50 protein-coding genes and 3 rRNA genes (2 of these 53 cut by a window edge) are annotated in these 56920 nt (G+C 70.0%); 18 read left to right on the forward strand and 35 right to left on the reverse strand.

Annotation, left to right across the window (positions count from 1 at the left end; translation table 11 throughout):
• From PSQ21_RS05540 to PSQ21_RS05550, 3 genes are all read right to left on the reverse strand, one after another.
• On the reverse strand, positions 1–967 hold the 5' portion of the coding sequence (locus tag PSQ21_RS05540; RefSeq protein ID WP_274029283.1) for an ATP-binding protein. Its footprint begins 1166 nt before the window's first position; 967 of the gene's 2133 nt are visible here — the first part of the coding sequence; the start codon lies at positions 965–967; its stop codon lies beyond the left edge, outside the window.
• Between the two features lie 226 nt (positions 968–1193).
• Positions 1194–1820 carry an NUDIX domain-containing protein gene (locus tag PSQ21_RS05545; RefSeq protein ID WP_274029284.1) on the reverse strand — a complete coding sequence of 209 codons (627 nt, stop codon included), beginning with the start codon at positions 1818–1820 and terminating at the stop codon, positions 1194–1196.
• Positions 1821–1908: 88 nt separating this feature from the next.
• A complete protein-coding gene (locus PSQ21_RS05550; RefSeq protein WP_274029285.1) occupies positions 1909–3576 on the reverse strand; it encodes a CTP synthase in 1668 nt (555 codons plus the stop codon).
• A gap of 442 nt (positions 3577–4018) precedes the next feature.
• Between PSQ21_RS05550 and PSQ21_RS05555 the strand changes: the two genes are divergently transcribed.
• A complete protein-coding gene (locus tag PSQ21_RS05555) occupies positions 4019–5821 on the forward strand; it encodes a glycoside hydrolase family 15 protein (RefSeq protein WP_274035652.1) in 1803 nt (600 codons plus the stop codon).
• Positions 5822–5876: 55 nt separating this feature from the next.
• Here the strand turns inward: PSQ21_RS05555 and PSQ21_RS05560 are convergent, their stop codons facing one another.
• Positions 5877–6683, reverse strand: coding sequence for an aminotransferase class IV family protein (locus PSQ21_RS05560; protein ID WP_274029286.1), 807 nt, complete (start codon positions 6681–6683; stop codon positions 5877–5879).
• Positions 6684–6743: 60 nt separating this feature from the next.
• On the opposite strand from PSQ21_RS05560, the gene PSQ21_RS05565 reads away from it, so the two are divergent.
• A complete protein-coding gene (locus PSQ21_RS05565; protein ID WP_274029287.1) occupies positions 6744–7088 on the forward strand; it encodes a MerR family transcriptional regulator in 345 nt (114 codons plus the stop codon).
• Between the two features lie 132 nt (positions 7089–7220).
• Positions 7221–8846: a PucR family transcriptional regulator gene (locus PSQ21_RS05570; RefSeq protein WP_274029288.1), complete on the forward strand. Its 1626-nt coding sequence runs from the start codon at positions 7221–7223 to the stop codon at positions 8844–8846.
• A gap of 32 nt (positions 8847–8878) precedes the next feature.
• On the opposite strand, the gene PSQ21_RS05575 is transcribed toward PSQ21_RS05570, so the two are convergent.
• The 5 genes from PSQ21_RS05575 to PSQ21_RS05595 form a co-directional block, all read right to left on the reverse strand.
• Positions 8879–9976, reverse strand: a complete 1098-nt coding sequence (locus PSQ21_RS05575; RefSeq protein WP_274029289.1) for a glycosyltransferase family 4 protein — start codon at positions 9974–9976, stop codon at positions 8879–8881.
• A gap of 246 nt (positions 9977–10222) precedes the next feature.
• Complete coding sequence (gene recN, locus PSQ21_RS05580) at positions 10223–11965, reverse strand: DNA repair protein RecN (protein ID WP_274029290.1); 1743 nt, start codon at positions 11963–11965, stop codon at positions 10223–10225.
• 96 nt (positions 11966–12061) lie between these two features.
• Positions 12062–12967, reverse strand: a complete 906-nt coding sequence (locus PSQ21_RS05585) for an NAD kinase (protein ID WP_274029291.1) — start codon at positions 12965–12967, stop codon at positions 12062–12064.
• Positions 12964–13779 carry a TlyA family RNA methyltransferase gene (locus PSQ21_RS05590; RefSeq protein WP_032792126.1) on the reverse strand — a complete coding sequence of 272 codons (816 nt, stop codon included), beginning with the start codon at positions 13777–13779 and terminating at the stop codon, positions 12964–12966. Before PSQ21_RS05590 ends, PSQ21_RS05585 begins: the two co-directional genes overlap by 4 nt.
• A gap of 7 nt (positions 13780–13786) precedes the next feature.
• Positions 13787–14209 carry a hypothetical protein gene (locus tag PSQ21_RS05595; protein WP_274029292.1) on the reverse strand — a complete coding sequence of 141 codons (423 nt, stop codon included), beginning with the start codon at positions 14207–14209 and terminating at the stop codon, positions 13787–13789.
• 42 nt (positions 14210–14251) lie between these two features.
• On the opposite strand from PSQ21_RS05595, the gene PSQ21_RS05600 reads away from it, so the two are divergent.
• Positions 14252–14599, forward strand: a complete 348-nt coding sequence (locus PSQ21_RS05600; protein ID WP_274029293.1) for an SCP2 sterol-binding domain-containing protein — start codon at positions 14252–14254, stop codon at positions 14597–14599.
• A 152-nt stretch (positions 14600–14751) separates the two neighbouring features.
• Here PSQ21_RS05600 and PSQ21_RS05605 read toward each other — a convergent pair whose 3' ends face one another.
• Complete coding sequence (locus tag PSQ21_RS05605) at positions 14752–15555, reverse strand: ABC transporter ATP-binding protein (protein WP_274029294.1); 804 nt, start codon at positions 15553–15555, stop codon at positions 14752–14754.
• A gap of 279 nt (positions 15556–15834) precedes the next feature.
• Complete coding sequence (locus tag PSQ21_RS05610) at positions 15835–16866, reverse strand: HAD-IIA family hydrolase (RefSeq protein ID WP_274029295.1); 1032 nt, start codon at positions 16864–16866, stop codon at positions 15835–15837.
• A gap of 70 nt (positions 16867–16936) precedes the next feature.
• Between PSQ21_RS05610 and PSQ21_RS05615 the strand changes: the two genes are divergently transcribed.
• Positions 16937–18217 carry a DUF1015 domain-containing protein gene (locus tag PSQ21_RS05615; protein WP_274029296.1) on the forward strand — a complete coding sequence of 427 codons (1281 nt, stop codon included), beginning with the start codon at positions 16937–16939 and terminating at the stop codon, positions 18215–18217.
• Between the two features lie 80 nt (positions 18218–18297).
• Here PSQ21_RS05615 and PSQ21_RS05620 read toward each other — a convergent pair whose 3' ends face one another.
• The 6 genes from PSQ21_RS05620 to PSQ21_RS05645 all read right to left on the reverse strand — a co-directional run bounded on the left by PSQ21_RS05620 (position 18298) and on the right by PSQ21_RS05645 (position 27094).
• A complete protein-coding gene (locus PSQ21_RS05620) occupies positions 18298–19095 on the reverse strand; it encodes a tetratricopeptide repeat protein (RefSeq protein ID WP_274035653.1) in 798 nt (265 codons plus the stop codon).
• Positions 19092–20237, reverse strand: a complete 1146-nt coding sequence (locus tag PSQ21_RS37815) for a hypothetical protein (RefSeq protein ID WP_337961667.1) — start codon at positions 20235–20237, stop codon at positions 19092–19094. Before PSQ21_RS37815 ends, PSQ21_RS05620 begins: the two co-directional genes overlap by 4 nt.
• A gap of 320 nt (positions 20238–20557) precedes the next feature.
• Positions 20558–20674: ribosomal RNA gene (gene rrf, locus PSQ21_RS05630) — 5S ribosomal RNA — on the reverse strand.
• A 111-nt stretch (positions 20675–20785) separates the two neighbouring features.
• Positions 20786–23910, reverse strand: a 23S ribosomal RNA gene (locus PSQ21_RS05635).
• A gap of 307 nt (positions 23911–24217) precedes the next feature.
• Positions 24218–25743: ribosomal RNA gene (locus PSQ21_RS05640) — 16S ribosomal RNA — on the reverse strand.
• Together the 16S, 23S and 5S rRNA genes form the textbook arrangement of a ribosomal RNA operon.
• Positions 25744–26416: 673 nt before the next feature.
• Positions 26417–27094, reverse strand: coding sequence for a DNA-3-methyladenine glycosylase (locus tag PSQ21_RS05645; RefSeq protein WP_274029297.1), 678 nt, complete (start codon positions 27092–27094; stop codon positions 26417–26419).
• An 87-nt stretch (positions 27095–27181) separates the two neighbouring features.
• Between PSQ21_RS05645 and PSQ21_RS05650 the strand changes: the two genes are divergently transcribed.
• The 3 genes from PSQ21_RS05650 to PSQ21_RS05660 all read left to right on the forward strand — a co-directional run bounded on the left by PSQ21_RS05650 (position 27182) and on the right by PSQ21_RS05660 (position 29377).
• Complete coding sequence (locus PSQ21_RS05650) at positions 27182–27964, forward strand: sporulation protein (RefSeq protein ID WP_274029298.1); 783 nt, start codon at positions 27182–27184, stop codon at positions 27962–27964.
• Positions 27965–28192: 228 nt separating this feature from the next.
• Positions 28193–28729, forward strand: a complete 537-nt coding sequence (locus tag PSQ21_RS05655) for a YbhB/YbcL family Raf kinase inhibitor-like protein (RefSeq protein WP_274029299.1) — start codon at positions 28193–28195, stop codon at positions 28727–28729.
• A 138-nt stretch (positions 28730–28867) separates the two neighbouring features.
• Complete coding sequence (locus PSQ21_RS05660; RefSeq protein ID WP_274029300.1) at positions 28868–29377, forward strand: HNH endonuclease; 510 nt, start codon at positions 28868–28870, stop codon at positions 29375–29377.
• 109 nt (positions 29378–29486) lie between these two features.
• On the opposite strand, the gene PSQ21_RS05665 is transcribed toward PSQ21_RS05660, so the two are convergent.
• The 4 genes from PSQ21_RS05665 to PSQ21_RS05680 all read right to left on the reverse strand — a co-directional run bounded on the left by PSQ21_RS05665 (position 29487) and on the right by PSQ21_RS05680 (position 32861).
• The gene (locus PSQ21_RS05665; protein WP_274029301.1) at positions 29487–30260 is read right to left on the reverse strand and encodes a sulfite exporter TauE/SafE family protein; all 774 of its coding nucleotides are present in this window, start codon (positions 30258–30260) and stop codon (positions 29487–29489) included.
• Between the two features lie 78 nt (positions 30261–30338).
• Positions 30339–31337: an SPFH domain-containing protein gene (locus PSQ21_RS05670; RefSeq protein ID WP_274029302.1), complete on the reverse strand. Its 999-nt coding sequence runs from the start codon at positions 31335–31337 to the stop codon at positions 30339–30341.
• Positions 31338–31502: 165 nt separating this feature from the next.
• Positions 31503–31931 carry an NfeD family protein gene (locus PSQ21_RS05675; protein WP_274029303.1) on the reverse strand — a complete coding sequence of 143 codons (429 nt, stop codon included), beginning with the start codon at positions 31929–31931 and terminating at the stop codon, positions 31503–31505.
• Between the two features lie 132 nt (positions 31932–32063).
• Positions 32064–32861: an ABC transporter ATP-binding protein gene (locus PSQ21_RS05680; RefSeq protein ID WP_274029304.1), complete on the reverse strand. Its 798-nt coding sequence runs from the start codon at positions 32859–32861 to the stop codon at positions 32064–32066.
• A gap of 133 nt (positions 32862–32994) precedes the next feature.
• Between PSQ21_RS05680 and PSQ21_RS05685 the strand changes: the two genes are divergently transcribed.
• Positions 32995–33780 (forward strand): hypothetical protein, encoded by a 786-nt coding sequence (locus tag PSQ21_RS05685; RefSeq protein ID WP_274029305.1) that lies wholly within the window; start codon positions 32995–32997, stop codon positions 33778–33780.
• A 69-nt stretch (positions 33781–33849) separates the two neighbouring features.
• Here the strand turns inward: PSQ21_RS05685 and PSQ21_RS05690 are convergent, their stop codons facing one another.
• Both PSQ21_RS05690 and PSQ21_RS05695 read right to left on the reverse strand, forming a co-directional pair.
• Entirely contained in the window at positions 33850–34494 is a 645-nt protein-coding gene (locus PSQ21_RS05690; RefSeq protein ID WP_274029306.1) for a response regulator, read from the reverse strand.
• On the reverse strand, positions 34487–35632 hold the full coding sequence (locus PSQ21_RS05695) for a GAF domain-containing sensor histidine kinase (protein ID WP_274029307.1): 1146 nt from the start codon (positions 35630–35632) through the stop codon (positions 34487–34489). Before PSQ21_RS05695 ends, PSQ21_RS05690 begins: the two co-directional genes overlap by 8 nt.
• Before the next feature lie 699 nt (positions 35633–36331).
• Between PSQ21_RS05695 and PSQ21_RS05700 the strand changes: the two genes are divergently transcribed.
• Positions 36332–37108: a transglycosylase SLT domain-containing protein gene (locus PSQ21_RS05700; RefSeq protein WP_274029308.1), complete on the forward strand. Its 777-nt coding sequence runs from the start codon at positions 36332–36334 to the stop codon at positions 37106–37108.
• A gap of 77 nt (positions 37109–37185) precedes the next feature.
• Here the strand turns inward: PSQ21_RS05700 and PSQ21_RS05705 are convergent, their stop codons facing one another.
• Positions 37186–39813 (reverse strand): ABC transporter ATP-binding protein/permease, encoded by a 2628-nt coding sequence (locus PSQ21_RS05705; protein ID WP_274029309.1) that lies wholly within the window; start codon positions 39811–39813, stop codon positions 37186–37188.
• Positions 39814–40213: 400 nt separating this feature from the next.
• On the opposite strand from PSQ21_RS05705, the gene serB reads away from it, so the two are divergent.
• On the forward strand, positions 40214–41500 hold the full coding sequence (serB, locus tag PSQ21_RS05710) for a phosphoserine phosphatase SerB (RefSeq protein ID WP_274029310.1): 1287 nt from the start codon (positions 40214–40216) through the stop codon (positions 41498–41500).
• A gap of 255 nt (positions 41501–41755) precedes the next feature.
• Here serB and PSQ21_RS05715 read toward each other — a convergent pair whose 3' ends face one another.
• The 4 genes from PSQ21_RS05715 to PSQ21_RS05730 all read right to left on the reverse strand — a co-directional run bounded on the left by PSQ21_RS05715 (position 41756) and on the right by PSQ21_RS05730 (position 44206).
• Positions 41756–42274, reverse strand: coding sequence for a SixA phosphatase family protein (locus tag PSQ21_RS05715; RefSeq protein WP_097869595.1), 519 nt, complete (start codon positions 42272–42274; stop codon positions 41756–41758).
• Positions 42275–42364: 90 nt separating this feature from the next.
• Entirely contained in the window at positions 42365–42574 is a 210-nt protein-coding gene (locus PSQ21_RS05720) for a hypothetical protein (protein ID WP_274029311.1), read from the reverse strand.
• Positions 42575–42731: 157 nt separating this feature from the next.
• A complete protein-coding gene (locus PSQ21_RS05725) occupies positions 42732–42848 on the reverse strand; it encodes an SGM_5486 family transporter-associated protein (RefSeq protein ID WP_007446146.1) in 117 nt (38 codons plus the stop codon).
• A 17-nt stretch (positions 42849–42865) separates the two neighbouring features.
• Complete coding sequence (locus tag PSQ21_RS05730; protein ID WP_274029312.1) at positions 42866–44206, reverse strand: CynX/NimT family MFS transporter; 1341 nt, start codon at positions 44204–44206, stop codon at positions 42866–42868.
• Positions 44207–44367: 161 nt separating this feature from the next.
• On the opposite strand from PSQ21_RS05730, the gene PSQ21_RS05735 reads away from it, so the two are divergent.
• Positions 44368–45117 (forward strand): FadR/GntR family transcriptional regulator, encoded by a 750-nt coding sequence (locus PSQ21_RS05735; RefSeq protein ID WP_274029313.1) that lies wholly within the window; start codon positions 44368–44370, stop codon positions 45115–45117.
• 34 nt (positions 45118–45151) lie between these two features.
• Here the strand turns inward: PSQ21_RS05735 and PSQ21_RS05740 are convergent, their stop codons facing one another.
• The 3 genes from PSQ21_RS05740 to fabG form a co-directional block, all read right to left on the reverse strand.
• On the reverse strand, positions 45152–45523 hold the full coding sequence (locus tag PSQ21_RS05740; RefSeq protein ID WP_274029314.1) for a hypothetical protein: 372 nt from the start codon (positions 45521–45523) through the stop codon (positions 45152–45154).
• Between the two features lie 199 nt (positions 45524–45722).
• Positions 45723–46490: an enoyl-ACP reductase FabI gene (fabI, locus tag PSQ21_RS05745; protein ID WP_274029315.1), complete on the reverse strand. Its 768-nt coding sequence runs from the start codon at positions 46488–46490 to the stop codon at positions 45723–45725.
• Between the two features lie 5 nt (positions 46491–46495).
• Positions 46496–47215, reverse strand: a complete 720-nt coding sequence (gene fabG / locus PSQ21_RS05750) for a 3-oxoacyl-[acyl-carrier-protein] reductase (RefSeq protein WP_274029316.1) — start codon at positions 47213–47215, stop codon at positions 46496–46498.
• A 216-nt stretch (positions 47216–47431) separates the two neighbouring features.
• On the opposite strand from fabG, the gene PSQ21_RS05755 reads away from it, so the two are divergent.
• From PSQ21_RS05755 to tyrS, 3 genes are read left to right on the forward strand one after another with little or no spacing between them, the layout of a single operon-like run.
• On the forward strand, positions 47432–48955 hold the full coding sequence (locus PSQ21_RS05755; RefSeq protein ID WP_274029317.1) for a TldD/PmbA family protein: 1524 nt from the start codon (positions 47432–47434) through the stop codon (positions 48953–48955).
• Positions 48952–50346, forward strand: coding sequence for a metallopeptidase TldD-related protein (locus tag PSQ21_RS05760; RefSeq protein WP_274029318.1), 1395 nt, complete (start codon positions 48952–48954; stop codon positions 50344–50346). The genes PSQ21_RS05755 and PSQ21_RS05760 overlap by 4 nt, the downstream gene beginning before the upstream one ends.
• A gap of 51 nt (positions 50347–50397) precedes the next feature.
• A complete protein-coding gene (gene tyrS / locus PSQ21_RS05765; RefSeq protein WP_274029319.1) occupies positions 50398–51669 on the forward strand; it encodes a tyrosine--tRNA ligase in 1272 nt (423 codons plus the stop codon).
• Positions 51670–51747: 78 nt separating this feature from the next.
• On the opposite strand, the gene PSQ21_RS05770 is transcribed toward tyrS, so the two are convergent.
• On the reverse strand, positions 51748–52026 hold the full coding sequence (locus PSQ21_RS05770) for a GlsB/YeaQ/YmgE family stress response membrane protein (RefSeq protein ID WP_097869585.1): 279 nt from the start codon (positions 52024–52026) through the stop codon (positions 51748–51750).
• 258 nt (positions 52027–52284) lie between these two features.
• On the opposite strand from PSQ21_RS05770, the gene PSQ21_RS05775 reads away from it, so the two are divergent.
• Both PSQ21_RS05775 and PSQ21_RS05780 read left to right on the forward strand, forming a co-directional pair.
• Positions 52285–52662 (forward strand): DUF3099 domain-containing protein, encoded by a 378-nt coding sequence (locus tag PSQ21_RS05775; protein WP_274029320.1) that lies wholly within the window; start codon positions 52285–52287, stop codon positions 52660–52662.
• Positions 52663–52882: 220 nt separating this feature from the next.
• Complete coding sequence (locus PSQ21_RS05780; protein ID WP_274029321.1) at positions 52883–53140, forward strand: hypothetical protein; 258 nt, start codon at positions 52883–52885, stop codon at positions 53138–53140.
• 49 nt (positions 53141–53189) lie between these two features.
• On the opposite strand, the gene moaA is transcribed toward PSQ21_RS05780, so the two are convergent.
• From moaA to PSQ21_RS05795, 3 genes are all read right to left on the reverse strand, one after another.
• A complete protein-coding gene (gene moaA / locus PSQ21_RS05785; RefSeq protein WP_274029322.1) occupies positions 53190–54179 on the reverse strand; it encodes a GTP 3',8-cyclase MoaA in 990 nt (329 codons plus the stop codon).
• A 270-nt stretch (positions 54180–54449) separates the two neighbouring features.
• On the reverse strand, positions 54450–56093 hold the full coding sequence (locus PSQ21_RS05790; protein ID WP_274029323.1) for a solute symporter family protein: 1644 nt from the start codon (positions 56091–56093) through the stop codon (positions 54450–54452).
• Complete coding sequence (locus PSQ21_RS05795; RefSeq protein ID WP_097869581.1) at positions 56090–56455, reverse strand: DUF485 domain-containing protein; 366 nt, start codon at positions 56453–56455, stop codon at positions 56090–56092. The genes PSQ21_RS05790 and PSQ21_RS05795 overlap by 4 nt, the downstream gene beginning before the upstream one ends.
• A gap of 327 nt (positions 56456–56782) precedes the next feature.
• Here PSQ21_RS05795 and PSQ21_RS05800 point away from each other — a divergent pair, with 327 nt between their 5' ends.
• Positions 56783–56920, forward strand: the 5' portion of a protein-coding gene (locus PSQ21_RS05800; RefSeq protein WP_274029324.1) for a S8 family peptidase. Its footprint extends 1401 nt past the window's final position; the window shows 138 of its 1539 coding nt (coding positions 1–138); its start codon is at positions 56783–56785; the stop codon falls past the right edge of the window.

Raw genomic sequence — 56920 nt, forward strand, 5'->3', positions numbered from 1 at the left:
CGTCGGCGAGCCCGGCGGGGGCGAGGGCCAGCAGGCGCAGTATCCGGGCGGCGGTCCCCGGCAGGGAGTCATGGACGAGCCGGAACGCCCGGGCCAGCGGGCGCGCTCCGGTGGGCAGGTTGTCGCCGGGGTCGGGCAGCTCGTGCAACTGCTTGGCGACGTCGGCGACCGAGGCCATGGGGTGCGCGGCGAGCAGGCCGCCCATCAGGGCGAGCGCCGCGGGCTGGCCCCCGCACTCCTCGGCCAGGGTCTCCGCGGTGCGGGGGTCGACGGTGATGCGGACCTGCCCGATGACGCGGGCGAGCAGCCGCACCGCCGCGCCCGCCTCCAGTCCGCCGAGGGTGCAGGGCCGTACGTCGGGGATGCCGGTCAGCGGTCCGGTCGCGGTGGCGAGGACCAGGCAGTCCGGATGCTCCGGGAGCAGCGGGTCGACCTGTTCGGCGTCGGCCGCGTCGTCGAGGACCAGGACGAGCCGGCGTACGGCGAGGGCCTCGCGGACCATCTCGGACAGTTCGTCCTGATCGGCGCCGGGCGGGACCGCCACCCCGAGGAGGCCGAGGATCTCGCCCGCGGTGCGTTCGGTGGGGACGCGTCCGCCGCCGGGGTCGGTGAGGCCGACCCGGAGCACCCCGTCGGGGTAGTCGCCGGAGCCCGTACCGGGAACGGCCCAGGGCAGTACGCCCGGGGCGGCCGCGGCCGCCCCGGCGGCATCGGTTCCGGTGAGCGCTCCGGCCAGCTCCCCGGCGAGCGCGCTGCGGCCCGATCCGGGCCGGCCGGCGATGAGCAGGACCCGGGCGCGGGGGGCCTTGCGGCCGGCCAGGGTGTCGAGGCCGGCGCGCTCGATGTCCGCCCGCAGAGCCTTCAACTCACGTTCGCGGCCGAAGAATCGGGGCGGTGCGGTGCCGGACGGCTCCTCGGTCCCGGGGGCCTTCGCCGGGCCGCTGGTGTCCACCGCCTGATCGGTCACGAGCCACGCTCCACTTCGCTGCACGCGGTACCCGCCGGAACTCCGGCCGGGTGCGTTTCGAGCGTAGTTCAGCCGTGACGACGATCACTGCGGAGTGGCTCGGAGCACGAGGAACATCCCCCGATCGGATCAGCATTTCTTCATTCTTTACGATCGCCAGCCTCTGCGATCGCCCGATCGGGGGTGCGGCGCGCGGCGGTGGACGGCCCGTCAGACCGACGGCCCGTCAGGCCTCGAAGGGCCGGGCCGGCCAGGGCGCCTCGGCGGGGCGCAGCGAGTCGACGCCGTCGCCCGCGCGTACGGCGGAGAGCGCGAGCACCCCGACGACCAGGCAGTTGTTGTGCAGGTCCCCCGCGATCACCGAGCGGACCAGCTCGGGCAGCGGCACCCGGGCGTGCTCCATGTCGGCCTCCTCCTCGGCGACCGCGTACCGCTCGCCCTCCGCTTCGGAGAGACCGCGGGCGAGGAAGACGCGCACGGCCTCGTCGCAGCCGCCGGGCGTGGTGTAGACGTCGGTCAGCACCCGCCAGTCCTCGGCCTTGACGTGCGCCTCCTCGTACAGCTCGCGCTGAGCGGCGTGCAGGGGGTTCTCGCCGGGGACGTCGAGCAGTCCGGCCGGGATCTCCCAGAGCCGGTGGCGCACCGGGTGGCGGTACTGGCGCAGCACGATGACCCGGTCGTCGTCGTCGAGCGCGAGGACGGCCACGGAGCCGGGGTGGACCTGGTAGTCACGGCCGTGGACGGATCCGTCGGGCATCACCACCTGGTCGGTGCGGACGCTGGTCTTGTTGCCGGTGAAGGGGGTCACGCTCGCGGTGACCTGCCACTCCTCGGGCTTGTCCTGGATACCCATGTACGTCCACGTCCTCCCACGAACCAACGGAAACCGGGGCACCGATCCGCACAGGATCCGTACCCCGGTCAACCGTAATGCCTCGGTGTTACGCGTCCGCGCCCCCGGCGGCGGCGACCTGGCGCGCGACGGCGGCCTTCACCAGACCCGCGAAGAGCGGGTGCGGGCGGGTCGGGCGGGAGCGCAGCTCCGGGTGCGCCTGGGTGGCGACCAGGTAGGGGTGGACCTCGCGCGGGTACTCGACGTACTCGACGAGCTTGTTGTCCGGGGAGGTGCCGGAGAAGACCAGACCGGCCTTCTTCTCCAGCTCGGCCCGGTAGGTGTTGTTGACCTCGTAGCGGTGGCGGTGGCGCTCCTCCACGTACGGCTGGCCGTCGTAGGCCTCGCGGACGAGGGAGCCCTCGGCGAGCTTGGCCGGGTAGAGGCCGAGCCGCATGGTGCCGCCCAGGTCGCCCGCGCCCTCGACGTAGGCGAGCTGCTCCTCCATCGTCGAGATGACGGGGTGGGAGGTGGCGGCGTCGAACTCGGTGGAGTTGGCGTCGGGGATCTCGGCGAGCGAACGGGCCGCCTCGATCACGATGCACTGGAGGCCGAGGCAGAGGCCGAGCAGCGGGACCTTGTTCTCACGGGCGTAGCGGATGGCGCCGACCTTGCCGTCGACACCGCGCTCGCCGAAGCCGCCCGGGATGCAGACGGCGTCGACGTCGCCGAGGTGTTCGGCGGCGCCGGCCGCGGTGCGGCAGTCGTCGGAGGTGACCCACTTGACCTTGACCCGGGCCCTGTTGGCGAAGCCGCCGGCCCGGATGGCCTCGGTGACCGAGAGGTAGGCGTCGGGCAGGTCGATGTACTTGCCGACCAGCGCGACGGTGACCTCGTGGTCGGGGTTGTGGACCCGGTCCAGCAGATCGTCCCAGGTGGTCCAGTCGACGTCCCGGAACGGCAGGTCGAGCTTGCGCACGACGTAGGCGTCCAGGCCCTCGGTGTGCAGCACCTTGGGGATGTCGTAGATCGACCGGGCGTCCGGGCAGGCCACCACGGCGGTCTCGTCGACGTCGCACATCAGCGAGATCTTGCGCTTGATGGCCGTGGGGACCTCACGGTCGGCGCGCAGCACGATGGCGTCCGGCTGGATACCGATGTTGCGCAGGGCGGCCACCGAGTGCTGGGTGGGCTTGGTCTTCAGCTCGCCGGAGGGGCCGATGTACGGCAGCAGCGAGATGTGGACGACGAAGACGTTGTCCCGGCCGACCTCGTGGCGGACCTGGCGGACGGTCTCCAGGAACGGCAGCGACTCGATGTCGCCGACCGTGCCGCCGACCTCCGTGATGACGACGTCCACGTCGTCGGCGGCCATGCGGCGGATACGGTGCTTGATCTCGTTGGTGATGTGCGGGATGACCTGGACGGTGTCGCCCAGGTACTCGCCGCGCCGCTCCTTGGCGATGACCTGCGAGTAGACCTGGCCGGTCGTCACGTTGGCGGAGCCGTCGAGGTCGACGTCGAGGAAGCGCTCGTAGTGGCCGATGTCCAGGTCGGTCTCGGCGCCGTCGTTGGTGACGAACACCTCACCGTGCTGGAAGGGGTTCATCGTGCCGGGGTCGACGTTGAGGTAGGGGTCGAGCTTCTGCATGGTGACCCGCAGGCCACGTGCCTTGAGCAGGGCACCCAGGCTGGAGGCAGTCAGACCCTTGCCGAGGGAGGAGGCGACACCCCCGGTGACGAAGATGTGCTTGGTCGTCGTGGATGTGGGCTGCATAGCCAAAGGGGGCTCCCGTGGTCGCGATTCTGAGGTGCGTACCGGCCGCCCGACCGGGGATTCCGGGGGGGCCGTCGCTGCGGTTCGGGGGCCTCGTGCGCTGTCGCGAACGACCACCGGTCCACGGGCTACCAGGGTAACAGCGACGACGGGAGGCTGCTTCCGGCCACACCCTCCACACCGGAGTCACACCATCACCTCCAGCACTTCACGCCGCACCCGATCGGCCCGGAGATGTTGCCGAGACCGTCGCGCGGATCTTCGCCTTGCGTCGTATCCTGCTCAAACACTCGCTGCCGAGACGGCCGGGCGGCGGACCACCCAGGCCGCCCACCGGTACAGGACTCGTCGGATTCTTCCCGGGTGAAAGACCCTACGACCCCTCTTGACCGCAGTAAGCGCCCTGTGAAGGGGCGACATGGCCGTTCGACTGGAGACGCACGTGGCCGGGCGCATCGAGGATTACGCACTCATCGGAGACATGCAGACCGCCGCCCTGGTCTGCCGGGACGGCACAGCCGACTGGCTGTGCCTGCCCCGCTTCGACTCGCACGCCGTGTTCGCGGGGCTTCTGGGCACCGAGGAACACGGCTTCTGGCGCATGGGCCCCGCGAGAGCGGAAGGAACAGAACCGGCCTTCGCCGACCGGCGGCGCTACCGCGGCGACTCCCTCGTCCTCGAATCGGAGTGGGACACGCCGCGCGGCACCGTACGGGTGACCGATTTCATGCCCCCGCGGGACGGCGCACCGCAGCTCATCCGGATCGTGGAGGGCGTCAGCGGCCGGGTGCCGATGCGCTCGGAGCTGCGGATGCGTTTCAGCTACGGCCGGGTGACGCCCTGGGTGCACAAGGTCGACAACCGGACGGTCGCCGTCGCCGGTCCGGACTCCGTCTGGCTGGACACCGAGGCGGACACCTACGGCAAGAACCTGACCACCTACTCCGACTTCACCGTCGGCCCCGGCGACCGGGTGGCGTTCACGATCAGCTGGCAGCCCTCGCACCACGAGCCGCCCGCCCTCCCCGAGCCCGAGGGGTCCCTGGAGGCGACCGAGCTGTTCTGGCGCGAATGGGTCGACCAGTGTACGTACCACGGGCCCTACCGGGAGGCGGTCGTCCGCTCCCTCATCACGCTGAAGGCCCTCACGTACGCGCCGACCGGCGGCATCGTCGCGGCCCCGACCACCTCGCTGCCCGAGGAGATCGGGGGCGTACGGAACTGGGACTACCGCTACACCTGGCTGCGGGACGCCGCGATCACCCTCTCCTCGCTGCTGCGCACCGGATACCGGGAGGAGGCCCGCGCCTGGCGCGAGTGGCTCCTGCGGGCGGTGGCGGGCGACCCGGAGAACCTGCAGATCATGTACGGCATCGCCGGCGAGCGCGAGCTCGGCGAGGCGGAGCTGGACTGGCTGCCCGGTTACGAGAACTCCGGCCCGGTCCGGGTCGGCAACGGCGCGGCCAACCAGCTCCAGCTCGACGTGTACGGCGAGGTCACCGAGGCGCTGCACCTGGCGCACATGACGGGTCTGACCCGCAACGACTACGCCATGGGCCTCCAGCTCAAGCTGATCGAGTATCTGGAGAAGCACTGGGAGGAGCCCGACGAGGGCATCTGGGAGGTGCGCGGGCCGCGCCGGCACTTCGTGCACTCGAAGGTGATGGCGTGGGTCGCGGTCGACCGGACGATCAAGCTGGTCGAGTCCGGGGACGTCGAAGGTCCGCTGGAGCGGTGGTACCAGCTCCGCGACGACATCCACCGGGACGTCCTCGAGCGCGGCTACGACGAGGAGCGCAACACCTTCACCCAGTCCTACGGGTCGAAGGAGCTGGACGCCTCCCTGCTGCTCATCCCGCAGATGGGCTTCCTGCCGCCGGACGACAAGCGGGTCATCGGCACGATCGAGGCGATCCAGCGGGAGCTGTCCACGGAGGACGGCTTCATCCTGCGCTACCCGACGGAGGGCGAGGACGCGGGCGTCGACGGTCTGGCGGGCGACGAGGGCGCGTTCCTGGCCTGCTCGTTCTGGATGGCCGACGACCTCGCGATGATCGGCCGGGTCGACGAGGCGCGCCAGCTGTTCGAGAAGCTGCTGGCGCTCCGCAACGACCTGGGGCTGCTGGCCGAGGAGTGGGACTCCAACCTCCAGCGCCAGGTGGGGAATTTCCCGCAGGCGTTCAGCCACGTCCCGCTGATCGACACGGCTCTGCGGCTGACGGCGAGCGGCGCGTACGTCGGCTGATCCCGCCGACGGTACGCGTGGCCGCCCCGGGCTCTCCGGGGCGGCCTTCGCACGTTCAGGGGGTGGTGAGCGGTTCGGCCTCGTACGCCCGGTGGAGCAGGTCCAGGAACGGCGGGGCGGGCGGCAGCTCGACCGCGCCGATCCGGTGGACGGGCACGCCCGGCGTCCAGGAGTTCATGACGACCGCGCCGGCGAGGGCGGGCAGGTCGTCGGGGGTGATCGCGACGGTCCGCTGTCCCACTCCGAGCCGGTCCAGCTGCCGCCGGACGATGCCCATGGTCGTCCCGGTCAGCAGGCGGGCCCGGGGCCACAGCACCGAATCGCCGTCCCAGAAGGCCAGGTTCCAGATCGTCGCCTCGCTGAACCGGCCCTCCCCGTCCAGGAAGGCGGCGTCGTCGAAGCCGTCGGCGACGGCCCTGCGGAGCAGATGCGTCTTGGCCGGCTCGCCGACGTGCTTGATGTGCGGCTGGAACCGGTCGTGCCGGACGGCGGCCAGGGCGAGCGGACCGCCGGGGCCGGACGACGCCGGGCCGGTGCGCACGAGGAGCGCCGGTTCGGCGTCGGCGGCGGTGAACTCGCCCGCCGGGGAGAACACCGTGACCGTCAGCGAAAGATCGGCCGGCCCGTCACGGAGCGCCGTACGCAGCCGTGAGCGCACCAGGTCCTCGGGCAGATCCCGGCCGAACAGCTCCGCCGAAGCGGACCTCAGCCGCTCCAGGTGGAGGTCGAGACCGCGGACCCGGCCGCCGCGGACCTGTACGGCGGTGAAGTGGGCGTGGCCCGCGAAGGCGAGCGGCGCGAGGTCGTCGGTGGTGGCCGTGCGGCCGTCCAGGTGCACGATGTACGGGGAATCTTCGTCCATGGCCCGGACGTTAGGGCCTGACACCGGTGACAAGGTCAAGAGGGAACGGGTCGCGGGCACATGCTGATCGGGGAGTTGTCGCGGCGGACGGGCGTCAGCGCGCGGTCGCTGCGGTACTACGAGGCGCAGGGGCTGTTGTCGGCCGGGCGGGGCGCGAACGGCTATCGCGCCTACGACGAGGAGGCCGTGGTGACCGTCACGCAGATCCGCGCGCTGCTGCGGGCGGGCCTGTCCACCGAGGTGATCGCTCAGGTGCTGCCGTGTGCCCGGGGCGAGGAGCCCGGGTTCGACTGGTGCGCGGAGCTGCGGGAGATCCTCGGCGGGGAGCTGGCGGTGCTGGACGACCGGATCGAGGCGCTGCGGAGCAGCCGGGGCACGCTCGCGGGGTTGCTGACAAAGCCCTGACCGGTCCGGGCCGGTGCGTCGGCGCGTCCGCGCTCCTCCCCTGCGGTGCGCGTCCCGAGGCCCGGGCGGTAGCGTCCTGAACTGGACGACCGCCCGATCGACGGGCACGGCACTACGGAAGCGGGCCGGTACGTGGAGAGCCACAGCGGAATCACCGTGCAGCGGGCGCTGGAGCTGCCCGGGCTGCGCGCCGGACTCCCCGAAGTGGTGGCCGGCGCCGACCGGCTGAACCGTACGGTGCGCTGGGTGCACGCGGGCGAGGTCCCGAACATCGCCTCCCTCCTCAAGGGCGGTGAGCTGCTCCTGACGACCGGCCTGGGCCTGGGCGCCCGCCCCGCCGAACAGCGCGCCTTCGTCCGCCGTCTCGCCGACCGGTCCATCGCCGCCCTGGTGGTGGAGCTGGGCCCGCGCTTCGGCCGGCTGCCCGCCTCCATCGTGGACGCCGCCCGCGCGGCCGGTCTTCCGCTGGTCCAGCTGCACCGCGAGGTGCCGTTCGTCGCGGTGACCGAGGAGGTGCACACCGAGATCGTCAACGGGCACTACGCGCTGCTCCAGCAGGCGGAGGAGGTGCACCGGCGCGCCACCCGGGCGCTGCTCGACGGGGGCGGGGTGCCCCAGGTCCTCGGGATCCTCGCCGACTTCACCGCCAACCCGGTCTTCCTGGAGACGCCCGACGGCCGGCTCCTGTACGCGGCGTCCACCGGGACCGGCCCGGTGGGCGCGGACCCGCTCCAGGTCTGGGAGGGCATGCGCGGCGACCGGGCGGCCAGGGAGAGCCCGCCGGCCGGTGCGGTGCTGGTGGACGTGGACGGCGGCGGGCCCGAGACCGGTGCGGTACGGGCCCGGCTGGTGCTGCTCGCGGTGGCCGGGCCGCTGGCGGCCGTGCACCGGATGGCGGTGGAGCGCGCGGCGGGGCTGCTCGCCGTCGTGCTGATGCAGGCCCGGCAGGAGGAGGAGCTGGCGGCCCGGGGCCGGGGCGACTTCCTCACCGACCTCGCGGAGGGCCGGATCGCCCCGGAGGACGCCCCCGCCCAGGCCCGGGTGCTCGGCTTCCGGCCCGGCGGCACTTCGCTGCTCCCGGTGGTGATGCGGCTGGCCCCCGAGCTGTCCCCGTCGGGCAACTGGGCGGTGCTGGCCCGTGCGGTCCTGGAGGAGCTGGCCTCGGTCGGGGTACCGGTGCTGCTCGGTGTACGGCCCGTGGAGGGGCGGGTTCCGCTGCTGATCGGGCTGCGCTCGGAGGGCGAGCGCACCGCGGTCGCGGACCGGCTGGCGGTGGCGCTGCGGGCAGGGGTGGAGCGGGCGGGCCTCGACCGCGCCGGATCGCGGCCGCCGGTGGTCGTGGTGGGCGTCGCGGGCGGCTGGGCCGCCGCGGGCGCGGGGCTGCGGCACGCGTCGGAGACGGCGACGGCCGCGCAGGGCCTGGACGACCGGCCCTGGTACGACGCCCGGCGCCTCGACATCGACCTGCTGCTGTGGCGGCTGCGGGACCATCCGGACCTGGCGGCGTTCGTGAACCGGGCGATCGGTCCGCTGCGCGAGCACGACCGCACCTCGCGCCCGCCGCTGCTCCCGACGCTCCAGGCGTATCTGGAGCACGCGGGCCGCAAGGCGGAGACCGCCCGTGAGCTGCACCTCAACCGTCAGACGCTCTACAACCGCCTCGCCCGGATCGGCGAACTGCTGGGCACGGACCTGGACGACCCGCAGACGGTGCTGGCGCTGAGCCTGGCGCTGCGGGCCCGCCGTCACACGTCCTGAGAGCCTGAGAGCAGGCCCTGGAGCCCGCCTCCTCAGCGCCCCCGTCCCGTCGCCAGCGGCTGCGCCAACTCGTCGTAGACGCTGAGCACATGGGCGATCGTGTCATCCTCGGTGGGCCAGCCCTTCGCCTGCGCCCGACCGGCCTCGGCCAGCCGGGCGCGCTCCACCGGGTTCCCGAGCAGCCTCACGACCGTGCCGGCGAGGGCCTCGGCGTTGCCGTAGGGCACCAGTGCGGCGGCCTCGCCGACCAGTTCGGGGACGCCGCCGACCGCGGTGGCGACGAGCGGCACCCCTGCGCGCAGCGCCTCCTGCGCCAGCGGGGGGCGGCCCTCCCACCGGCTCGGCAGCACGGCCAGATCGGCGGCGGCGAGCAACTCCCCCACGCCGCCGCGGCATCCGATGAGGACCACAGGCAACTCCTCGTCCGTGATCCGCCGTTGCAGAGCGTCCCGGTCGCGCCCCTCGCCCGCGATGACGACCAGCGGCGCGGGGTCCAGACGCCGCCAGACGCGGGCCGCGTCCAGCAGGAAGCCGAAGCCGTGATGCGGTACGAGGCTGCCGACGGCCATCAGCAACGGCCGCCCCACCGCGCCCAGTTCGGCCCGCATCTTGTCCGCGTCGCCGGCACCGGCCGGGCGCGGGAGCGGGACGGTGACGGGGGCGAGCCGGGCGTCGCGGGCGCCCCGCGCGCGGGCCCGGTCCACCAGATCGGACGAGGGGGCGAGGACCACGGCCGCCGCCCGTGCGGCGCGCCTTTCCAGCAGGTGCAGGATCTGACGGCGGGCGCCTTCCGCGTACCGCCGCGTGTGCCAGGTCATCACCAGGGGCACGGCGCGGCCGCTCAGCGCGAGGGCCGTACGGGCGGCCGCGTGGAGCCCATGGGCGTGGACGACGTCCGCACCCGCGCAGGCGGCCCGCAGCGCGGCGACGGCGGCCGGATCGCTGCGCCGGGGCACCGGCAGGAACCGGGCCCCGGTCGCCGTGAAGTCGTGGGCGCGGTCCACCGCGGAAGGGGCGCAGACGGTCACCCGCACCCCGCGCGCCACCAGCCCTGCGGTCAGCGAACCGACGTGCGCGCTACTGCCCGCACTCCCGCCGCCCAGGACGTGGACCGTATGCAGTTGTGACACGTTGATTGGCTCCCCGGGGCTCCGGAGTCGGCGGACGAAGTGACGTACAGCGCCCAGGATGCCAGCCCGTACGCACGTGCTGGGACCGCCGTAACGTTGCTGCCGCGCTCATGGCGACAACCGACCACGCGGCACCACCCTCACGGGTGAATATCAGGGCGCGAGGTTGTCGAGAGGCGCCCGCCGGACGCACGTACGGGCGGGAGGACGCCCCCCCGCCCGCATCCGTGCGGCCGCCACGAGCGGCTATTCGGCGCGCGCCGTGGCCAGCAGCTCCTCGGCGTGGGCGCGGGCGGTCTCGGAGTCCTCCTGCCCCGCCAGCATCCGGGACAGCTCCCGGACCCGGTCCTCGCCCTCCAGGACGGTGACACCGCTGCGGGTCACCGAGCCGTCCACGGTCTTCTCGACCAGCAGCTGCCGGTCGGCGAAGGCCGCCACCTGCGGCAGATGGGTCACGACCACCACCTGCGCGGACCGGGCGAGCTTGGCGAGACGCCGGCCGACCTCGACCGCCGCCTTGCCACCGACACCCGCGTCCACCTCGTCGAAGAGATACGTCGGTACGGGGTCCGAACCCGCGAAGACGACCTCGACCGCCAGCATCACCCGGGACAGCTCACCGCCCGAAGCGCCCTTGGCGATCGGCCGGGGCTGGGCGCCCGGGTGCGGGGCGAGCAGCAGCTCGACCTCGTCCGCGCCGGAGGGTCCGTAGAGGACGCTGCGCCCGCCGATGTCGATGCCGGACGCCTCGTCCGGCGCCTCGGTCTGCCGGATGGCGAACGAGACCCGGGCGTGCGGCATGGCGAGCGAGGCCAGCTCGTCCGTCACCGCCTCGGCGAACCGGGCGGCCGCCTCCGTCCGCGCATCGGTCAACGCCTGCCCGAGCACGGAGAGTTCGGCCCGCAGCCCGTCGCGCTCCGCGGTCAGTTCGCCGATGCGCTCGTCGTCGCCCTCCAGTTCGGTGAGCCGGTCGGCGCCCTCCTGGGCCCAGGCGAGCACGGCCGTGATGTCCGTGCCGTACTTCCGGGTCAGGGCGGTCAGCGCGGCCCGGCGCTCCTCCACGGCGGCCAGCCGCAGCGGGTCGGCCTCCAGCTGGTCGGCATACCCGGCCAGCTCGCCGGAGACGTCGGCGATCAGGATGGCGATCTCCCCGATCCGGTCGGCCAGCGCGGCCAGCGCCGGATCGTGGGCCCGGACCCCGTCCAGGGCCTGCCCGGCGGCGGCGACCACGGTGGTGGCGTCGACGCTCTCCGGATCCTCCGGGTTCCCCGCCAGCGCGGTGTGCGCGAGGGAGGCCGCGGAGGCGAGGGCCTCGGCGTGCCCGAGCCGCTCCGCCTCGGCGGCCAGCTCGACGTCCTCGCCCGGCAACGGCTCGACGGCGGCGACCTCGTTCAGGCCGAAGCGCAGCAGATCCGCCTCCTGGGCCCGCTCCCGGGCCCGGGTGGTCAGCTCCTCCAAGGTCGCGGCGACGGTCCGCAGCCGCCGGTAGGCCTCCGTGTACGCGGCGTGCGGGACCGCCACACCGTCCCCGGCGTACCGGTCGAGCGCCCCCCGCTGCCGGGCGGGCTTGAGCAGACCCTGCTGGTCGGTCTGGCCGTGCACGGCGACGAGTTCGTCCGCCAGCTCGGTCAGCACCCCCACCGGCACGGATCTGCCGCCGAGATGGGCCCGTGAGCGCCCTTCCGCCGAAACCGTACGGCTGATGAGCAGCGCGCCGTCGTCGAGTTCCGCCCCGGCCTCCTCGGCCCGCAGCGCCGCCGCGTCGCCCTCGGACACCGTGATCCTGCCCTCGACGACCGCGGCCTTGGCCCCGACCCGTACGAGAGCGGGGTCCGCGCGCCCGCCGAGCAGCAACCCGAGGCTCGTGACGACCATGGTCTTGCCCGCGCCGGTCTCACCCGTGACCGCGGTGAAACCGGGTGACAGCTCCACCACCGCGTCGTCGATGACTCCGAGCGACCGTATCCGCATCTCCTCCAACACGGACATGACCTTACGAGGTCCCGGGCCGCACGCGCGACGGCCCCCGCTCCGGGATTCACTCTCCCGAGGGTCGCGGGGGCCGTGGGGGCGTCCTCGGGGCCGTCAGTGGGGCGCGCCCCGCCAGCCCGAGACGGGCAGCGCGAACTTCGCCACCAGCCGGTCGGTGAACGAGGCCTGGTGCAGCCGCGCCAGCCGTACGGGCACCGCACCGCGCCGCACCTCGACCCGCGCCCCGGCGGGCAGCTCCACGGTCCGCCGCCCGTCGCACCACAGCACCCCGTGCGGGGTGTGCGGCTGGACCTCGACCGCGAGCACGGACGTGGGCGAGGTCACCAGCGGCTTGGCGAACAGCGCGTGGGCGCTGATCGGGACCATCAGCAGCGCCTCGACCTCGGGCCAGACGACGGGCCCGCCCGCCGAGAAGGCGTACGCGGTCGATCCGGTCGGGGTCGCGCAGACGATCCCGTCGCAGCCGAACCCGGTGACCGGCCGGCCGTCGATCTCCAGGACCACTTCGAGCATCCGCTCGGGCGACACCTTCTGCACGGCCGCCTCGTTGAGCGCCCAGTCGGTGTGCACGACATCGCCGTTGCTGCGCACGACGACATCGATCGTCATCCGCTCCTCGACCTCGTAGTCGCGGGTGACGACCCGGGAGACCACCTTGTCGAGGTCGTCGCGCTCGGCCTCGGCGAGGAAGCCGACGCGTCCGAGGTTGACGCCGAGCATCGGCACCCCGGAGGCGCGGGAGAACTCCGCGCCGCGCAAAAGGGTGCCGTCACCGCCGAGGACGATCAGCAGTTCGCAGCCGTCCACGGCGGAGGGGCTGGTGTCGGTGACCGTCTCCACGGTGTCCGGCAGCGGCAGATCGGCCGCCTCGGCCGCCGAGACCCGTACACCGAGCCCGTTGCGCAGCAGCCCCTGCACCACAAGCTCCGCGCTGCGGATCGCGGCCGGCCGGCCGGTGTGCGCCAAAAGGAAGACTGTTCGTGCCGCATTCGTCGTCAACGAGGCCCCTCCGCCACTGCACGGTCGACATCCGCGGGATCCAGCTCAGGTGCGCCGGCCCGCAGCCACAGAAAGTACTCGACGTTCCCCGACGGGCCGGGCAGCGGACTGGCCGTCACCCCCCGTACGCCGAGGCCGAGCCCCCAGGCCCGGCGCGCCACTTCGCGCACGGCTTCGGCGCGCAGCTCCGGGCTCCGCACCACCCCGCCGCTGCCGAGCCGCTCCTTGCCCACCTCGAACTGCGGCTTGACCATGAGGACCAGGTCCGCGTCGGGCCCGGCGCAGCGGGCGAGGGCGGGCAGTACGAGGCCCAGCGGGATGAAGGACAGATCACCCACCACCAGGTCCACCGCCTCCCCGTCGATGGCCTCCAAGGTCAGCTCACGCACGTTGGTACGGTCCTTGACGACGACCCGTTCATCGGACTGCAGCGACCACGCGAGCTGCCCGTAGCCGACGTCGACGGCGACGACCTGCCGGGCCCCGGCCCGCAGCAGCACGTCGGTGAAGCCGCCGGTCGACGCCCCGGCGTCCAGCGCCCGCCGCCCCTGAACGGTCAGGCCGAGCGGCACGAACGCGGCGAGCGCCCCGGCCAGCTTGTGGCCGCCGCGCGAGACGTAGTCCGGGTCGCCGTCGTCCTTGGTGACGACGATCGCGGCGGCCGTCTCGACCTGGGTGGCGGGTTTGGTCGCGGTGGTGCGGCCTACGGTGACGCGCCCCGCGGCGATCAGCTGGCTCGCGTGCTCGCGCGAGCGGGCGAGCTTGCGGCGTACCAGCTCGGCGTCGAGGCGGCGACGTGCCACTCCTGCCACGTTCGGTTCAGCTCCTGTTGTCGTGATGCGTGTCGTGGGGCTTGTTGTGCTGCGTGTCGTGAGGCTTGTTGTGCGGTCGGGGCGACGGCGTGGCCGTGGGTGTGGGACCCGGTGCGGCGGCCGGACGGGCGTCCAGCGAGGTCAGCTCCGATCGCAGCCCACGGTGTACATCCTCGTACACCTCGATGTGCCCGTCCGCCGGGAGGTGGTCCGCATCGGCCAGACGCTCCAGCCGGGCGTCCACCGCTCCATGGCCGGTGGGGGTGCGCACAACCCCCAGGGGCGCGGGTTCGGCAGGCTCGAAGGAGGGCACGTGGAGGGCCGGCTCCCCGGCTCCGGGCACGTCCGCCGCCGGGCGGTCCACCGCCGGGTCCGGCTCGTCGGGCGTGCTCACGGGCGGGGTCCCCGCCTCCGGCGTCCAGTCGCTCATGCCGGAACGCTACATCGACGGGCCGGTGTACCGTCGAGCACGATGGCGACCATGGCTGAGTGCCGCAGCGCACTGAGAAGACTTTCCGACAACCTCGCGGCCACCGAGGGCGACGTGCGCGGCGCCGCTGCCCTCGACCGCTCGCTGAGCTGTCACATCAAGGACCTCGACATCACCTTCACCGGACGGCTGGCCGGAGGCCGGATCCAGGTGCGGGACACGGTCGAGGGGCCGCCCCGGGACAAGGCCGAGATCCGGCTCGCGATGACGGGCGACGACCTGGTGGCGCTGGTGGACGGCGACCTGAACTTCGCGAAGGCGTGGGGCTCGGGCCGTGTACGCCTGGAGGCGGGCTTCCGGGACATGCTGAAGCTGAGATCATTGCTGTAGATCACGCTGCAGGTCACGGCTGCAAGTCACGGCTGCAGGCCGCACACGCACGGACGGGCGGGCGGCCGGGTTCCGAGCCCGTCCGGCGGTTGAGGACAAGGCGTCCACCGGGGCGCACCCCGCACCCACCGCCGTACTCACGGTCCACCCCCTTACGCGGCGGCGGCCTTCCGCGTCTTACGGGCGGCCGGCACGACCAGCGGCGTCCCGGTCTCGGGGTCGTCGATCACCTGGCACCGCATCCCGAACACCCGCTCCACCAGCGCCGCGTCGACCACCTCCGAAGGCGGTCCCTCCGCGATGACGTTCCCGTCCCGCATCGCGATGAGATGCGTGGCGTACCGCGCGGCGTGGTTCAGATCGTGGAGCACCGCGACCAGCGTGCGGTCCTGCGTCTCGTGCAGCTCCGCGCACAGGTCGAGGACATCGATCTGGTGCTGGATGTCGAGGTACGTCGTCGGCTCGTCGAGCAGCAGCAGCGGCGTCTGCTGGGCCAGCGCCATGGCGATCCAGACCCGTTGACGCTGGCCGCCGGAGAGTTCGTCGACATAGCGGTCGGCCAGCTCGGCGACGCCGGTGGACTCCATGGACGCCTCGACGACCCGCTCGTCCTCCGGCGACCACTGCCGCAGCAGCCCCTGGTGGGGGTACCGGCCGCGGGCGACGAGGTCGGCCACGGTGATCCCGTCGGGGGCTATGGAGGACTGCGGCAGCAGCCCCAGCGTCCGGGCGACCTTCTTCGCGGGCAGCTGGTGGATGGTCTGCCCGTCCAGCAGCACCTGCCCCCGGCTCGGCTTCAGCATCCGGGCGAGAGCGCGCAGCAGGGTCGACTTGCCACAGGCGTTGGGGCCGACGATCACGGTGAAGGAGTTGTCGGGAATCTCCACCGAGAGGTTCTCGGTGATGACCCGCTGGTCGTAGCCGAGGGTCACCGATTCCGCGGTGAGGCGCTGCATGGTCGTACTCCCGGAGTCGGTGAGGTGGAGCGGCACGGCGCGGGGCACGGGCGGACCACCGCGTCGGCATCAGGTTAGGTTAACCTACCCTGCTCCTGATGCCACTGGTCCCGGCCGCCGCCCCACGTCCTCAACGCCTACGCGGGCCAAGGACGTCGGACGACGCCGGGGACCGGTTGAAGGATCGCCGCCCCCGGGGACCGGTTCGCCGGCAATGCCCGGCACCGGTCCATCGGCGATGCCCGGCACCGGTTCGTCGACCGACTCCGGGGAACCGGTTCAGAGCCCGAGCCCGGCGAGGGCCTTCCCCGTCTCCAGCCCGCACACACCCGGACCCGCGGAGGTCCAGGCCGCCGCGCAGAGCGCCCGCAGCCCGTCGAGCGCATGGCCCTCACCCTCCAGCACCAGCTCGCCCCCGCGCGCGGCAGCTGTCCAGCCCCCGCACCGGTACGCCTCACCGGCCGGCGTCACTTCAGGCTGCCCGGTCAGCAGCCCCCGCAGATCCCGGTCCACATAGGTCGGCCGGTGCTGCGGCGGAGCCGCCAGCAACTGCGCCGCGTCGGTCACCCCGGTCAGCACCAGCAGCGAGTCCACGCCCCCGTTGAACGCGCCCTCGATGTCCGTGTCCAGTCGGTCCCCGACGACGATCGGCCGCTTCGCCCCGGTCCGCAGCACGGTCTCGCGGTGCATCGGGGGCAACGGCTTCCCCGCCACCTGCGGCTCGGCCCCGGTGGCGATCCGTACGACCTCGACCGCGGCCCCGTTGCCGGGCGCGATGCCCCGGGCACCCGGGATGGTCAGGTCGGTGTTGGACGCGAACCACGGCAGCCCGCGCCGGATCGCGTAGCTCGCCTCGGCGAACCGCCCCCACGCCATGTCCGGCCCGCCGTATCCCTGCGCCACCGCCGCCGGGTCGTCGTCCGCCGACTCCACCGGCACCAGCCCGCGCTCGCGCAACGCGACCCTCAGCCCCTCGCCGCCGATCGCCAGCACCCGTGCTCCGGGCGGCAGCTGATCGGCGACCAGCCGGGCGACGGCCTGTGCGGAGGTGATCACGTCGGAGGGTTCGGCGGGCACCCCGAGCTCCGTCAGGTGCTCCGCCACCGCGTCCGGCGTCCGCAGCGCGTTGTTGGTGACGTACGCGAGGTGCATGCCCCCGGCCCGCGCCTCGGCCAGCGATTCCACGGCGTGACCGATGGCTTCCCCACCCGCGTAAACGACCCCGTCGAGGTCGAGGAGAGCCGTGTCGTACGCCTCGCTCAGCGCCGCGCTGCTCCCCGACGGCCGGTGCCTGTCCTGCTGATGGCTCATTTGACTCGCTCCTCTTCCGGGCTTCCGCCCCGAACACCACGTATGCCCGCTCCACACATACGATGCTCTGATGAACACTTCAGGTCTCGTCGACCAGGGGCTGCGGCTTTCCCCGTTCCGCGGACTGCGATACGTCCCCGAGCGGGTCGGCAGCCTCGCCGCCGTGACCTCGCCCCCGTACGACGTGGTCGTCCGGCCCGACGGGCTGCACCACCTGGAGTCCGCGGACCCGCACAACATCGTGCGTCTCATCCTCCCCCAGGCCGAGACGGCCCGGGACCGGCACCAACAGGCGGCCAGCACGCTGGACCGCTGGCTGGCCGAGGGCGTCATCGCCCCGGACCCGGCCCCGGTGCTGTACGTCTACGAGCAGCGGAACGACGAGATCCTCCAGCGGGGCCTGATCGGCACCCTGGCCCTCTCCCCCGCCGCCGACGGCATCGTGCTGCCCCACGAGGACGTCATGGACGACGTCGTCGCGGACCGCGCGGAGCTGATGCGTACGACGGGGGCCCATCTGGAGCCGCTGCTCCTGACCTACCGCGGTGGGACGGGCGCGCCGACCGGGGCGGCAGCGGTGATCGAGCGCGCGGTCCTGCGGGAGCCGCTGCTCGCCACCACGACGGAGGACGGCTTCCGGCACCGTCTCTGGGCCGTGACGGACCCCGCCGAACGGAGCGAGATTCAGACAGACCTCGCCCGGCACCAGGCGCTCATCGCGGACGGCCACCACCGCTGGGCCACCTATCTCCGGCTCCAGCGGGAACAGACGGCGCCTGGGCCGTGGGACCGCGGCCTCGTCCTCCTCGTCGACACCGCCCGCCACCCGCTCCGGGTTCGCGCCATCCACCGGCTGCTGCGCGGGCTGCCGGTCTCCCGGGCCCTGAAGGCGCTGACCGGTCTCTTCCGCGTCCGGCCGGTCGAGGGGCCGCTCCCCCGGGCCCTCGACGCGCTGGCCGAAGCGGCGGACGGGGGCAACGCGTTCCTGCTCGCCGGCGACGGCCGCTTCCACCTGGTGGACCGCCCCGACCCGGCCCTGCTGGCCCGCACCGTTCGCGCGGACCGCCCCGACGCCTGGCGCACCCTGGACGCGACGGTCCTGCACTCCGCGCTGCTCGACGACGTGTGGCAGATCCCCGACGCGCCGGAGCACATCGGCTACATCCACGACACCGCGGCAGCCGTCGAACAGGCGGAACGCCTCGACGCCACGGCGGTCCTGATGCATCCCGTACGCGAAGAGGTCGTCCGGGACCTGGCCCGGCAGGGCGTCACCATGCCCCGCAAATCCACGTCGTTCGGCCCGAAGCCGGCTACGGGCCTGGTCATGCGGAGTCTCGCCCTCGACTGATCCGCAGACCGGCGGGCGGGCACGGAACGCGTAGAGGGGCGGCACTCCGACCGGAGTGCCGCCCCTCTACGCATCAGCTGTTAAGCCTTGACCGAACCGTCCGCGGACCCGTCCTGCTCGTCGTCCTCATCGTCCTCGTCCTGCTCGTCATCGTGGTCGGCGTCAGCACGCGCGCCGTCCTCGGCGTCGCGGCCTTCGTGCGGGTCCTCGGCACGAGGCGCGACCTCGTCGGCCGCGTCCGCCTCGGCCGTCTCGTCGTCCCCGAGGACGTCGACGAACTCCACGCCGTCGAGAGCCGCGAGCCGATCCGACGCGTCGGTGGAACCGTCCTTGTCGGCCTCCAGCGCCTTCCCGAACCACTCCCGCGCCTCGTCCTCGCGCCCCGCCTCCAGCAAGGCGTCCGCGTACGCGTAACGAAGTCGCGGCGTCCACGGCTGCACGGAGTGGGACGCGAGCTCGGGGCCCTGCAGCGTCACGATGGCGGCGTCGATCTGACCCATGTCACGACGTGCCCCAGCGGCCACCAGCCGCATCTCGACCTGTCCGGCCTTGTCCAGCTTCTGCACCTCGGGCTCGCCGGCCATGGCCATCGCCCGCTCGGGCCGTCCGAGCCCTCGCTCGCAGTCCGCCATGACGGGCCACAGGTCCACGGACCCGGTCATCCGCCGGGCCGCGCGGAACTCGGCGAGCGCCTCGGCGTACTTCTGCGTCGCGTACGCCGCGAACCCGGCCGCCTCGCGCACGGCCGCAACGCGGGACGCGAGCCGCAGGGCGATACGGGCGTACGCGTACGCCTCATCGGGGTCCTCGTCGATCAGCCGGGCCACCATGACGAGGTTGCGCGCGACGTCCTCGGCAAGGGTCTTCGGCAGGCTCATGAGCTCCTGGCGTACGTCCTTGTCGATCTCGTCGCCCGTGACGTCGTCCGGAATCGGCAGCCGCTTGATCGGCTCCCGGTCCCGGTCCCGGTCATCACGCCCCCGGAAGCCCCCGCGGTCGCGATCGTCGCGCTGGCCGCCCCGGTATCCGCCACGGTCCCTGTCGCCGCCCCGGTTGTCGTCGCGGCGGAAGCCGCCGCCGGAGGGGCGGTCGTCGTCGCGGCGGGGGCCACGGGGGCGGTCGTCGCGGCGCTCGAAGCCACCGCCCGGACGGCCACCACAGTCATCACGCTGCTGACCACCCCGGTACCCACCCCGGTCGTCCTCACGACGAGGCCCACGATCACGGTCCCCACCACGGCTGTCATCCCGCCGGAAACCCCCACCGGAAGACCGACTGTCATCGCGACGGAACCCACCACCGGACCCACCGCCCCGGTTGTCATCGCGGCGGAAGCCACCACCGGAAGGCCGGTTGTCATCGCGGCGGAAGCCGCCGCCGGAGGGGCGGTCGTCGTCGCGGCGGGGGCCACGGGGGCGGTCGTCGCGGCGCTCGAAGCCACCGCCCGGACGGCCACCACGGTCATCACGCTGCTGACCACCCCGGTACCCACCACGGTCGTCCTCACGACGAGGCCCACGATCACGGTCCCCACCACGATGGTCATCGCGACGGAACCCACCACCAGAGCCACCGCCCCGGTTGTCATCACGACGGAAGCCACCGCCGGAAGGCCGGTCGTCGTCACGACGAGGGCCGCGAGGGCGGTCGTCGCGGCGCTCGAAACCACCACCACGATTGTCGTCGCGACGGAACCCACCACCGGACCCACCGCCCCGGTTGTCATCGCGACGGTATCCGCCGCCGGAGGGGCGGTCGTCGTCGCGGCGGGGGCCACGGGGGCGGTCGTCGCGGCGCTCGAAGCCACCGCCCGGACGGCCACCGCGGTCATCACGCTGCTGACCACCCCGGTACCCACCCCGGTCGTCCTCACGACGAGGCCCACGATCACGGTCCCCACCACGGCTGTCATCCCGCCGGAAACCCCCACCGGAAGACCGACTGTCATCGCGACGGAACCCACCACCGGAAGGCCGGTCACCGTCACGACGCGGGCCCGGGCCGCGGTCCCGGTCGTCACGGCGGAAGCCGCCGCCGGTGCCGGCGCCGGAAGGCCTGTTGTCGTCGCGGCGGAAGCCGCCACGGTCGTTGTCGCGTCGAGGTGCGCCGGAACCGGACCGGTCGTCACGACCACCGCGGTAACCGCCCCTGTCACCGCCGTCCCGGCGACGCGGCTCGCGCTCCGGACGATCGTCGGGAGAGTTGGTGGACATGGGTGTGACTCCTGTCATCGGGTACCACAGACATTCTCGCGCAGCCGACCAGTCGACGCGCTTCGGGAAAAACAAAAGGACCCCTGGTCCCAGCGTGAACGCTGGGACCAGGGGTCCTGGAAAGATTGTTCGGCGGCGTCCTACTCTCCCACAGGGTCCCCCCTGCAGTACCATCGGCGCTGAAAGGCTTAGCTTCCGGGTTCGGAATGTAACCGGGCGTTTCCCTAACGCAATGACCACCGAAACCCTATCGGGTTCTAGCGAACAAGCACACTTTTCAATTAAGTAGTGAAGCTGTTCAACCGGTGCGATAACTGTTCGCAACCCGGGAACAACACAGTGGACGCGAGCAACTGAGGACAAGCCCTCGGCCTATTAGTACCAGTCAGCTCCACCCGTTACCGGGCTTCCACATCTGGCCTATCAACCCAGTCGTCTACTGGGAGCCTTAACCCTTCAAGAGGGTGGGAATACTCATCTCGAAGCAGGCTTCCCGCTTAGATGCTTTCAGCGGTTATCCTTTCCGAACGTAGCCAACCAGCCATGCCCTTGGCAGGACAACTGGCACACCAGAGGTTCGTCCGTCCCGGTCCTCTCGTACTAGGGACAGCCCTTCTCAATATTCCTACGCGCGCAGCGGATAGGGACCGAACTGTCTCACGACGTTCTAAACCCAGCTCGCGTACCGCTTTAATGGGCGAACAGCCCAACCCTTGGGACCGACTCCAGCCCCAGGATGCGACGAGCCGACATCGAGGTGCCAAACCATCCCGTCGATATGGACTCTTGGGGAAGATCAGCCTGTTATCCCCGGGGTACCTTTTATCCGTTGAGCGACAGCGCTTCCACAAGCCACTGCCGGATCACTAGTCCCGACTTTCGTCCCTGCTCGACCCGTCGGTCTCACAGTCAAGCTCCCTTGTGCACTTACACTCAACACCTGATTGCCAACCAGGCTGAGGGAACCTTTGGGCGCCTCCGTTACTCTTTAGGAGGCAACCGCCCCAGTTAAACTACCCATCAGACACTGTCCCTGATCCGGATCACGGACCCAGGTTAGACATCCAGCACGACCAGAGTGGTATTTCAACGACGACTCCACAACCACTGGCGTGGCCGCTTCACAGTCTCCCACCTATCCTACACAAGCCGAACCGAACACCAATATCAAACTATAGTAAAGGTCCCGGGGTCTTTCCGTCCTGCTGCGCGAAACGAGCATCTTTACTCGTAGTGCAATTTCACCGGGCCTATGGTTGAGACAGTCGAGAAGTCGTTACGCCATTCGTGCAGGTCGGAACTTACCCGACAAGGAATTTCGCTACCTTAGGATGGTTATAGTTACCACCGCCGTTTACTGGCGCTTAAGTTCTCAGCTTCGCCGCTCCGAAAAGCAGCTAACCGGTCCCCTTAACGTTCCAGCACCGGGCAGGCGTCAGTCCGTATACATCGCCTTACGGCTTCGCACGGACCTGTGTTTTTAGTAAACAGTCGCTTCTCGCTGGTCTCTGCGGCCACCCCCAGCTCAAGCAGCAAGTGCTATCACCAGTGATGGCCCCCCTTCTCCCGAAGTTACGGGGGCATTTTGCCGAGTTCCTTAACCATAGTTCACCCGAACGCCTCGGTATTCTCTACCTGACCACCTGAGTCGGTTTAGGGTACGGGCCGCCATGAAACTCGCTAGAGGCTTTTCTCGACAGCATAGGATCATCCACTTCACCACAATCGGCTCGGCATCAGGTCTCACCCTTAACGTGTGACGGATTTACCTACCACACGGGCTACACCCTTACCCCGGGACAACCACCGCCCGGGCTGGACTACCTTCCTGCGTCACCCCATCGCTTACCTACTACAAGTCTGGTTCATCGGCTCCACCACTACCCTCAACTCCGAAGAGATCGGGCCGGCTTCACGGACTTAGCATCGCCTGATTCAGTACTGGGCGTTTCAAAGCGGGTACCGGAATATCAACCGGTTGTCCATCGACTACGCCTGTCGGCCTCGCCTTAGGTCCCGACTTACCCTGGGCAGATCAGCTTGACCCAGGAACCCTTAGTCAATCGGCGCACACGTTTCTCACGTGTGTATCGCTACTCATGCCTGCATTCTCACTCGTGAACCGTCCACAACTCGCTTCCGCGGCTGCTTCACCCGGCACACGACGCTCCCCTACCCATCCATACGGGCGTTGACCCTATGTGTATGAATGACACGACTTCGGCGGTACGCTTGAGCCCCGCTACATTGTCGGCGCGGAATCACTTGACCAGTGAGCTATTACGCACTCTTTCAAGGGTGGCTGCTTCTAAGCCAACCTCCTGGTTGTCTCTGCGACTCCACATCCTTTCCCACTTAGCGTACGCTTAGGGGCCTTAGTCGATGCTCTGGGCTGTTTCCCTCTCGACCATGGAGCTTATCCCCCACAGTCTCACTGCCGTGCTCTCACTTACCGGCATTCGGAGTTTGGCTAAGGTCAGTAACCCGGTAGGGCCCATCGCCTATCCAGTGCTCTACCTCCGGCAAGAAACACACGACGCTGCACCTAAATGCATTTCGGGGAGAACCAGCTATCACGGAGTTTGATTGGCCTTTCACCCCTAACCACAGGTCATCCCCCAGGTTTTCAACCCTGGTGGGTTCGGTCCTCCACGAAGTCTTACCTCCGCTTCAACCTGCCCATGGCTAGATCACTCCGCTTCGGGTCTAGAGCGTGCAACTCAAACGCCCTGTTCGGACTCGCTTTCGCTACGGCTTCCCCACACGGGTTAACCTCGCTACACACCGCTAACTCGCAGGCTCATTCTTCAAAAGGCACGCAGTCACGACTGACAGCACAAGTGCTGCCAGCGACGCTCCCACGGCTTGTAGGCACACGGTTTCAGGTACTATTTCACTCCGCTCCCGCGGTACTTTTCACCATTCCCTCACGGTACTATCCGCTATCGGTCACCAGGGAATATTTAGGCTTAGCGGGTGGTCCCGCCAGATTCACACGGGATTTCTCGGGCCCCGTGCTACTTGGGTGTCTCTCAAACGAGCCGTTGATGTTTCAGCTACGGGGGTCTTACCCTCTACGCCGGACCTTTCGCATGTCCTTCGCCTACACCAACGGTTTCTGACTCGTCTCACAGCCGGCAGACTATGAAAGAGAGATCCCACAACCCCGCATGCGCAACCCCTGCCGGGTATCACACGCATACGGTTTGGCCTCATCCAGTTTCGCTCGCCACTACTCCCGGAATCACGGTTGTTTTCTCTTCCTGAGGGTACTGAGATGTTTCACTTCCCCTCGTTCCCTCCACACTGCCTATGTGTTCAGCAGCGGGTGACAGCCCATGACGACTGCCGGGTTTCCCCATTCGGAAACCCCCGGATCAAAGCTTGGTTGACAGCTCCCCGGGGACTATCGTGGCCTCCCACGTCCTTCATCGGTTCCTGGTGCCAAGGCATCCACCGTGCGCCCTTAAAAACTTGGCCACAGATGCTCGCGTCCACTGTGCAGTTCTCAAGCAACGACCAGCCACCCATCACCCCACCCTTGCGGATGAGTTCACTGGGGCCGGCGTCGAAGGCAGCCTTATCGGCCGTACCTTCAGACACCCAACAGCGCGCCCAGTACCCGGAATTCATTCGGTCCGCTTTCCACGCTCCGAAGAGCAGTACTCGCGTCCCGGCTGAACTACCAGGTACTGAATAGTCAACGTTCCACCCATGAGCTGACCACCGTCGAACATTTGCCGACGTAGTGGCTCTGGATTCCTTGCGGAATCTAGATGCTCCTTAGAAAGGAGGTGATCCAGCCGCACCTTCCGGTACGGCTACCTTGTTACGACTTCGTCCCAATCGCCAGTCCCACCTTCGACAGCTCCCTCCCACAAGGGGTTGGGCCACCGGCTTCGGGTGTTACCGACTTTCGTGACGTGACGGGCGGTGTGTACAAGGCCCGGGAACGTATTCACCGCAGCAATGCTGATCTGCGATTACTAGCAACTCCGACTTCATGGGGTCGAGTTGCAGACCCCAATCCGAACTGAGACCGGCTTTTTGAGATTCGCTCCGCCTCGCGGCATCGCAGCTCATTGTACCGGCCATTGTAGCACGTGTGCAGCCCAAGACATAAGGGGCATGATGACTTGACGTCGTCCCCACCTTCCTCCGAGTTGACCCCGGCAGTCTCCTGTGAGTCCCCATCACCCCGAAGGGCATGCTGGCAACACAGAACAAGGGTTGCGCTCGTTGCGGGACTTAACCCAACATCTCACGACACGAGCTGACGACAGCCATGCACCACCTGTATACCGACCACAAGGGGGGCACCATCTCTGATGCTTTCCGGTATATGTCAAGCCTTGGTAAGGTTCTTCGCGTTGCGTCGAATTAAGCCACATGCTCCGCTGCTTGTGCGGGCCCCCGTCAATTCCTTTGAGTTTTAGCCTTGCGGCCGTACTCCCCAGGCGGGGAACTTAATGCGTTAGCTGCGGCACCGACGACGTGGAATGTCGCCAACACCTAGTTCCCAACGTTTACGGCGTGGACTACCAGGGTATCTAATCCTGTTCGCTCCCCACGCTTTCGCTCCTCAGCGTCAGTAATGGCCCAGAGATCCGCCTTCGCCACCGGTGTTCCTCCTGATATCTGCGCATTTCACCGCTACACCAGGAATTCCGATCTCCCCTACCACACTCTAGCTAGCCCGTATCGAATGCAGACCCGGGGTTAAGCCCCGGGCTTTCACATCCGACGTGACAAGCCGCCTACGAGCTCTTTACGCCCAATAATTCCGGACAACGCTTGCGCCCTACGTATTACCGCGGCTGCTGGCACGTAGTTAGCCGGCGCTTCTTCTGCAGGTACCGTCACTTTCGCTTCTTCCCTGCTGAAAGAGGTTTACAACCCGAAGGCCGTCATCCCTCACGCGGCGTCGCTGCATCAGGCTTTCGCCCATTGTGCAATATTCCCCACTGCTGCCTCCCGTAGGAGTCTGGGCCGTGTCTCAGTCCCAGTGTGGCCGGTCGCCCTCTCAGGCCGGCTACCCGTCGTCGCCTTGGTAGGCCATTACCCCACCAACAAGCTGATAGGCCGCGGGCTCATCCTTCACCGCCGGAGCTTTTAACCCCGTCCCATGCGGGACAGAGTGTTATCCGGTATTAGACCCCGTTTCCAGGGCTTGTCCCAGAGTGAAGGGCAGATTGCCCACGTGTTACTCACCCGTTCGCCACTAATCCACCCCGAAGGGCTTCATCGTTCGACTTGCATGTGTTAAGCACGCCGCCAGCGTTCGTCCTGAGCCAGGATCAAACTCTCCGTGAATGTTTACCCGTAATCGGGTGCACACATCACGAGAGCGGAACAACCGGTCGGAATAAGACCCGTTGTTCTCAGCGTCCTCGCTGTGTTCTTGCCTGCCGCCACCCACAAACGGGGCGGAACGACAGGGCTTTCAAAGGAACCACCAACCTGCCGTAGCAGGCCGGGGTATCAACATATCTGGCGTTGACTTTTGGCACGCTGTTGAGTTCTCAAGGAACGGACGCTTCCTTCGGTCCCGTATCACCGGGCCCTCCGGGCGCTTCCCTTCGTTTACTGCTTTGTCTTGCTGTCTTGCGTTTCCGACTCTATCAGACTCTTTCGTGTCCGATTCCCGGTCGAAGCGGGCCTTGCGTTTCGCATCTCGCCTTCCGGTTCCTCGCTTTCGCGTTTTCCCTTTCGGCGAGTCCGACTTTACCAGACTCTTTTTCGTTCCGTTTCCGGTCCGAATTCGATTTCTGGTGGCCTGTCGAGCGGCCTTGCCTTTCGGCGTGTTCACTACGTTAGCCGATTCCCTTGGCAAACTCATAATCGAGTCGATAGGGCGAATACGGGCATGCCGAGTTCGCACCCGCCAGGGTGAGTCGTAGGTAGTGGTGTGGCCACTTCGGGTGGCTCGGTCCGGTCCGATGGACTGTTCCGAGAGCTGTACCCGCGTCAAGTGGCTCGGACTACATTAGGCGTCTGCCGAGGGTGCGTCAAGTCGCGCCTTGTCCCTCGACCGGCGGCGCGGTGCGTGGGCTCGGTACGGGCTCACCGTGGGGTCTCCCTCGATCCAGAAGCGCCACGGCTGGTGGGCGCCGTCGCCGCCCACCCCTGTGCGGGGGCCGCTGCGTACGAGTGCGCGCGGCGGCGGAGTGCCGTGCAGTACGGACAGGGCCGGGGCGGGGCCGCCGAAGAGGTCGCTGCCGTCCAGCGCGCGGTCGACGTCGAGGGCGGTGGCGAGGCGGGCCGGGCCCTTGGCCAGTTCCTTGTCATGGCGGGCCGAGGCGCGGCGGTCGCGGGCCAGGCCGGCGCCGACGTTGATCTCGCCCGCCCGGAGCAGGACTCCGCTCGCATGGCCTTCCGGACCGCAGACCAGGTTGAGGCAGTGCCACATCCCGTAAGTGAAGTAGACGTACGTGTGGCCGGGCGGGCCGAACATCACGCTGTTGCGCGCCGTGCGGCCCCGGAAGGCGTGCGATCCGGGGTCGGCCTCGCCCGCGTACGCCTCCACCTCGGTCAGGCGCAGCTCGATCGTGCCCGCCGGGCCGCGGCGGACGAGCGTACGGCCCAGGAGGTCGGGGGCGACTTCCAGTACGGAGCGGTCGAAGAACTCTCGTGTCAGCGGGGTGCGGTCCGGGCTCTTGGTCATGGCGACCGAGGGTACTGGGAACGCGCGGACGGGAACCGGCTACCGTCGTGGCGCGTATGTAGGGGTCAGTACCAAGAAGGAGTGACTATGGGCTTCAAGCGGCTGCTCGCGAGCATGGGTGCCGGCGGTGCCTCGGTGGAGACCGAGCTCACCGAGGTGAACGTCGTCCCCGGTGGGGTCGTGCAGGGTGAGGTGCGGATCCAGGGCGGTTCGGTCGCCCAGCAGATCGAGGGGCTCTCCGTGGGCCTCCAGGCGCGGGTCGAGGTCGAGAGCGGGGACCAGGAGACCAAGCAGGACATCGAGTTCACCAAGCTGAGCCTCGGGGGCGCCTTCGAGGTCCAGGCGGGCGCGGTGCACGTGGTCCCGTTCGGTCTGGAGATCCCGTGGGAGACGCCGATCACCATGTTCGGCGGCCAGCAGCTGCACGGGATGGACATCGGGGTGACCACCGAGCTGGAGATCGCCCGCGCGCTGGACTCCGGTGACCTGGACCCGATCAACGTGCATCCGCTGCCGGCGCAGGAGGCCATCCTGAACGCCTTCGGTCAGCTGGGCTTCGGCTTCCGCAGCGCGGACATGGAGCGCGGTCACATCCGCGGTACGCGTCAGCGGCTGCCGTTCTACCAGGAGATCGAGTTCGTCCCGCCGACGCAGTACCGCGGGCTGAACCAGGTCGAGCTGACGTTCGTCGCCGACGACCGCGAGATGGACGTCATCCTGGAGATGGACAAGAAGCCGGGGCTGTTCAGCGAGGGCAGCGACTCCTACCGCGCGTTCAAGGTGGGGCTGCACGACTACCAGCAGACCGACTGGGCGGCGTACCTCAACCAGTGGCTCGCCCAGGTCGGCGGACAGCGGAACTGGCTGTAGAGGGCGGTACGCCCCCTAAGGGCTGTCCCGCAATTCGCGGTGGATAAGCGCGCGGCGTCAGATGCGGTGCATCGCAAGGCGGAGGGACGTCCGCATACTGGATGTATGTGGACGTTCCGACAACGCGGCGAGGTGCCGTAGCTGTCGTCGCGCGCCCGCCGGGAATTGCGGGACAGCCCTTAGGGTCGGGGAAGAAGGCAGACGAACCGATCAGGAGAGGTGCGAGACGTGACCGAGCCGAAGAGGGCCCCGCTGCCGCACGACTTCCATCCGGAGGTTCCGGCGTTCACCGTGGTGAGCGACGACCTGGCGCCGGGGGCCGTGCTGGGCGATGCCCAGGTGCTTGCGGGCGGGAACACTTCGCCGCAGCTGCGGTGGGAGGGTTTCCCCGAGGGGACCAAGAGTTTCGCCGTGACGTGTTTCGACCCGGACGCCCCGACGGGCAGCGGGTTCTGGCACTGGGTGCTCTTCGATGTCCCGGCCTCGGTGACGGAGCTTCCGGCCGGTGCGGGCAGCGGAAAGTTCGAGGGGCTGCCCGAGGGTGCCGTCCAGGCCCGTAACGACTACGGCTCCAAGGACTTCGGGGGCGCGGCGCCACCGCCCGGGGAGAACCACCGCTATGTGTTCACCGTGTACGCGGTGGACACCGAGAAGCTCGGAATCGACAGCGACGCGTCTCCCGCCGTGGCCGGATTCAATCTCCGGTTCCACACGCTGGGGCGTGCTCAGCTGATCGGTGAGTACACGGCTCCCGTCGGCGATTAGTTCGTCCGCTGTTTGCCCTGCTCTGGTCTTGGAGAGATCAGAGCAGGGCATTTTTTATTGCGTTGTCCATCGCGGCCTGCCCAGCCAGAGTTGATCCGGGCCTGCCAGGGGGCGGGCGGCACACGGGAGGTGGGCAGGATGCGGGACACGCTGGTTCTCAACGCGAGCTTCGAGCCGCTGTCGACGGTGACGCTCAACCGTGCGGTGGTCCTGATCCTGACGGACAAGGCCGTCGTCGAGCAGTCGCATCCCGAGCTCCGTATGCGTGGTGCCGCCGTGGACATTCCGGCACCCCGGGTGATCCGGCTCTGCCGGTACGTACGGGTGCCGTTCCGAAGACAGGCCCCGTGGTCCAGAAGGGGCGTGCTGATACGGGACCAGCACCGGTGCGCGTACTGCGGGCGGCGGGCGTCCACCGTCGACCATGTGGTGCCGCGTGCCCAGGGCGGGCAGGACACCTGGCTGAACACGGTGGCCTCCTGTGCCGAGGACAACCACCGCAAGGCCGCCCGGACGCCGGAGCAGGCGGGGATGCCGCTGCTGAAGCAGCCGTTCGTCCCCTCCCCCGCCGAGGCGATGCTGCTGGCGATGGGGGCCGACGACCGCTCGGCGCTGCCCGGGTGGCTGGGCCGGGCAGCGGCGGCGTAGGGCGCCGGAGTGATCGTCCGACGCGGCTGCGGGAGGCCGTGGCGTAGTCGGCGTACGTCGGGTGGTGTATCCATGGGCCCGTCCCTGTGAGGGGGCGGGCCCGCGTACGTCAGCGGAGCAGCAGCTGGACGATGGCCACCGTGCCGACGGCGACGATGAGGGCGCGCAGGACGGTGGGGCTCAGGCGGCGGCCGATCTTGGCGCCTATCTGGCCGCCGATGGCCGAGCCGACCGCGATGAGGACGACGGCGGTCCAGTCGAAGTGGGCCATGAAGAGGAAGAACAGCGCGGCGATGGTGTTGACCACGGCCGCCAGGACGTTCTTGACGGCGTTGAGGCGCTGCATCGTGTCGTCGAGCAGCATGCCCATCAACGAGAGGTAGATGATCCCCTGGGCGGCGGTGAAGTAGCCGCCGTAGACGCTGGCGAGCATCAGGCCGGTGAACAGGAGCGGGCCGCCGTCGGTGCGGGGCGGGACGCCGGTGTGTTCGCGGCGGCGCTGGACGGCTTTGCTGATGCGTGGTTGCAGGATCACCAGGACGAGGGCCAGGGCGACCAGGACCGGGACGATCGTCTCGAAGGCGGTGGAGGGCAGGGCGAGGAGCAGGGTCGCCCCGCAGAGGCCGCCGATCGCCGCGCCGACGCTCAGTTTGAGGATGCGTCGGCGTTGTCCGGCGAGTTCCTTGCGGTAGCCGATGGCCCCGCTGATGGAGCCGGGGATGAGACCGAGCGCGTTGGACACGGTCGCGGTGACCGGGGGGAGGCCGGTGGCGAGGAGGACGGGGAAGGTGATCAGGGTGCCCGAGCCGACGATCGTGTTGATCGTGCCCGCTCCGACGCCGGCCGCGAAGACGGCGAGTATTTCCCAGATGGACAAGGCCATCTCCTTCGGTGGTCAGTGACGCCTCCCCGCCATGAAGGTCGAGGGGCCTCACTGATCATGCACGAAAGGGCTTTCGGGTCAGGAGACCGGGGGTTCCTCGCGTCGTTCCACCGCCGGGGCGGGGATGGAGCCGTGGCCGTTGCCGCCGCCCCCGTTGTCGCCGTTCCCGTTTCCGTTGCCGCCGGTGTTGAAGCCGGGCATGCCGCCGCCGAGGTTCCCGAAGGCTCCGCTGAGTCCCTTGAGGGCGTCGCCGATCTCGCTGGGCACGATCCAGAGCTTGTTGGCGTCTCCCTCGGCGATCTTCGGGAGCATCTGGAGGTACTGGTACGAGAGGAGCTTCTGGTCCGGGTCTCCGGCGTGGATGGCCTCGAAGACGGTGCGGACGGCCTGGGCTTCGCCTTCGGCGCGCAGGGCTGCTGCCTTGGCCTCGCCTTCGGCCCGCAGGATCGCGGACTGCTTCTCGCCCTCGGCGGTGAGGATCTGGGACTGCCTGATGCCCTCGGCGGTGAGGATCGCGGCACGCTTGTCGCGGTCGGCGCGCATCTGCTTCTCCATCGAGTCCTGGATGGAGGTCGGCGGTTCGATGGCCTTGAGCTCGACGCGGTTGACGCGGATGCCCCACTTGCCGGTCGCTTCGTCGAGGACTCCGCGCAGGGCCGCGTTGATCTCCTCGCGGGAGGTGAGGGTCCGCTCCAGGTCCATGCCGCCGATGATGTTGCGGAGGGTGGTGACGGTGAGCTGCTCGATCGCCTGGATGTAGCTGGCGACCTCGTAGGTCGCGGCGCGGGCGTCGGTGACCTGGTAGTAGATGACGGTGTCGATGTTGACGACCAGGTTGTCCTGGGTGATCACCGGCTGCGGCGGGAAGGGCACCACCTGTTCACGGAGGTCGATCCGGTTGCGGATCGAGTCGATGAACGGGACGACGATGTTCAGGCCCGCGTTCAGGGTGCGGGTGTAGCGGCCGAACCGCTCCACGATGGCGGCACTGGCCTGTGGGATGACCTGAATCGTCTTGATCAGGGCGATGAAGACGAGCACCACCAGAATGATCAGAACGATGATGATCGAGTTCATGGTGTCTCTCGTGCCCTTCGGTTGGCCGGTGGATCGCGGTGATCGGGGTCGGTGCTCATGTGCGGCCCTCGGTCCGTGCGTTGCGGGCCGGTCCGGGTTCGCCTGGTGATCGACATGATCGACTTCGAGTCTGGCAGATCTGGGCCCGCCATGTGCACGCTTCGGTCACATGACAACGGCCGTCGCCCCGTCGATGTCCACGACGTCGACCTGGCTGCCGGGCTCGAAGACCTGGTCGGAGTCGAGTGTGCGGGCCGACCAGACCTCGCCGGCGAGCTTGATGCGGCCGCCGGAGGCCGATACCCGTTCCAGCACGACCGCCTGACGTCCTTTGAGGGCGTCGATGCCGCTGGCGTGCCCTGGCTGTCCGGCCCGGTGTCTGGCTGCGATCGGGCGCACGACGGCGATCAGCGCGACCGAGACCAGGACGAAGACCAGAACCTGGGCGACGATCCCGCCGCCGAGGGCGGCGACGGCCGATGCGGCCACCGCCCCGACGGCGAACATTCCGAATTCGGGCATCGCGGTCAGGACGAGGGGGATGCCCAGCCCCACCGCGCCGATCAGCCACCACACCCATGCGTCGATGTCCACATGGTCATCGTAGGACTGTCGGTGCGTCACCGACAGGGCGCACGGGTGGCCAACTCCGGTGCACGGCCCGCCGATCGTGGCGCGGGGGCCTGTTGGCACCCGGCAGGGGGGCCGTGCGCGGCGGAGCCGGGGTCAGGAGAGCGGCAGGCCGTGGGCGGTGTAGCGGTCGCCGGTGTGCTCGACGATGAGCGGCAGTCCGAAGCAGAGGGAGAGGTTGCGGGAGCTGAGCTCCGTCTCCATGGGACCGGCCGCGAGGATCTTGCCCTGGCGGATCATCAGGACGTGGGTGAACCCGGGCGCGATCTCCTCGACATGGTGGGTGACCATGATCATGGAGGGGGCGAACGGGTCGCGGGCGAGGCGGCCGAGGCGGCGTACGAGGTCCTCGCGCCCGCCGAGGTCGAGCCCGGCGGCGGGCTCGTCCAGGAGCAGCAGTTCGGGGTCGGTCATCATGGCGCGGGCGATCAGGGTGCGCTTGCGCTCTCCTTCGGAGAGCGTGCCGAACCTGCGGTCCAGGTACTCGGTCATGCCGAGGCGGTCGAGGAAGGCGCGGGCGCGCTCCTCGTCGACGGCTTCGTAGTTCTCGTGCCAGGTGGCGGTCATGCCGTACGCGGCGGTGAGGACCGTCTGCAGCACCGTCTGGCGCTTGGGCAGCTTGTCGGCCATCGCCACGCCCGCCATGCCGATCCGGGGGCGGAGCTCGAAGACGTCGGTGCCGACGCCGCCGAGCCGCTCACCGAGGACGGTGGCCGTTCCGGTGCTCGGGAAGAGATAGCTGGAGGCGAGGTTGAGGAGGGTCGTCTTGCCGGCGCCGTTGGGGCCCAGGATGACCCAGCGCTCCCCCTCCTTGACCGACCAGGAGACATCGTCCACCAGAGCGCGTCCGTCGCGGACCACGGATACGTCCACCAGCTCCAGTACATCGCTCATGGCGCGTTGTCTCCCCATGCAGTCTCGTCGATCGTCGCGTGCCGGTGGGCACGGCTCCCAAGGGAAAACCTACGCCACCGCGCGAGTGCTTCAGGCGTGAGGGCCGTTCCCAGGCGTTGCCTAGGCTGTCGGCATGCTTGTCGAACCACGTTCAGGGTTGTTGGCCGCTTGGGGAAACGCGCTTCTGGCGGGACTCGTCTCGCCGGACGAGGCGGCCCTCGCGATTGTCGGACAGGACGCGGTGCACCGCGTCGACGGACTGCCGGGTGAGGCGGGGCCGGTCGGGCTCACGCTGGCGCTCGGCCGGCTGAGGGGGCTGGGGGCGACCGGGTTCCGGGTGGCGCTGCCGGTGCCGGGGCATCCGCTGGGGCTGAGCGGCCCGCCCGATTTCAACGCGCGGGCGCTGGAGGCGGAGGAGGCGGTGGTCGCGTACGGGGTGCCGTACGGGCTGGTGCCGGAGGTCACCGAGGCGGGGCCGGCCGGGGATCTGCACGTGGAGGTGGTGTGGCGGGTGCTGCCGGTACGGGAGGCGCCGCCCGCGGACGTGCCGTCGCTGGGCGAGGCGGAGCGGGAGCTGGCGGAGGCGTTGCGGGATGCGACGGCGGTGCTGTCGCGGCTGGACGTGGCCGGTTCCGGGCCGGTGGCGGAGGCCGCGGTGGACGCGTACCGGGCGCGGGCGGAGCGGGGGCGGGAGGTGCTGGCGCCCGGCTATCCGCCGCGGGCGGTGCGGGTGCTGGAGATGGCGCAGCGGGTGGGGCTGCTGGTCTCGGTGGCGTACGAGAACGGGCACGGTGGTGCGGTGAGCGCGTCCGAGATCGCGGCGCGGGGGGAGGCGCTGCGGCCGGTGGAGCGGGTGGCTCGGCGGGCTCAGGTGGCGGCGTACAACGCGTATGTGGAGGGCGGGGAGGTTCGCCGGTAGACGTGCGGGGCTCTGTCGTCAAGCGCCGGACGGGCTGGTGTGGTGCGCCCGGCGGGGGGAGGAGGGTCCTTACCCCGCCGCTCCGTTGCGTACCGCCCACAGCGCCGCCTGGGTCCGGTCGGCCACGTCGAGCTTCATCAGGATGTTCGACACATGCGTCTTGACCGTCTTCTCCGAGAGGACGAACGCGCGGGCGATCTCGCGGTTCGAACGCCCGTCCGCGATGAGGCCGAGGACTTCGCGTTCCCGCTCGGTGAGCGTGCTCCCCCGGCCCGTGCCGGTGCCTGTGTCCTCCTGGGCCAGCAGCGCGCCGGCGACCTCCGGCTGGAGCAGGACGTGACCGGCGTGGACCGAGCGGATCGCCCCGGCCAGGGCGTCCGGGTCGACGTCCTTGTAGACGTAGCCGGAGGCTCCGGCGCGCAGGGCGGGGACCACGGTGCGCTGTTCGGTGAAGCTGGTGACGATGAGGACCTTGGCGGGGTTGTCGAGCTCCCGGAGGCGGCGCAGGGCCTCGATGCCGTCGGTGCCGGGCATCTTGATGTCCATCAGCACGATGTCGGGGCGGAGCTCCTCGGTCCGGGCCACGCCCTCCGCGCCGTCGGACGCCTCGCCGACGACCTCTATGTCCTCCTGGATCTCCAGGAACGTACGCAGTCCTCGGCGGACCACCTGATGGTCGTCGACCAGCAGCACCCTGATGATCTTGTCAGCCACCGGGGACCTCCATCTCTATCGTGGCGCCCTTGCCGGGCTCCGAGGCAACGGTGAGTCGGCCGCCGACGCTGTTCGCCCGGTGGCGCATGGAGACGAGGCCGAGATGGCGGCCCGCCCGCCGGACGGCGGTGGGGTCGAAGCCGCTTCCGTCGTCGGTGACGCGCAGGACGGTGTCGGTGCCGCGCCGGGTCAGGGTGACGCTCACGTGCTCCGCGCCGGAGTGGCGCAGGGCGTTGTGGAGGGCCTCCTGCGCGACCCGGAGCAGTGCCTCCTCCTGGGCTGCGGGCAGCGCGCGCACTCCCCGGCTCTCGAAGGCGACCTCGGCGGCGTGCGCCCGGTCCAGGACCTGGATCTGGGTGCGGAGGGTGGCGATGAGCCCGTCCTCGTCGAGGGCGGCGGGGCGCAGTTCCACGACGGCGGCCCGCAACTCGTCGATCGCCTCGGCGGCGAGGGCGGCGACCTGCTGGAGTTCGCCCTTGGCGCGGGCCGGGTCGCGGTCGACGAGGGCGGTGGCGGCCTGGGCGGTGAGGCGGAGCGAGAACAGCTTCTGGCTGACCGCGTCGTGCAGTTCGTGGGCCAGGCGGGAGCGTTCCTCGGCGATGGTCAGCTCGCGGCTGCGTTCGTAGAGCCGGGCGTTGGTCAGGGCGATCGCCGCGTGCTGGGCGAGGATCGAGAGCAGTTCCTCGTCCTCGGCGGTGAAGCCGCAACCGCCCCCGGGCCGGGGACACAGTTTGTTGGCGAGGAACAGCGCTCCGATGATCTCGTCGCCGTCCGTGATGGGCAGGCCGAGGAAGTCGGACATGTCGGGGTGGGCTTCGGGCCAGCCCTCGAAGCGCGGGTCCTCGCGGACGTCGGCGAGGCGTTCGGGCTTCGCCTGGTGGAGCATCGAGGCGAGGATGCCGTGCTGGCGGGGCAGCGGGCCGATGGCCTTCCACTGTTCGTCGCTGACGCCGTCGACCACGAACTGGGCGAAGCCGCCGTGGTCGTCCGGGACGCCGAGGGCCGCGTACTGGGCGTCGAGCAGTTCACGGGCGGAGGCGACGATCGTCTTGAGGACGTCGCCCACTTCGAGGTGCCTGCTCATGGCGAGGAGCGCGGCACTCACCGCGGCGAGGCCCGACGGTGGGCGATGGCTCATGGGATCACCGTACCGGCGGGGACCGCGCGGTCGTATCGGGCCGGGGTCGGGGGTGGGCGTGCGGGTGGCCCAGGTCCGGGCGGCGGCCGCCTCGGCCGAAGGTCGTAGGACCGCCCGGGCCCACGCCGTACTACCGGGTGCCGGGTGCTCCTGCGGCACCCGGCCGAGGCGCGGTGCGAACAGGGCTTCCCGCCGTGGGATCACCGGGGTCTCCCGGCGGCAGCCGAGGGTACGGACGAGCGGGACCGTCGCCCTGCCGGTCGCGGTGATCACGGGTGGTTCGCGAGGTCCGGGGCGCGAGGGTCCGCGTCGTGGGTACGAGGCGGCGCGGCGGGAGGGGGACCCCCGTATGAGTTCAGGGACGTCCACCTCGTCCCGTCGGACGAGGAACATGACGCTCCGGATTGCTTCAGCAACGAGACGTAAGGCCGTCGGGTCGTCGATGTGAGCCCAGGCATAGGGCCCATGTCACTTACGAACGCACCTAGTGGGCACATAAGGGCGATTTGAGCAGGCATGAGCAGGGGTCAATTCGGACGAACGGGACCTGGCTCCACTACCCTGCTTCGTACGTCACACCTTTGCCACACGATTTTGCTGCCGCTAAGAATTGCTCTCGTCCCCGACGGAGGTACGCATCACCGCCTCCGGTCTCGTCCTCCGTGAGGACACCCTGAGCATTCGAAGAGGTAGCCCTACATGTCTGCGACTCGCATACCCAGCCGTGTCCGTCGTCTGAACAAGGTCCAGAAGATCTCCGTGGCCGGTGTGTCGGCCCTGGGCGTCGCCGCCCTGACCTTCTCGCTCGTCCCGTCGAACGCCGAGGCCGAGGTCGCCCCGCAGGCAGGCGCAGCCGCCGCGCCCGTGGCCTTCACCAACGCCGCGGGCTCCGCCCAGGCCAAGACCGTGCAGAACAGCATGCTTGAGCAGCACGCCACCGCCGAGCAGCTGGTGAAGGCCGCCGACGCCGCCAAGGCGAAGGCCGCTGCCGAGACCAAGGCCAAGGCCGCGAAGGCGAAGGCCGCGTCCGAGGCGAAGGCCAAGGCCGCCGCCGAGGCGAAGGACAAGGCCGAGAAGGCCGCCAAGGCCGAGGCAGACGCGAAGAAGCGCGCGTCCGAGAAGGCCAACCGCTCCACCGCGCGCAAGCCCGTCTACGCCAACAACCTGGACGGCTGGATCCGCGAGGCCATGGCGATCATGAAGAAGGAAGGCATCCCCGGCTCCTACGAGGGGATCCACCGCAACATCATCCGGGAGTCCAGCGGTAACCGCTGGGCGATCAACAACTGGGACATCAACGCCCGCAACGGCGTCCCGTCCAAGGGTCTGCTCCAGGTGATCCAGCCGACCTTCGACCGCTACCACGTGGCGGGCACCAAGAAGGACCTGTACGACCCGGTCGCCAACATCGTCGCCGCCTGCAACTACGCGGCCGACCGCTACGGCTCCATGGACAACGTCGACAGCGCGTACTGAGCCGCTCGGCCCAGCCGGACACGACGCAGCGGCCGGCACCCCCGCGGGGGTGCCGGCCGCTGCGTCGTGTCCGGTGCCTACTTGCGCATGACCTCGGGCTCGTGGCGGCGCAGCAGGCGCGCGACCGCGAAGCCGCAGATCACGCCGAGCGCGAGCAGCACGGTGATGTTGATGCCCCACTGGCTCGCGGTGTGCTCCCACAGCGGGTCGAGGTCGGTGGGGTTCTTCGGGTCCCACGGCGGCATCAGGTGCGCCAGGTCCAGCGTGGTGCCGGCCGCGGCCATCGCCCAGCGGGACGGCATCAGCCAGGCGAACTGCTCCAGGCCGGGCGAACCGTACACCTGGAAGAGCACGCCGGTGAAGACGACCTGGACGATCGCGAACATGACCAGCAGCGGCATGGTCTTCTCGGAGGTCTTCACCAGCGAGGAGATGACCAGACCGAACATCATCGAGGTGAACCCCAGCGCGATGATCGAGAGGCAGATCTCGACGGCCGGCGGCATGATCAGGCCCTCCGCCGGCAGATCGCGGGTGGCGAAGCCGATGCCGCAGATGATCACGCCCTGGAAGGCCGTGATCACGCCGAGGACGATCACCTTGGACATCAGGTAGGCGGAGCGGGACAGACCGGTGGCCCGCTCCCGTTCGTAGATGACCCGTTCCTTGATCAGCTCTCGTACGGAGTTGGCGGCGCCGGAGAAGCACATGCCGACCGCGAGGATCAGCATGATCGTTCCGGCCTTGCCGTTGAACCGGGACGGCGGGTCGGGCTCGGCGAGGCCGAACTCCGCCGGGATGACCACGCTGACCACGCCCAGCACGGCGGGCAGGATCAGCATCAGGCCCATGAAGCCCTTGTCGGACGCGATGACGGAGGAGTATCTCCGGATCAGCGTCCACAGCTGCGCCATCCAGCCCTGCGGCTTCGGCGGGCGCATCTGCTGCGGCGGCGGCATGTTGACCGGCTGGGCCGCGACCGCGTCGATGTCGGCGGCGTACATCTGGTAGTGCTGCGAACCGCGCCAGCGGCCCGCCCAGTCGTAGTCGCGGTAGTTCTCGAAGGCGGAGAAGACGTCGGCCCAGCTGGTGTAGCCGAAGAAGTTCAGCGCTTCCTCCGGCGGACCGAAGTAGGCGACGGAACCGCCGGGGGCCATCACGAGGAGCTTGTCGCAGATCGCCAGCTCGGCGACCGAGTGCGTGACCACGAGCACCGTACGGCCGTCGTCGGCGAGGCCGCGCAGCAGCTGCATGACATCGCGGTCCATGCCCGGGTCGAGGCCGGAGGTCGGCTCGTCCAGGAAGATCAGCGAAGGCTTGGTGAGCAGCTCCAGGGCGACCGAGACGCGCTTGCGCTGGCCGCCGGAGAGCGAGGTGATCTTCTTGTCCTTGTGGATGTCGAGCTTGAGCTCGGCGAGGACCTCGGTGATCCGGGACTGGCGCTCGGCCTCGGTGGTGTCCGCGGGGAAGCGGAGCTTGGCCGCGTACTTGAGGGCCTTGGTGACGGTCAGTTCCTTGTGCAGGATGTCGTCCTGCGGGACCAGACCGATGCGCTGGCGCAGCTCGGCGAACTGCTTGTACAGGTTCCGGTTGTCGTAGAGGACGTCACCCTGGTTGGCGGGCCGGTAGCCGGTGAGCGCCTTGAGCAGGGTGGACTTTCCGGAACCGGACGGGCCGATGACCGCGATGAGCGACTTCTCCGGGACGCCGAAGGAGACGTCCTTGAGGATCTGCTTCCCGCCGTCGACCGTCACCGTGAGGTGGCGGGCGGAGAAGGAGACCTCACCGGTGTCGACGAACTCTTCCAGCCGGTCCCCGACCAGCCGGAACGTCGAGTGGCCGACGCCGACGATGTCGTTCGGGCCGATGAGCGCGGAGCCGGACTTGTGGAGCGGCAGACCGTTGACGTACGTACCGTTGTGTGAGCCGAGGTCGCGGATCTCGAAGCGGCCGTCGGGTGTCGCGTGGAACTCGGCGTGGTTGCGGGAGACCTGGAGGTCGGAGACGACCAGCTCGTTCTCCAGCGCACGGCCGATGCGCATGACCCGGCCGAGGGCCAGCTGGTGGAACGTGGTCGGGCTGCGGTCGCCGTAGACCGGCGGCGCCCCCGCGGCACCGCCCTGTCCCGGCCCGGCCGGATGCCCGGGGCTCTGCTGGTGCGGCACCTTCTGCTGCGGAGGCTGCTGCTGCGGCGCTTGCGGCTGCTGCTGCCAGGCCTGCTGCGGGGCAGGGGCCTGGTGCTGAGCGGGAGCCTGATACTGAGCAGGGGCCTGGTGCTGAGCGGGAGCCTGATGTGCGGGCGCCTGCTGTCCGTGCCAGCCCGCGACGCCCGCCTGGGGCTGCTGGTGGGGTTGCTGCACGGGGGCCTGCTGAGCACCGGCCGCGTGCCCTCCGGGGACTCCGGCGGGGCTGAGACTCACCCGGGGCCCGTCGGTGGCGTTGCCCAGGTGCAGCACCGATCCGGGGCCGATTTCCACCTGTTGGATCCGCTGTCCCTGCAGATAAGTGCCGTTGGTGCTGCCGTGGTCCTCGATGAACCAACTACGGCCGCTCCAGCTGATCGTGGCATGCCGCCACGACACCCTGGCATCGTCGATCGCCAGGTCGCCCTGCGGATCACGCCCCAGGGTGTACGACCTGGACGGATCGAGCGTCCAGGTGTTGCCATTCAATTCCAGTACGAGTTCCGGCACTCCGCGCCCCACTAGTTGTCCCCCGTGTTACCCCCGTCGCAGGGAGTCTAGGGATGCTGAACATCGTGGGGAACTATTCCAGGACCAGTCCCCGATCCGAAAGTCGGGCGGGTGAAGACCGCGCGGAGACCTGCGCGAACACCCCGCTACCGGGGGGCGAAACAGGTACGGAACGGATGAAGTCCTGATGAAGGCCGGGTTACCGCCCAGATAACGCTTATCGACCGTATAACGGTGGATACGAGGCAGCCGAGAAGCCGGGGCGCAAGACCCGTACCGGCCAGATCCGCGCCACCCTTGCGCCCCCGGCCCGAACCGCCGCCCGGCGGCGCGGACGGTACCGGGGCGATTCCGTCCGGCACTCGGGACGGGCGACCGGAGGGGGCGGTGGGACCGATACGGTGGGAACACCATGAGCGCATCTCAGCCACCTCAGCCCCTCGCGTCTTCTGAGCCCCCTGAGCCCCGTCGGGTCGACGGTCCCGGCGACGGAATCCCTCCCGGCGGCGACGCACCCACGCTTCTCGTCAAGATCTTCGGCAAGGACCGTCCCGGCATCACCGCCGGGCTCTTCGACACCCTCGCCGCGTACGCGGTCGACGTCGTGGACATCGAGCAGGTCGTCACCCGGGGCCGCATCGTGCTGTGCGCTCTGGTCACCTCCCCCACCGCGGGCGGGACCACCGAGGGCGATCTGCGGGCGACCGTGCACAGCTGGGCCGACTCCCTGACGCTGCAGGCGGAGATCATCTCCGGCATCGGCGACAACCGTCCACGCGGTGACGGCCGTTCCCATGTGACGGTGCTGGGGCACCCCCTGACCGCGGAGTCGACCGCCGCCATAGCGGCCACCATCACCTCGACCGGCGGGAACATCGACCGTATCTTCCGGCTGGCGAAGTACCCGGTCACCGCCGTCGAGTTCGCGGTCTCGGGGACCGGGACCGCGAAACTGCGGACCGCGCTGGCGACCGGGGCAGCGGAGATCGGCGTGGACGTCGCGGTGGTCTCGGCCGGGCTGAGCCGCCGCGCCCAGCGGCTGGTGGTCATGGACGTCGACTCCACACTGATCCAGGACGAGGTGATCGAGCTCTTCGCCGCGCACGCGGGCTGCGAGAAGCAGGTCGCCGAGGTGACCGAGCAGGCGATGCGCGGTGAGCTGGACTTCGAACAGTCGCTGCACGCGCGGGTCGCGCTGCTGGCCGGCCTGGACGCCTCGGTGGTGGACAAGGTCCGCACCGAGGTACGGCTCACCCCCGGCGCCCGCACCCTGATCCGTACGCTGAAGCGGCTCGGCTACCAGGTCGGCGTCGTCTCCGGCGGCTTCACCCAGGTCACGGACGATCTGAAGGAACGTCTCGGCCTCGACTTCGCCTCGGCCAACACCCTGGAAGTGGTGGACGGCAAGTTCACCGGCCGGGTCGTCGGCGAGGTGGTGGACCGGGCGGGCAAGGCGCGGCTGCTGCGGAGTTTCGCCGAGCAGGCGGGGGTGCCACTGGCGCAGACGGTGGCGATCGGGGACGGGGCGAACGATCTCGACATGCTGAACACCGCCGGGCTCGGCGTCGCGTTCAACGCGAAGCCGATGGTCCGCGAGGCGGCGCACACCGCGGTGAACGTGCCGTTCCTGGACACCGTGCTCTATCTGCTCGGCATCACCCGCGAAGAGGTCGAGGCGGCGGACGGTCTCGTCGACTGACGGCCCCGGGCCCGGGTCGCCGGCTCCGGGATCGCGGAACAGTGTCCCGGGGGCGTAGATACAGTCGTACGCGGTCGTAGCGGCCGTACAGGGCCGCACTCGGCGGTCGTACGCGGTCGTACGCGGTCGCGTACGGAAGGGCCCCGGCACGGAATCCGTGCCGGGGCCCCGCGCGTTCATGTGTGCGGCGGTACCGGGCGTTCAGCCGTTCGGCGCCCGGTACGAGGTTCAGTCGTTCGGCGCCCGGTACACGGTTCAGTCGTTCGGCGTCCAGTACTCGGTGAGTTTGCCCGCCCCGTGCTCCACGCTCTTCCAGGAGCCGGGGAACTCCACCACGGCATAGGCGGCTGTGGGGAAGCCGTCCCGGGTCATGCGGGCCAGGGTGTCGCCCTCCGCCGATCCCGAGAGGGCGTCGGCGGCCCCGTGCATCCCGGGATTGTGACCGATGACCAGGAGGTTGCGCACCTCGTCCGAGGTCTCGTTGAACAGCGCGATCAGTTCACCGAGGGAGGCCTCGTACAGCCTCTCCTCGTAGACGGTCCGGGGTCGTCGGGAGAATTCATGGACCGCCAGCTTCCAGGTCTCCCGCGTCCTCGCGGCACTGGAGCAGAGGGCCAGATCGAAATCGATGCCGGAATCGGCGAGCCTGCGGCCGGCCACGGGCGCGTCCTTGCGGCCGCGCTCGGCCAGCGGGCGCTCATGATCGGAAGCCTGTGACCATTCCGCCTTGGCATGCCGGAGAAGGACGATCCTGCGAGGTGTCTCGACGCTCATACACCTCAGCTTCGCATGAAAGGCGGCCTCGGGCGCAGGGTGTTGACGTGCTCGTCCGAGGAGTTGGCACGCGGCTCGGGGCTGCCTCGCTCAGCGGAACAGCAGCTGGAGGGTCCGCTCGATCAGCTGTCCGAGCGCGGGGTCGCCGGTGGTGGCGGCCTGGGCCTGTCCGGGGCTGAGGATCATCAGCAGCAGTGCGGCGAACGCCACGGCGGGGAGGGCCACGGCCCACCAGGGCAGTCGGATCTCGACACCGTCCGCGACCGGTCGGTGGGACCTCGTGTGCGTCGGTGCCGGCATGTCCGCCTCCGTCAAGTCATCGGGTCGTCACCCAAGAACCTACGGACCGGAGGCGGCCCGTCCCATCCGGTGACCCACCCACTTCACCCTGACCCTGACCCCCTAGGGGAAGGGGGTGCTAGCCCCACCCCTCGGGGCCCTCAAGGGTCCTCGGGCGTCAGGGCGAGGCGATCGTGGCGATCACACCGATGACGACGGTGATGAGGAGCATCGCCCCGAACACGAGGAGAAGCTTCTTCTGGCCGTTCTGGGGATTCGGATCGAGCACTGGCATGAGGTCAGTGTCGCATCTCAGCATTCGTCCTCGATCGTCCGGTCCCGGCCCGCGAGGATCCCGGCCACCATCTGGGGAATCATGAGGCCCGCCATCAGCGCGATCGGCAGCCCCCAGCCGCCGCTGTGCTGGTAGAGCACGCCGACGAGCAGGGGGCCGGGGATCGAGATCAGGTAGCCGGTGGACTGGGCGAAGGCGGAGAGCCGGACCACGCCCGCGCCCGACCGGGCCCGCATGCCGATCATGGTGAGGGCGAGGGGGAAGGCGCAGTTGGCCACCCCGAGGAGGAGGGCCCAGGCCCAGGCCCCGGCGGCGGGGGCGAGGTAGAGCCCGCCGTAACCGATGAGGCCGCACAGGCCGAGGGCGACGACGATGGGGCCCTGCTGCTTGAGCCGGGAGGCGACCCGGGGGATGACGAAGGCGAGCGGGACGCCCATCGCCATGGTGACCGCGAGCAGGAGTCCGGCCGTGCCGGCGGAGACCCCGGCGTCACGGAAGATCTGCGGCATCCAGCCCATGGTGATGTAGGCGGCGGTCGCCTGGAGCCCGAAGAAGCAGGCGAGGCCCCACGCGGTGCGGCTGCGGGTGATCCGGAGGGCGGGCGCTTCCGCGACGGCCCGACCCGGGGCGGACGGACCCGGGGCGGATCGGTCCGAGGCGGACGGGCCGGGGGCCGGCTGGCCGGGGGCCGGGGTGCGGTCGCGTACGAGGACGATCCAGGGCAGCACCGCGACGGCGGCGAGGACGGCCCAGACGACCAGGCCCGCCTGCCAGTCGCCGCCCAGCGCCCCGGTGACGGGAACGGTGACGGCGGCGGCCAGCGCGGTACCGAGGGCCAGGGCCATGGAGTAGAGGCCGGTCATGGTGCCGACGCGGTCGGGGAACCAGCGCTTGACGATCACCGGCATCAGGATGTTGCTGACGGCGATGCCCATCAGCGCCAGGGCGCTGGCGGCCAGGAACCCGGCGGTGGAGCCGATGTACGGGCGGATCACCAGGCCCGCCGCGATGGCGGCCATACCCGCGCAGACCACGGCGCCCGCGCCGAAGCGGCGGGCCAGGCGCGGCGCCATGATCCCGAAGACCGCGAAGCAGAGCGGCGGTACGGAGGTGAGGACGCCGGCCACGCTCCCGCTCATGTGCAGCCCTTCGCGGACCTCTTCGAGGAGGGCGCCGAGGCTGGTGATGGCGGGGCGGAGGTTCAGTGCGGCCAGGACGAGTCCCACGGCGATGAGGCGCAGCAGCCAGGGCGCGGGTGGCTCGCCCTCGCCGGGGAGCCGCTGGGCGCGGAGGTCCTGCGAGGTGCGCGCGGCGGAGCCGCGGTTCAGGGTCGGGGTCTGCGTATCGTCGTCCGGCATAGGGCCATCATAGAATCATGGGATGATTAGTTGTCCACTCCGTCTTCTCCCCTGATCCTGGGGCCTCCCGTCCCCCCGGCTCCCGGGGCCTCCTGGGAGAATCCGGCCGTACACCTTCTTCGGCCGCCCCTTCCCGGGCCGGCCCACGAGCAAGGAGCACCATGGCGTTGACGTCTCCGCGGCGTTCGGCACTCGCCGACCAGGTGATCGCCCAGCTGAGGAATCAGATCACCTCGGGCGAGTGGCCGGTCGGCTCGCGGATTCCGACCGAGCCGGAGCTGGTCGAGCAGCTGGGTGTGGCCCGCAACACCGTCCGTGAGGCCGTGCGGGCCCTCGCGCACAACGGGCTGCTGGACATCCGGCAGGGCTCCGGCACCTATGTGATCGCCACGAGTGAGCTGGCCGGGGTGATGCACCGCAGGTTCGCGGCCGCCGATCCGCGTCATATCGCGGAGCTGCGCTCGACACTGGAGTCGTCGGCGGCCAGGCTGGCGGCGGTCCGGCGCACCGAGCGGGATCTGCGGCAGCTGGACACGTTGATGGCGCGCCGTGAGGAGGCCTGGGCGTCGGGGAACGCGGAGGCGTTCGTGGCGGCGGACGCGACGCTGCACCTGGCGGTGGTCGCGGCCTCGCACAACGACGTCCTGACCGAGCTCTACGCCGACCTCGGGGATCTACTGCGCGACTACCTGCGCGGCGACGTGGGCCCCGAGCTGCGGCCGGAGAACCATTACGCCGACCTCGGGGATCTACTGCGCGACTACCTGCGCGGCGACGTGGGCCCCGAGCTGCGGCCGGAGAACCATATGGACCACGGCCGGCTGGTCGAGGCCATCCGGGCCGGGGACGCGGAGACGGCGGCGGCCGAGGCGGCGAGCCACGCGCTGACCTGCCTGACGGACCGGGTGTAGCGAAGCTCCGGGCCTCGTACGGCACGGGCAACGCTCAGACGGGGGCCGGGCGGTGGCTGACCCAGGCCGTGGCGATCTCCTTCCAGCAGCGGTCCTCCAGACGTACGGTCCGGCCGGGCTCCACGGCGACCGCCGCGCCGTCCGCGTCGACGTCCCACCAGCGGTCGCACTCGGTGTGCAGCCGGACCAGGTCGACCGAGGGGTAGGGGTTGTGGCAGTAGGCGACGACCCGGGAGCCCTCGACGGACGTACGGCACTCCGAGCCGGCCGGTTCCGGCTTCGGGGGCTCCGCTTCCGTACCGGAGTCGGCTCCCCTGGCGGCGTGGACTCCCAGGGGTACGGCGAGGGCCGCGGCCACCACCGGGGCGGCCACGAGGAGACGGGTTCGGCGGGGCGTGGGACGCACAGCGCTCTCCCTCCCGCAGCCTGACAAGAAGTCCGGTTCCTGCTCATTCTGCGGTGGATCGGCCGACTTTTCGACCGGAGCGGTACCGGAAGGCCACGGACCGCGAGACGGCCCCCGGCCGCGTACCGCATCCGGCGAACCGGGGGTACGCGGCCGGGGGCCGTCTCGCAGAGGCTGGCGCGCGGTCAGTGGTGCGCGGTCAGGCCCCGATCATGTGCACGCCGCTGTCGACGTGGATGATCTCGCCCGTGGTCCTCGGGAAGAAGTCGGAGAGCAGGGCGACGATGCCGCGGCCGGCCGGCTCCGGGTCGGTCATGTCCCAGGCGAGGGGGGCTCGGTCGTTCCAGACGTCGGCCAGGCCCGAGAAGCCCGGGATGGACTTGGCGGCCATGGAGCGGAGCGGACCGGCGGAGATCAGGTTGCAGCGCAGACCGTCCTTGCCCAGGTCACGGGCGAGGTAGCGGGAGGTGGCCTCCAGCGCGGCCTTGGCCGGGCCCATCCAGTCGTACTGCGGCCAGGCGTACTGGGCGTCGAAGGTGAGGCCGACGATCGAGCCGCCCTCGCTCATCAGCGGCTTGCAGGCCATCGCCAGCGACTTCAGGGAGAACGCCGAGACGTGCATCGCCGTGGCGACGGACTCGAACGGCGTGTTGAGGAAGTTGCCGCCGAGCGCGTCCTGCGGCGCGAAGCCGATGGAGTGCACGACGCCGTCCAGGGAGCCGAGCTCCTCGCGCACGAGGCCGGCCAGCCGGTCCAGGTGCTCCTGGTCGGTCACGTCCAGCTCGATGACCTTGGCCGGCTTCGGCAGCTTCTTGGCGATGCGCTCGGTCAGGGTGGGGCGGGGGAAGGCCGTCAGGATGACCTCGGCCCCCTGCTCCTGGGCCACCTTCGCGGCGTGGAACGCGATGGACGACTCCATCAGCACCCCGGTGATCAGGATGCGCTTGCCGTCGAGAATTCCGCTCATGGTGATCAGTGACCCATGCCCAATCCGCCGTCAACGGGAATGACGGCTCCAGTGATGTACGACGCGTCGTCGGAGGCGAGGAAGCGCACCGCGGCGGCGATCTCCTCGGGCCGCGCGTAGCGGCCGAGCGGCACCTGGGACACGATGCCCTTGCGCTGCTCCTCGGTGAGCACCTGGGTCATGTCGGTGTCGACAAAACCGGGGGCGACGACGTTGAAGGTGATGTTCCGCGAACCGAGTTCACGGGCCAGCGACCGGGCGAAGCCGACGAGCCCTGCCTTGGAGGCGGCGTAGTTGGCCTGGCCGGCCGAGCCGAGAAGGCCGACGACGGAGGAGATCAGGACGACGCGGCCCTTCTTCGCGCGCAGCATGCCGCGATTGGCGCGCTTGACGACCCGGAAGGTCCCCGTGAGGTTGGTGTCGAGGACGGAGGTGAAGTCCTCCTCCGACATCCGCATCAGCAGCTGGTCCTTGGTGATGCCGGCGTTGGCGACCAGCACCTCCACGGGACCGTGCTTCTCCTCGATCTCCTTGTAGGCCTGCTCCACCTGCTCGACGTCCGTGATGTCGCAGCGGACCGCGAGGACACCGGCTTCGGTGAGTACCTGGGGCGGCTCTCCGGAACGGTAGGTGATCGCGACCTGGTCGCCGTTGTCGGCGAAGGCGCGGGCGATGGCGAGGCCGATGCCCCGGTTTCCTCCGGTGACGAGAACCGAGCGGCTCATCGGATCACCCTTTCCTTGGCGGTCTGGTACGTCGAAAACCTATCGGTACCGTGCGTGGAACGAGGAATCGGGCCCTGACAGTGGCTTGTCCGGGGTGCTGTCGGGTTCCTACAGTCCGCGCGGTCGCGTGGTCGGCCCACGCGTCCTCGGTATCCCCCGGTGGGGTCACCCTCCGGCATGGTTCACTGCCGTGGTGTATCGAGAAGGGAACCCCCTGTGCCCCACGAGGTAGATCAGTCATTCCTGGCCCTGCCCTCGCGCGCGCTGGCCGACGCGGCGCTCGCCAGAGCGCGGGCGCTGGGCGCGACCCACGCCGACTTCCGGCTGGAGCGGGTGCGGAGCGCCTCCTGGCGGCTGCGGGACGCCCGGCCGGCCGGGGGGTCGGACAGCACGGACCTCGGGTACGCGGTGCGGGTGGTGCACGGCGGTGCGTGGGGGTTCGCCTCGGGCGTCGACCTGACGATGGACGCCGCCGCGAAGGTGGCCTCGCAGGCCGTCGCGATGGCGAAGCTGTCGGCGAAGGTGATCGCGGCGGCGGGCTCCGACGAGCGGGTGGAGCTGGCGGACGAGCCGGTGCACGGCGAGCGGACCTGGGTCTCGGCGTACGACGTCGACCCCTTCTCCGTACCGGACGAGGAGAAGGCGGCGCTGCTCGCCGAGTGGAGCGGGCGGCTGCTGGGCGCGGAGGGCGTCGCGCACGTGGACGCGTCCCTGATGGCCGTGCACGAGAACAAGTTCTACGCGGACACGGCGGGCACGGTCACCACGCAGCAGCGGGTGCGGGTCCACCCGCAGGTCACCGCCGTCGCGGTGGACGGCACGAGCGGTGAGTTCGACTCGATGCGGACCATCGCCCCGCCCGCGGGCCGGGGCTGGGAGTATCTGACCGGGACCGGCTGGGACTGGGACGACGAGCTGGAGCGGATCCCCGGGCTGCTCGCGGAGAAGATGCGCGCGCCGAGCGTGGAGGCGGGAAGGTACGACCTGGTCGTCGATCCGTCCAACCTGTGGCTGACCATCCACGAGTCGATCGGCCACGCCACCGAGCTGGACCGGGCGCTGGGGTACGAGGCGGCGTACGCCGGTACCTCGTTCGCCACCTTCGACCAGCTGGGCAAGCTGACGTACGGCTCCCCCGTGATGAACGTGACCGGTGACCGCACGGCGGAACACGGGCTCGCGACGATCGGGTACGACGACGAGGGCGTCGAGGCGCAGTCGTGGGACCTGGTGAAGGACGGCACGCTGGTCGGCTACCAGCTGGACCGCCGCATCGCGAAGCTGACGGGTCTCGGCCGCTCCAACGGCTGCGCGTACGCGGACTCGCCGGGCCACGTCCCTGTGCAGCGCATGGCGAACGTGTCCCTGAAGCCGGATCCGGGCGGGCTGTCCACGGAGGACCTGATCGGCGGGGTCGAGCGCGGGATCTACGTGGTCGGCGACCGGTCCTGGTCGATCGACATGCAGCGCCACAATTTCCAGTTCACCGGGCAGCGCTTCTTCCGCATCGAGAACGGCAGGCTCGCCGGGCAGCTGCGCGATGTGGCGTACCAGGCGACGACCACGGACTTCTGGGGCTCGATGGAGAAGGTCGGCGGTCCGCAGACGTATGTGCTCGGCGGCGCGTTCAACTGCGGCAAGGCCCAGCCGGGCCAGGTCGCGGCGGTCTCGCACGGCTGCCCCTCCGCCCTCTTCCGGGGTGTCAACATCCTCAACACGACGCAGGAGGCCGGACGATGAGCCGCGTCAGCAAGCCCTACGAGCTTGTCGAGCGGGCGCTGGAGCTGTCCACCACGGACGGCCTGGTGGTCATCGCCGACGAGAAGTCGTCCGCGAATCTGCGCTGGGCGGGCAACGCGCTCACCACGAACGGGGTGACCCGGGGGCGGACCCTGACCGTCATCGCGACCGTGGACGGGGCGCAGGGGACGGCGTCCGGCGTCGTCTCCCGGTCCGCGGTGACCCGGGACGAACTGGAGCCGCTGGTGCGGGCCGCCGAGGCCGCCGCGCGGGGCGCGGGTCCGGCGGAGGACGCGCAGCCGCTGGTGGGCGGGGTTCCTTCCTCCCCCGACTTCACGGACGCGCCCGCCGAGACCGGCTCGGAGGTCTTCGCCGACTTCGCCCCGGCGCTCGGTGACGCCTTCGCGCGCGCCCGGGCCGGGGGCCGCGAGCTGTACGGCTTCGCGAACCACGAGCTGACCTCCACCTACCTGGGAACGTCGACGGGGCTGCGGCTGCGCCACGACCAGCCCAACGGGACGCTGGAGCTGAACGCGAAGTCGCCGGACCGTACGCGCTCCGCGTGGGCGGGGCGGGGGACCCGGGACTTCAAGGACGTCGACCCGGCGGCGATGGACGCCGAGCTGGCGCAGCGGCTGCGCTGGGCGGAGCGGAGCGTCGAGCTGCCCGCCGGCCGGTACGAGACGCTGCTCCCGCCGTCCGCGGTCGCGGACCTGCTGATCTACCAGCTCTGGTCGTCGGCCGCGCGGGACGCCGCGGAGGGCCGGACGGTGTTCTCCACGCCGGGCGGTGGTACGCGGCTGGGCGAGACGCTCTCCCCGCTTCCGCTGACCCTGCGCAGCGACCCGCACGCGCCGGGTCTGGAGTCGGCGCCGTTCGTGATCGCGCACTCCTCCGGCGACAGCGGTTCCGTCTTCGACAACGGGCTGCCGCTGGCCCCGACGGACTGGGTCCGGGAAGGGAGGCTGGAGCGGCTGACGACGACCCGGCACACGGCGGGCCTGACCGGGCTTCCGGTGGCCCCGGGCATCGACAATCTGCTGCTGGAGGGCGGCGGCGAGCGGTCGCTGGAGGAGATGGTCGCCGCGACGACCGGGCGGGCGCTGCTGCTGACCTGCCTCTGGTACATCCGCGAGGTGGACCCGGCGACCCTGCTGCTGACCGGGCTGACCCGGGACGGCGTCTATCTGGTCGAGGACGGCGAGGTGGTCGGCGGGGTGAACAACTTCCGGTTCAACGAGTCGCCGGTGGACCTGCTGTCCCGGGCCTCGGAGGCCGGGCGGACGGAGAGGACGCTGCCGCGCGAGTGGGGCGACTGGTTCACCCGGGCCGCGATGCCCGCGCTGCGCGTCCCGGACTTCAACATGAGCTCGGTCAGCCCGGGGGTGTGACCCGCCTAGACTGACACCTAGATTTCTACCTTCGTAAGGAGCACCGGAACCGTGACGGACATCGTCGACGAGCTGAAGTGGCGCGGGCTGTTCGCCCAGTCCACTGACGAGGACGCATTGCGCAAGGCTCTCGCGGACGGTCCCGTCACCTTCTATTGCGGCTTCGACCCGACCGCGGCCAGCCTGCATGTGGGGCACCTGGTGCAGGTGCTCACCATGCGGCGGCTCCAGCTGGCCGGGCTGAAGCCGCTCGCCCTGGTGGGGGGTGCGACGGGCCAGATCGGTGACCCGCGGCCCACCGCCGAGCGCACGCTGAACGACCCGGAGACCATCGCCGCCTGGGTGCGGCGGCTGCGCGGGCAGATCGAACCCTTCCTCACCTTCGAGGGGCCGAACGCGGCGACGATGGTCAACAACCTGGACTGGACCGCGGGCATGTCCGCGATCGAGTTCCTGCGGGACATCGGCAAGCACTTCCGGGTCAACAAGATGCTCACCAAGGACTCGGTCGCCCGGCGGCTGGAGTCGCAGGAGGGCATCAGCTACACGGAGTTCAGCTACCAGCTGCTCCAGGGCATGGACTTCCTGGAGCTGTACCGCCGGCACGGTTGCACCCTTCAGCAGGGCGGCAGCGACCAGTGGGGCAACCTCACCGCGGGCATCGACCTGATCCACCGGCTTGAGCCGGGCGCGGTCGTGCACGCGCTGGCGACGCCGCTGATGACGAAGGCGGACGGGACGAAGTTCGGCAAGTCCGAGAGCGGCGCCGTCTGGCTCGACCCGGAGATGACGACGCCGTACGCGTTCTACCAGTTCTGGCTGAACGTGGACGACCGGGACGTCTCGCGCTACCTGCGCATCCTCAGCTTCAAGAGCCGTGCGGAGCTGGAGGAGCTGGAGAAGCTGACCGAGGAGCGGCCGCAGGCCCGCAACGCACAGCGGGCGCTGGCCGAGGAGCTGACCACGCTGGTGCACGGCGGTGCGCAGTGCGCCGCGGTCATCGCGGCGTCGAAGGCGCTGTTCGGCCAGGGCGATCTGGCCGAGCTGGACGAGGCGACGCTGAGCGCGGCTCTGTCCGAGGTGCCGGGCGCCACCGTCGCCGAGCTGGGCCCGCTGGTGGACCTGCTGGTGGAGGTCGGTCTGGCGCCCAGCAAGTCGGGGGCGCGCCGCACGGTCAAGGAGGGTGGCGCCTACGTGAACAACGTGAAGGTCGTCGACGGCGAGGTCGCGCCGGACGCCGGTGAGCTGCTGCACGGGCGCTGGCTGGTGCTGCGCCGGGGCAAGAAGAACCTGGCCGCCGTGGAGGTCAGCCCGGCGGGCTGACCCCCCTCGCGACACAGTGCCGCGGCCGGACCCACGTTCTTCGTGGGTCCGGCCGCGGCACTGTGTGACCCCGCTGGGTCAGGTTCGTTGTTTACGGCTGCCGCGGAAGGCCTGCCAGGCCATGTCGCCGACGGCGACGACCGCCACGGCGCCCGCCAGTTGCAGCAGATGACGGATCCAGTCGATGCCCTTGGTGTCCTCGACACCGATCCAGCCGGCCACGGCGTTGCCGAGGATGCTGCCGAGGATGCCGAACACGGCCGTCAGCCAGAGCGGGATGTCCTGCTTGCCCGGCAGGATCGCTCTGGCGATGACACCGAGCACCAGTCCCACGATGATTGCCCACAACCAGCTCATTTCGCCTCCTCGTGCGGCGCGGAGTGCGCGTCTGTCCAGAGTCGGCCCGGTGTCCGGGGGGCGCATGCCGGGTTGGGCCGTACGGGTGATCGCCGGCCACCGGGCCCCTCGTCCTTTTCCACCGGGCGCCTCGTCTTTTTTCAGCGGGCCCCCTCGTCCTTTTTCAGCGGGCCCCGGTCGCCCGCCCGGCCGGGGCCCGGCGTACCGTGGATGCGGCCCGGTCCAGGAGCGTCCGGCGACGAGATCTGGTGGTGGAGCATGCTGCGGAAGAGCGCGGGTACGGAGGTCATCCGGATCACGGGCGCCCGTCAGGGGCTGACGGAAGACGTCCGCGGCCGACAGCGACGCTATGTGATCTCGATGTCGGTGCGCACGGTGTCGGTGGTGCTGGCCGCGGTGCTGTGGAACGTGGAGCGGCATGTGGCGATCGTGGCGCTCGTGCTGGGCGTGCTGCTGCCGTATGTGGCGGTTGTCATCGCCAACGCGGGCCGGGAGAACGTGACTTCACTCCCGACGACGTTCGTGCAGATGCCGCTGCGGCCTGCCGTGGAGGCCGCCCCGGCGCCCGGTCGGGCGGAGTCCGGGGGTGGTGGGGGTGCGTCCGACAGCGCCCGGCCGCCGCACGAGCACACCTGAGCCCGCACTGCCCGCGGAGCTCGGGAAAAGCTCAGAGCAATCATGACGTTCCGGTGCACCGCACCCCGGTCCCCGTGACATACTGCCAAAGCGCTCCGCATCCCCCGTCGGAGCGACGGACCGACGCCGGGCAGCTCCCCCCGTGGCTGCTCGGCGTCGCCTTTTTCCGGCCGGGGACGTGTCAGAAGGACCGTGGGGCACCTGACTTAGGCTGGGTCACGTGATCTTTCCCGAGACGTCCGCCGAGAGTCCCACCGGTGCCCCGCTCTGTTCCGCCAAGGGCTGCCGGGCCGCCGCCGTGTGGGTGCTCGCCTGGAACAACCCCAAACTGCACACGCCCGAGCGGCGCAAGACCTGGCTGGCCTGCGACGAGCACCGGGAGCACCTGTCGTCGTTCCTCGGTGTACGGGGCTTCCTCAAGGAGGTCGTGGCGCTGAAGGACTGGGGGGACGGGGACGGGAAGGAGACCGAGGCCTGAGCCTTTGGGGTCGTGGTCCTCGGAGCCTCGCGCCTCGGCCATCCGCGCCTCAGCCGCCGATCGCCGACATCGGGCGGTCGGGCTGCAGGAAGGACGGGTCGTCCAGTCCGGAGCCCGCCTTCTTGCCCCACATGGCCGTCTTCCAGAGCTGGGCGATCTCCTCGTCCGGCGCGTCGGAGCGCAGCGCCCCGCGCAGGTCCGTCTCCTCACGGGCGAAGAGGCAGGTGCGGACCTGGCCGTCGGCGGTGAGCCGGGTGCGGTCGCAGGCGCGGCAGAACGGGCGGGTGACGGAGGCGATCACCCCGACGCGGTGCGGGCCGCCGTCGACGGTCCAGCGCTCGGCGGGTGCGGAGCCGCGGGACTCGTCGCCCTCGGCGGTGAGGGTGAAGCGGGTGCGCAGCGAGGCGAGGATGTCCCCGGCGGTGATCATGCCGTCGCGCTTCCAGCCGTGCTGGGCATCGAGCGGCATCTGCTCGATGAAGCGGAGCTCGTAGTCGTGGGCGACGGCCCAGGCGAGCAGCTCGGGGGCCTCGTCGTCGTTGAGTCCCGGCATCAGGACGGAGTTGACCTTCACGGGGGTGAGCCCGGCCTCGCGGGCGGCCTCCAAGCCGTCCAGCACGTCCTTGTGGCGGTCGCGGCGGGTGAGGGTCTTGAAGACGTCGGGGCGCAGGGTGTCCAGCGAGACGTTGACCCGGTCGAGCCCCGCGGCCTTGAGGGCGGTGGCGGTCCGCTTGAGTCCGATGCCGTTGGTCGTGAGCGACATGCGGGGGCGCGGGGCGAGGGCGGCGCACTGCTCGACGATGGAGACGAGTCCGGGGCGCAGCAGGGGCTCGCCGCCGGTGAAGCGGACCTCGGTGATGCCGAGCGAGGTGACGGCGATACGGATCAGGCGCACGATCTCGTCGTCGGAGAGCAGCTCGCTCTTGCCGAGCCACTGGAGGCCCTCTTCGGGCATGCAGTAGGTGCAGCGCAGGTTGCACTTGTCGGTGAGTGACACGCGCAGGTCGGTGGCGACCCGGTCGTAGGTGTCGATGAGCACGGTGGGTCCCTCCCCCGGGGTGTCCGCGGTGGTCGCGGTCGCTCTTTTCGGGCCGTCGCCCCCGCTGGGCCGTCGTCTCGTCCGAGACGCCGGGCCCCCAGGGATTCCGGTACTACCGAGCCTACGTGAGACCGCTGACATCGGGGTGGCCCGTTTGCCACGAGGCGCGGCCGGGCCGCTTCGTAGGACTCTACGAGCGGCCCGGCCGCCGGCGGTGGACGATGCGCCGACGGGCCCGCCGGTGATGGGCCGAGGGGTCTTCCGGCCTGCTCAGTGGGCTCCGACGCCGGTGAGGGACTTGACCTCCAGTTCGGCGTACTTGTCCGTGTCGGGCTTCTCCTTGGAGAGCAGCGAGCCGACCCAGCCGAGCAGGAAGCCGAGCGGGATCGAGATCAGGCCGGGGTTCTCCAGCGGGAACCAGGCGAAGTCGACGCCCGGGAACATCGAGCTCGGCTTGGAGGAGACGACCGGCGAGAACAGCACCAGCAGGACGGAGGAGGCGAGGCCTCCGTAGATGGACCAGAGGGCCCCCTGCGTGGTGAAGCGCTTCCAGAAGAGGCTGTAGAGGATCGTCGGCAGGTTGGCGGAGGCGGCGACCGCGAAGGCCAGGGCGACGAGCCCGGCGACGTTCAGGTCGCGGGCGAGTGCGCCGAGGCCGATGGAGACGATGCCGATCGCGACGGTGGCCCAGCGTGCGGCGCGGACCTCTTCCTTCTCGGTGGCCTTCCCCCTGCGGATGACGTTGGCGTAGATGTCGTGCGCGAAGGACGAGGAGGAGGCGAGGGTGAGTCCGGCGACGACGGCGAGGATGGTGGCGAAGGCGACGGCGGAGATCACCGCGAGGAGGATGGCGCCGCCGGTGGATCCGGAGCCGCCGCCGATCTCCAGTGCGGCGAGTGGCGCCGCGGTGTTGCCCGCCTTGTTGGAGGCGATGATGTCACCGGGCTTGAGGATCGCCGCGGCGCCGAAGCCGAGCACGATCGTCATCAGGTAGAAGGCGCCGATGATGCCGATCGCCCAGTTCACGGACTTACGGGCGGCCTTGGCGGTGGGCACGGTGTAGAAGCGGATCAGGATGTGCGGCAGCCCCGCGGTGCCGAGGACCAGGGCGACACCGAGCGAGATGAAGTCCAGCTTCGAGACGTTGTCGACGCCGTACTTCAGGCCGGGCTCGAGGAAGGCCGCGCCCTTGCCGCTGTTGCTGGCGGCGGTGCCGAGCAGGTCGGAGATGTTGAAGTTGAACTTCAGCAGGATCAGGAAGGTGATGAGCAGGGTGCCCGCGATGAGCAGGACGGCCTTGACCATCTGCACCCAGGTGGTGCCCTTCATGCCGCCGATGGTGACGTAGAGGATCATGAGCACGCCGACCAGGGCGACGATGAGGACCTTCCCGGCGTCGCTGGTGATGCCGAGCAGCAGCGAGACGAGGACGCCCGCGCCGGCCATCTGGGCCAGCAGGTAGAAGATCGACACGACGATCGTGGACGTGCCCGCGGCGGTACGGACGGGGCGCTGGCGCATCCGGTAGGCGAGGACGTCGCCCATGGTGTAGCGGCCGGAGTTGCGCAGCGGTTCGGCGACCAGGAGCAGGGCGACGAGCCAGGCGACGAGGAAGCCGATGGAGTACAGGAAGCCGTCGTAACCGAAGAGCGCGATGGCTCCGGCGATGCCGAGGAAGGACGCGGCGGACATGTAGTCGCCGGAGACCGCGAGTCCGTTCTGGAATCCGGTGAACTGGCGGCCGCCCGCGTAGAAGTCGGAGGCGTTCTTGGTCTGGCGGCCCGCCCACACGGTGATGAAGAGGGTCGCCACGACGAAGGCGGCGAACAGCGTGATGATCAGCGGCCGGTGCTCGCTCGCGCCCTCGGTGGCGGCGAGCTGGACAGTGGGGTAAAGGGCGTGGGCGGCGCTCACAGGTCGGCCTCCATACGGGACTTGATCACGTCGGCCTTGGGGTCGAGCTTGGTGGCGGCGTGCCGGGAGTAGAGCCAGGCGATGAGGAAGGTGGTGGCGAACTGGGCGAGTCCGAGGACGAGCGCCATGTTGATGTTGCCGACGACCTCGGTGGCCATGAATCCGCCCGCGTAGTTGCAGAGCAGGACGTAGAGCAGGTACCAGGTCACAAAGGCGATGGTCAGGGGGAAGGCGAAGGAGCGGTGGGAGCGGCGCAGGTCGGCGAAGTCCGGGCTCGCCTGCATCGCGACGAACGCCTCGGTGGTGGGCTGGACGGGGCCGGTGGGCGAACCGCCCTCGGGCGGCGGTGCATCGGTAGCCACGGAATCTCCTCGCGACGCGGGTGCGGTGGGCTGGGGGGCGGTGGGTGTCAAGGGAAGCCTCGTTACCGGGGGACGGTGATGTGCCTCCTGGTCAACGGCACGGAGGGCGCGACGAAGCGGTTCACCGCGTCTTTCGCCTTCTCGGAGGTGTCACGGTGCGTCCGGTTGCCCGTCACTCGTTCGCATTCGGCCGTGAAGGTCACTCTTCGAACTCGCTTGCCCGTAAGCGTTGATACACCGGGATGATCAGCGATAGCTTCACTCGTCATGTACGCGACCGAACACGCCAGGTGTCCGGTCGTTCGGCACGGATGATGTGGAGAACCCATGGCTCATCTGGCATCGAGACGGACGCGCGCACTCGCGGTGCCCGTCGGACTCGCGCTGACCGCCTCGCTCGGCTTCCTGCCGGCGGCGACGGCCACGGCGGCGCCCACCGGCGAGCAGGCCGCCGCGAGCGTCCGG

The sequence above is a fragment of the Streptomyces sp. MMBL 11-1 genome, from assembly GCF_028622875.1.
Taxonomy (GTDB): Bacteria; Actinomycetota; Actinomycetes; order Streptomycetales; family Streptomycetaceae; genus Streptomyces.

Bases quoted from the DNA above. Each gene is read 5' to 3' on its own strand.
- PSQ21_RS05660 (WP_274029300.1), top strand. From the start codon at position 28,868: ATGCGGGACACGCTGGTTCTCAACGCGAGCTTCGAGCCGCTGTCGACG.
- PSQ21_RS05560 (WP_274029286.1), bottom strand. From the start codon at position 6,683: ATGGACGAAGATTCCCCGTACATCGTGCACCTGGACGGCCGCACGGCC.
- serB (WP_274029310.1), top strand. From the start codon at position 40,214: ATGAGCGCATCTCAGCCACCTCAGCCCCTCGCGTCTTCTGAGCCCCCT.
- PSQ21_RS05670 (WP_274029302.1), bottom strand. From the start codon at position 31,337: ATGAACTCGATCATCATCGTTCTGATCATTCTGGTGGTGCTCGTCTTC.
- PSQ21_RS05565 (WP_274029287.1), top strand. From the start codon at position 6,744: ATGCTGATCGGGGAGTTGTCGCGGCGGACGGGCGTCAGCGCGCGGTCG.
- PSQ21_RS05665 (WP_274029301.1), bottom strand. From the start codon at position 30,260: ATGGCCTTGTCCATCTGGGAAATACTCGCCGTCTTCGCGGCCGGCGTC.
- PSQ21_RS05770 (WP_097869585.1), bottom strand. From the start codon at position 52,026: ATGAGCTGGTTGTGGGCAATCATCGTGGGACTGGTGCTCGGTGTCATC.
- PSQ21_RS05600 (WP_274029293.1), top strand. From the start codon at position 14,252: ATGGCGACCATGGCTGAGTGCCGCAGCGCACTGAGAAGACTTTCCGAC.
- recN (WP_274029290.1), bottom strand. From the start codon at position 11,965: ATGTCCGTGTTGGAGGAGATGCGGATACGGTCGCTCGGAGTCATCGAC.
- PSQ21_RS05775 (WP_274029320.1), top strand. From the start codon at position 52,285: ATGCTGCGGAAGAGCGCGGGTACGGAGGTCATCCGGATCACGGGCGCC.
- PSQ21_RS05605 (WP_274029294.1), bottom strand. From the start codon at position 15,555: ATGCAGCGCCTCACCGCGGAATCGGTGACCCTCGGCTACGACCAGCGG.
- fabG (WP_274029316.1), bottom strand. From the start codon at position 47,215: ATGAGCCGCTCGGTTCTCGTCACCGGAGGAAACCGGGGCATCGGCCTC.
- PSQ21_RS05725 (WP_007446146.1), bottom strand. From the start codon at position 42,848: ATGCCAGTGCTCGATCCGAATCCCCAGAACGGCCAGAAGAAGCTTCTC.
- PSQ21_RS05620 (WP_274035653.1), bottom strand. From the start codon at position 19,095: ATGAGCCTGCCGAAGACCCTTGCCGAGGACGTCGCGCGCAACCTCGTC.
- fabI (WP_274029315.1), bottom strand. From the start codon at position 46,490: ATGAGCGGAATTCTCGACGGCAAGCGCATCCTGATCACCGGGGTGCTG.
- PSQ21_RS05760 (WP_274029318.1), top strand. From the start codon at position 48,952: ATGAGCCGCGTCAGCAAGCCCTACGAGCTTGTCGAGCGGGCGCTGGAG.
- PSQ21_RS05730 (WP_274029312.1), bottom strand. From the start codon at position 44,206: ATGCCGGACGACGATACGCAGACCCCGACCCTGAACCGCGGCTCCGCC.
- PSQ21_RS05720 (WP_274029311.1), bottom strand. From the start codon at position 42,574: ATGCCGGCACCGACGCACACGAGGTCCCACCGACCGGTCGCGGACGGT.
- PSQ21_RS05695 (WP_274029307.1), bottom strand. From the start codon at position 35,632: ATGAGCCATCGCCCACCGTCGGGCCTCGCCGCGGTGAGTGCCGCGCTC.
- PSQ21_RS05610 (WP_274029295.1), bottom strand. From the start codon at position 16,866: ATGAGCCATCAGCAGGACAGGCACCGGCCGTCGGGGAGCAGCGCGGCG.
- PSQ21_RS05685 (WP_274029305.1), top strand. From the start codon at position 32,995: ATGCTTGTCGAACCACGTTCAGGGTTGTTGGCCGCTTGGGGAAACGCG.
- PSQ21_RS05735 (WP_274029313.1), top strand. From the start codon at position 44,368: ATGGCGTTGACGTCTCCGCGGCGTTCGGCACTCGCCGACCAGGTGATC.
- PSQ21_RS05650 (WP_274029298.1), top strand. From the start codon at position 27,182: ATGGGCTTCAAGCGGCTGCTCGCGAGCATGGGTGCCGGCGGTGCCTCG.
- PSQ21_RS05680 (WP_274029304.1), bottom strand. From the start codon at position 32,861: ATGAGCGATGTACTGGAGCTGGTGGACGTATCCGTGGTCCGCGACGGA.
- PSQ21_RS05715 (WP_097869595.1), bottom strand. From the start codon at position 42,274: ATGAGCGTCGAGACACCTCGCAGGATCGTCCTTCTCCGGCATGCCAAG.
- PSQ21_RS05550 (WP_274029285.1), bottom strand. From the start codon at position 3,576: ATGCAGCCCACATCCACGACGACCAAGCACATCTTCGTCACCGGGGGT.
- PSQ21_RS05545 (WP_274029284.1), bottom strand. From the start codon at position 1,820: ATGGGTATCCAGGACAAGCCCGAGGAGTGGCAGGTCACCGCGAGCGTG.
- PSQ21_RS05645 (WP_274029297.1), bottom strand. From the start codon at position 27,094: ATGACCAAGAGCCCGGACCGCACCCCGCTGACACGAGAGTTCTTCGAC.
- PSQ21_RS05700 (WP_274029308.1), top strand. From the start codon at position 36,332: ATGTCTGCGACTCGCATACCCAGCCGTGTCCGTCGTCTGAACAAGGTC.
- PSQ21_RS05615 (WP_274029296.1), top strand. From the start codon at position 16,937: ATGAACACTTCAGGTCTCGTCGACCAGGGGCTGCGGCTTTCCCCGTTC.
- PSQ21_RS05595 (WP_274029292.1), bottom strand. From the start codon at position 14,209: ATGAGCGACTGGACGCCGGAGGCGGGGACCCCGCCCGTGAGCACGCCC.